Source organism: Rhodococcus sp. FG69, assembly GCF_057808915.1.
The window spans coordinates 1-57,276 of the sequence record NZ_JBMDIX010000006.1 but is presented as its reverse complement, the minus strand read 5'-3'; the positions used below and the strand labels follow the sequence as shown (position 1 = coordinate 57,276).

Here is a 57,276-nt window from a genome sequence, read left to right as displayed (position 1 = left end):
ACCGAGGAGGAAGCCCTGCGACTCGGAAACGACACGAACTACGGTCTCGCGGCGGGTGTCCGAACGTCGGACAGTGCGCGAGGCGAGCGTATGGTGCGCGGACTGCGTCACGGAACGGTGTGGCTCAACGATTTCGGCATCTACACAGCCGCTGCGGAATGGGGCGGATTCAAACGTTCGGGGAACGGCCGGGAGTTGGGTCCGTCCGGATTGTCCGAATATCAAGAAGCAAAGCACATTTGGCACAACACTTCGCCAACGGCGGCGGGATGGTTCCACACTCGATAAGTTCCTCGATTTCTGCCAGACGAAAGGCAGTACGGGCCATGACACTGAATTCCGACAGCGGTATGGACGATTTCGGCTACAAGGAATCGCTCGACCGAAGCTTGGGCAAGTTCGCGAGCTTCGCCGCCGGCGTCAGCTACATCTCGATTCTCACCGGAACATTCCAGCTGTTCTACTTCGGTTTCGGTACCGCAGGGCCGGCCTATCTCTGGTCGTGGCCGATGGTGTTCCTCGGTCAACTCTGCGTCGCCTTGTGTTTCATGGAGCTGGCGGCGAAATATCCGGTCGCCGGATCGGTGTACAACTGGGCGAAGCTGCTCGGTCGACGGATCGTGGGGTGGTCGGCCGGGTGGCTGATGTTGACCGCCTCGATCGTCACGCTGTCGGCGGTTGTGCTCGCGCTACAACTGAACCTTCCTCGAATCTGGAGCGGTTTTCAGATCATCGGGGACGGCAGCGGTGACAACGATTTCGCGACCAACGCTGTCCTGTTGGGCGCGATCATGATCGCCATCACCACGACAATCAACGCCCTCGGCGTCAAACTGATGGCAATGATCAACAGCGCAGGCGTGTTCATCGAACTCATCGCCGCAGTGCTGATTGCCGTCATTCTGGCCGCGAACATCACCCGAGGTCCCGAAGTCTTCTTCTCCACCAACGGTTACGGCGCAGGCGAAAGTGGCGGCTTTCTGTCGGCTTTTCTGGTGGCCTCACTCGCGTCCGGCTACGTCATGTACGGATTCGATACAGCGTCGTCACTCGGCGAGGAGACCGTGGAACCGCGACGGACCGCGCCCAAAGCGATCCTGCGGGCCATCCTCGCGTCCTTCGTGATCGGCGGTGCCATTCTGGTGTTCGCGGTCATGGCTGCGCCCGACCTCGACGATCCGTCCCTCGGTACACCCGAGGGCAGTCTGCAGTCCATCGTCGAAGCAGTGATGTGGGGCCCTCTCGGCACGATATTCCTGATCTGCATCGTCATCGCGGTGATCGTCTGCTCGCTGGCAGTTCATACCGCTGCCATCCGATTGACCTTCGCCATGGCACGCGACAATGCACTCCCGTTCGGGGAGAGTCTGGCGAGGGTCAACCCCAAGACTCAGACTCCGGTGGTGCCGGCGATCACGATCGGCGTGCTCGCGATCGCGATCCTCGTCGTCAACGTCGGGCAACCTCAGATCTTCACGGTGCTCACCTCGATCGCAATCATCATGATCTACCTCGCTTACCTGATGGTGACCGGACCACTGCTCGCCAAGCGGCTCAAAGGCGAATGGCCACCGAAGGATCTGAAGCCGGGAGGCTACTTCACCATGGGCAGGTGGGGAATGCTGGTCAACATCGTCGCCGTCGTGTGGGGTTCGGCAATGGCTCTGAATTTGGCGTGGCCGCGAGTGGAGGTGTACGGCAGCCCCTGGTACAACACCTTCGGCGCGTTCGTATACATCGGCGCGATACTTCTGCTCGGTCTGGCCTGGTACGGGATCAAGGGGCGCCACCACATCGGTACGTTGGTTTCGCACGCATCCACCGGTGACGACAGGAGCCCTACGTGAGCGACACAGTGTTCGACTACGTCATAGCAGGAGGCGGAACGGCCGGGTGCGTCCTCGCCGCCAGATTGAGTGAGGATCCCTCCGTCACGGTCTGCCTCGTCGAGGCCGGTCCGTCCGACGTCGGTGACGACGCCATCCTCGAGCTCTCCGAATGGATGCACCTACTCGACTCCGGCTACGACTGGGACTATCCGGTCGAGCCACAGGAGCGCGGAAACAGCTTCATGCGACATGCCCGCGCAAAAGTCCTGGGTGGATGCTCGTCGCACAATTCCTGCATCGCATTCCATCCACCTGCCGAAACGCTCGACGACTGGGAAACCGCAGGAGCAACCGGGTGGGGTTCGAAGGACATTCTGCCTCTGGTAGCACGCGTGGAGAACAACGACACCGGACGTGGCCACGACGGGCCGGTTCGCATGAGGGACGTTCCGCCGGAGGATCCCTGCGGCGCAGCGGTTCTGGAGTCTGCTGCGCGGGTAGGTCTGCCTACCGTTCAGTTCAACCGGGGTAGCACCGTGCTCGACGGTGCAGGGTGGTTTCAGATCAACGCGGGCGAGGACGGCAAGCGAATGTCCACCTCGCACGCGTACCTGCATCCGATCCTGGATTCACGCCCCAACCTCGAAGTCCGAACCCACTGTTGGATCAGTGAAATCCTGATCGACGATGCACTCACTGCAACGGGCGTGCGGTATCAAAGGCCCGATCTCACGGGGTACGACACGGTGTCCGCACGTCGGGAAGTGATCGTCACAGCCGGTGCGATCGACACTCCGAAGTTGCTGATGCTGTCCGGGATCGGCCCAGCAGCACAGTTGCAGGCAATGGGTATCGCGGTCCGAGTGGACTCTCCCGGAGTGGGGGAGAATCTCGACGACCACGTCGAGGGCTTGGTGTTCTGGGATGCATCGCGTCCGATGGTGACAACGTCGTCGCAGTGGTGGGAAATCGGCGTGTTCGCGAGGACGAACCCTGACTTGAACTATCCGGATGTGATGATGCACTACGGCAGCGTGCCGTTCGACATGAACACACTTCGTTGGGGCTATCCGACAACCGACAATGGATTCTGCCTTACGCCGAACGTTACTCAGGGCCGCTCGCGTGGAACAGTTCGACTGCGCAGCCGGGACTTTCGCGATCGTGCACGTGTCGATCCGCGTTACTTCACCGATCCGGAAGGCCACGATGACGCGGTCATGCTCGCGGGGCTGAAGTTGGCTCGGACAATTGCAGCCGAGGATCCACTGGCCTCGTGGATCGAACGAGAGCTGGCGCCCGGCCCCGAAGCGGTGACCGACGACGACCTTCTCGACTACGTGCACAAGACCCACAACACGGTCTACCATCCTGCTGGAACTGCCCGAATGGGTTCCGTCAGCGATCCTTCGGCGGTTCTCGATCCGGAACTGAGAGTCAAGGGCGTTCGCAATCTGCGCGTCGTCGACGCGTCCGCGATGCCGAAACTACCTCCGGTCAACCCCAACATCACCGTCATGACGATGGCGGAGAAGTGCGCAGATCTCGTTCGTGGACGACACAGCTGAATTTCTCCGTCGGTTTCCGCCGTTCCAGTCCGCGACGCCGGGTGAGCTGGCGGAACTGGCAAGCAATGCTGTCCGATCCGAATTTGCCACCGGAGCAACGATTCTCGATGTAGATATGCGTGATGTGGATTCGGTGTGGGTGGTGTGCAGCGGTCGGGTGGTGATACTTCACCCCGAGGACTCGGCTCTGACGGCAGTGCCTATCGATGCCATCGACGTCGGTGGTGTCTTCGGCTTCTCGGCGATGCTGTCCGGGGCCGCATTCGGATTCGTGGCTCGTACGACCGAACCGAGTTCGCTGATCCAGTTGCCGGGGACTCTGATGCGTCCGCTGTTCTCGAACCCGGCGGGTCTGAAATTTCTGGCCGATGCTGTGTCGACTGCCAACGCTCAGATCGGCGGACCAACGGATCGGAGTACGAAACGAACTGTCGGGGAACTGGTGTCAGGGCCGCCGGTGCTCGTGGATCCTGAAACGGGGGTTCGTGACGCCGTCCAGCGGATGACCGACAGCGGCACCTCGTGCGTGGTCGTACCGCTACCTGACGGCTCACACGGAATATTCACCGATCGTGATCTTCGGATTCGAGTGGTCGCTGCGGGGATCGGCGTCGATACCCCGATCAGGGTGGTCATGACTGCGCCTGCCGAGACTGTCACCGCAGATCGCCTTGCTGCAACGGTGCTCGTGGACATGCTCGATCGAGGATTGCGGCACATGCCGGTGTTGTCGACTCGAGGTGAAGTGCTCGGGGTCGTCGAGGACGGTGAACTGCACGCGGCGTCGACCAGTCGCAGCTTCGTGCTGAGGCGGTCGGTTGCGCTAGCGTCCGACTCGGACGAACTAGCGGTGGCCGCGCGCAGAATCCCAGGTCTCGCGGTGGATCTGTTCCGCAGTGGAACCGAGGCCACTGCGGTCAGCGCCATTCTGTCCGTCGTCATCGACAGCGTCGTACGTCGCGCGCTCGAGCTCGAGTGGAGCGCGAATCCCGAGGTTCCGCGCACCGAGATGGCATGGCTGACGCTTGGCAGCGTCGCGCGGCGCGAGGCGATGCCGTCGTCCGACGTGGACAGCGCGCTGTCCTGGTCCGACCTGCTTCCCGACCCACACGGCGGAGAACGGACGAGGGATACGGCCTTGATGGATCTGGCGTCGCGCGTGCATCGAACCCTGTCCGAGTGTGGTCTCCCTGCCGATTCCAACGGCGCTGTCGCCAGCTCTCCGAGATTCGCCCGATCGGCCAGCCAGTGGCGAACCGCGGCAGCGCACTGGCTCAGCAATCCCTTCGGCGATCGTGGGAATCCTGCCGGAGACTCCGGCCTGATCATGTCCTCGCTGCTCGTCGACGGTCGAGTCGTCTGGGGGAACCGGGAGCTACACACGGTGCCACAGGTGTACCGGACACTTGCCGAGGATCATCCCGACGCGCTTCGCCTGCAACTTCGTGACGCCCTGGCCGGACGTGCGCGGCTTCGGTCACTACGCGACGTGCTGGCGCGACGCGGGGGCACGTTCGACCTGAAGGCACACGCCATCACTCCCATCGTCAACCTCGCCAGGTGGGGCGGCCTGTCCGTTGGACTTGCCTCCGCGTCGACCCCCGCTCGATTGGCGGCTGCGTCGGGCAACGGACTACTCGCCGATCATGACGTGAAGATTCTCACCGAGGTGTTCGATCTGCTGCAGCGACTGCGGCTCGGACATCAGATCGCTCAGGTCGAAGCGGGTGTGCCGCCCGGAGACGTTCTCGTGATGGCAGAGCTTTCGGCCCTCGAACGAAGTCTTCTCGGTGACGGCGTTCGTGAGATCGCGGCCGTGCAGCGACGCGTCGGATACCTGGCCAGCAACGTCGGCGTGCGTCCGTGACCCGGAGATAGCAGACTGGTGCCCGTGACCGACGACGACAGTCCCTCCACCGTTGAACATTCGCGCCTCGCCGAATCGCCGGGAGTCAGCGGACCGTGGCGGCAGTGGGGTCCATATCTCGCCGGTCGTCAGTGGGGCACTGTGCGCGAGGACTACTCAGCAGACGGCGATGCCTGGCAGTCCTTCCCGTTCGATCAGTCGCACGCGCGCGCGTACCGCTGGGGCGAGGACGGATTGGGCGGAATCAGCGATCGTTTCGGTTTCCTCAATTTTGCGTTCGCACTGTGGAATCGCAAGGATCCGATCCTCAAGGAACGGCTCTTCGGGCTCACCAACGGTGAGGGCAACCATGGTGAGGACGCAAAAGAGTACTGGTGGGTCGTCGACGGCACCCCCACCCACAGCTGGATGCAGTGGCTCTATCGCTACCCGCACGCCGAATACCCTTACCAGCAGCTTCGCGAAGAGAACGCCCGACGCGGGCGTGACGAACGCGAGTACGAACTCGCCGATACGGGGATCCTCGAGGAAAACCGCTTCTTCGACGTGCAGGTGACGTACGCCAAGGCGTCACCCGACGACATCTGCATCGTCATCTCGATCACCAACCACGGTCCCGAGGCCGAGTCGGTGGACTTGCTGCCACACCTGTGGCTGCGAAACACGTGGGCGTGGGGTCGCGACGACCGTGCGGGAATCCTGAGAGAGGTCGTGCCACCGGACCTTCAGACCGGCGGCATACGTGCTGTCGAAGCCGAGCACGGGTTTCTGGGAAGGTACTACCTCAGTGCCGAGGGGCACCCGGAAGTTCTGTTCTGCGACAACGAGACCAACGCCGCCGAGCTGTGGGGGCAGGAGAACCGCACGCCGTTCAGCAAGGACGGAATCGGAAACCGCGTCGTCAACGGGGACGAAAGCGCTGTCAATCCAGACCAGACCGGAACCAAGTCCGCATTCTGGTTCGGTTTCGACGATATCGCGCCGGGAGCAACGGTCGAAGTCAAGCTTCGCCTGTCCACCAACGCTCCCGATGAGCAGACTTTCGGCCGTGGCTTCGACGCCGTCGTCGCCGACCGTCGGACCGAGGCCGACGAGTTCTATGGATCGATAATCGGCGCAGATCTTCACGAGCAGGACCGTCACGTCGCTCGGCGGGCCTATGCAGGTCTGTTGTGGACCAAGCAGCTCTACCGGTACGACGTCGATCAGTGGCTCGAAGGAGACCGAGTAGGAGAGCCTGCACCCGAGTCTCGTCGAGCTCATGGAGGACGCAACACGCATTGGCGGCATCTGGCACTTGCAGACGTGATCTCGATGCCCGACGAGTGGGAGTATCCCTGGTTCGCCGCATGGGACCTGGCTTTCCACACGATTCCGCTGGCGCACGTCGATCCGGACTTCGCCAAGGAGCAGCTCGTGCTCATGTGCCGCGAGTGGTCCATGCACCCGAATGGTCAACTGCCCGCGTACGAATGGGAGTTCGGCGATGTCAACCCGCCGGTGCATGCATGGGCAGCGTGGCACGTGTACCGCATCGACGGCTACCGTGACCGCGACTTCCTGGTTCGGGTATTCACGAAGCTGCTGCTCAATTTTGCGTGGTGGGTCAATCGAAAAGACTCCGAGGGCTCGAATATATTCGAGGGCGGATTCCTGGGAATGGACAACATCGGACTGTTCAACAGGTCCGCGCCCCTGCCTCCCGGTTTCCGGTTGGAGCAGTCGGACGCGACGAGCTGGATGGCGTTCTACTGCCAGCAGATGTTCAAGATCTCGCTGGAACTCGCCCGGCACGACAGCGCCTGGGACGACGTCGCAACCAAGTTCTTCGCCCACTTCCTGTCGATCGCCAAGGCAGTGAAGTCATTTGGTTCGCAGCATATTTCGCTGTGGCACGAGGAGGACGGCTTCTTCTACGACGTGCTCGTGCCTCCTGTTGGGGACGCGGTACCGCTCCGGGTGCGGTCGATGGTGGGATTGCTGCCGATCCTCGGAGCGACCGAGATTCCGTCGTGGGTCGAGGACGAATGCCCCGATCTGACAGCACGATTGCGATGGGTTCAACGTCGTCGGCCGGAGATGATCAGTCCGCTGCTGGCACGTAAGGACGGCGGCGAGGTGAAGGTGTTGCTGTCATTGGTCGAACCCGAGCGGCTGAAGCGAGTGCTCGCGCGAATGTTCGATTCCGAGGAGTTTCTGTCGCAGTACGGGATTCGGTCCTTGTCCGCGTCCTACCGGGACGGTGTCACTTACGACATCGACGGGCGCAGCCTCTCGATCGAGTACGAGCCGGGGGAATCCCGCACCGGGATGTTCGGCGGAAACTCCAACTGGCGCGGCCCGATCTGGTTCCCGGTCAACGTTCTGCTCGCCGACAAACTGCGGGCGTACGGCCGTCACTACGGCACGTCGTTCACTATCGAGATCCCGACCGGCTCGGGCAACCACTGCACGTTGACCGAGGCCGCCGATCTCATCGACAACGGTCTGGCATCGCTGTTCCGACCGGTGAACGGTAAACGGCCTGCCGACGGTGACCGGATCGAATCCAGTGACGATCCACTGTGGAGTGTGCACCCGACCTTCAACGAGTACTTCGACGGTGACACAGGTGAGGGGCTCGGCGCTTCCCATCAGACCGGATGGACAGGGCTGGTCGCCCACCTGCTCCGGCCGCGGCTACCGCTGTGAGGCGGCTCACCTAGAGTGGGGCGAATGAAGATCCGCGGCGCAGTACTCGAGGAAATCGGACGATCCCGGCCCTTCGCCGAATCGCAGCCCATCTCCATCTCCGAACTGGATCTCGCACCGCCGGGTGACGGCGAGGTCCTCGTCCGTATCGAGGCCGCAGGACTGTGTCATTCGGACCTGTCCGTCGTCGACGGGAACAGGGTCCGGCCGGTGCCGATGTTGCTCGGTCACGAAGCTGCCGGGCGTGTCGAGTCCGTCGGCCACGGCGTCGACGACCTGCCGATCGGAACACGCGTGGTGATGACCTTCCTGCCACGCTGCGGTGAGTGCGCGGGATGCCGGACGGACGGTCAGATGCCCTGTATTCCCGGCAGTGCCGCCAACAACGCGGGAACGCTGCTCGACGGCGGTGCCAGGCTGGTTCGCGACGGCGCCGAGATCAAGCACCACCTCGGGGTCTCGGGGTTCGCGACGCACGCGGTGGTCAGTCGGAAGTCCGTCGTGGCGGTCGACGACGACATCCCCGCGGACGTTGCTGCGGTTCTCGGCTGCGCAGTTCTCACCGGTGGGGGAGCGGTTCTCAACGCCGGCCGGCCCCGCCCAGGACAGTCGGTCATGGTGATCGGTCTCGGCGGCGTCGGGATGGCGTCCATTCTGACGGCAGTCTCCGTCGGGGCAGGGGAAGTGATCGGCGTCGACGGTGTCGCGGACAAACTGGCCATTGCTCGGGAACTCGGTGCGACACAGACCTATTCGCCGGCCGAGCGTGAAGAGCAGGGAATCAGGGCTGACATCGTCATCGAAGCTGCCGGAAACGCTCGTGCGTTCGAAGCAGCGGTCGCTGCGACCGCGCCCGGTGGTACGACCATCACCGTCGGCCTCCCGGCTCCCGACGCCAGGTCGTCGATCTCGCCCCTCGGCCTCGTCGCCGAAGCACGGACCATCATCGGGAGTTACCTCGGTTCCGCCGTTCCGGCACGGGATATTCCGAAATACGCCCAGATGTGGCGTGAAGGAAGGCTTCCGGTGGAGAAGCTGATCAGTTCGCGCATCGAACTCGACGACATCAATCGCGGGATGGACGAACTTGCCGACGGCAACGCGATCCGTCAGATAATTACGTTCTGACCGGCGGTCGCTGCCCATCGTCCATTGCGGCGGTCGATGACGATGGGGTGGTCGAAGCAGTCGCTGATGTTGGCCGTGGTGATGACGTCGTCGACGAGACCGTCGGCGATGATGCGGCCGTCGCGAATGAGAACGGCGTGCGTGGTGGACGCCGGAATTTCTTCCAGATGATGGGTTACGAGGATGCTGGCCAGGGAGGCGTGATCGGCACGTGAATTGTCCAGAGCGGTCAGAAGTTGCTCTCGGGCAGCGAGATCGAGCCCGGTAGCCGGTTCGTCGAGGAGCAGCAAGGCTGGACTCGGTAGAAGTGCTCGTGCGATGAGGGCCCTACCGCGTTCCCCCTGGGACAGCGTGAACCACCGCGAATCCGATCGGTGTTCGACGCCGAGCGATTCGATCAACATGCGGGCCCGTGACTCTTCGAACTCGGACGGCGACCACCGTGGAACCAGATCAGGGGTGTTCGTCATGCCGGTCAGCACCGTCTCGAAGAGAGTGAGTGACGCCTCGACGCGTAGCCGCGGATCGACGTGGCCGATGTGCGTGCGAAGTTCGCGCATATCGACGCGACCGAGTCGATGGCCGAGGACGTGCACGCTGCCGTGAGTGGGATGTACGAAGGCACCCAGCAAGCTGAGCAACGTGCTTTTGCCTGCGCCGTTCGCGCCGAGCAATACCCAGTGTTCGCCCTCGGCGACGCACACGGATGCATCGCGCAGCAGGTATCGCCCGTTTCGAACCAGATCTACATTGTCGGCGCGCAGCACGGGCGTCGTTCCACTTGTCACCGATCGACCGTACCTGTCGAGATGTAACGAGGCAGGTGAAGGTACTGGGCCGCACGTTCACGTACGGCGCCTGAACCTCCACCACCGGCGCGCGGGTCGCTGGAGGGCGTCGATCGAGTACAGGTGGTCGAGGAATTCGCGCGCTTCCTGTGCCGAGTCGCTGTGTGGGCAACTTCGTGCCCAGGTGACGAACAGTGAACCGAACCGATCACCCAGCACCGAAGCCTCGATCGGGAGACGGCGGGCAACCGCTCCGGCACGTTTACGTAGCAGGGCAGCGGACGCGAGGGACAACGCGTCGGAATCGAAGCCGATCGGCAACGGCCCACCCGCAACGAGGGCACGAACGAGTTCACTCTGACGGCTCCCGAGATCGCTCACGACCGTACCCATTCTGTGCTTGTCGCAACGGGTTCCATACACGCGGCGTAGGCGATCGCATCAAGTTCGGCCAGGAGTTCGGTCGCAGGTGGGTAGTGGCCGTCGCGCTCGAGCATGACGGCAGGTCGACACCCCGAGTGCGTCAGTTCGCGGAGCAACTCCACGACCTCGCTCGGGACCGGATCGGTGTGGGTGTCGTGATAGACACCGTCGCGAATGCTCCCACCGGCGATGTGACAGTATGCGATTCGATCCAACGGCAATCGCTGTAGCTCGGTCCACGGATCCCTCCCGCGATTGAGGGCGTTGGCATAGACGTTGGCGATGTCGAGAACCAACGCAACGCCGGTGCGGTCGATCAGCTCGGCAAGGAATTCTCCCTCGGTCAGCTCGTCGTCTGGCCAATCGAACAGGGCGGCAATATTTTCCACTGCCAATGGCACGGGTAGGCCGTCTTCGGTGATCGCAATGTTTCGGGCCAGTGCGTCCAAGGCCTCGTACGTGCGCGGTACGGGGAGCAGATGCCCGGCCTCGATGCCGCCTGCTCTCACGAAGGCGATGTGCTCGCTGACGAGAGGGGCATCGAGGAGCGCCGCAACCCGTGCGAGATTCTCGACCCGCCGGCCGTCCACTGTCTCATCGCTGCCCAACGACAGCGAAACACCGTGCGGAACAATCGGCAGGTCCAGCTCGGTCAGCGCCGTCGGTGCGACGGTGCCGACGGATTCTGCGATTACCTCACAGAAGTCGAGGCCATCGAACTGGGCGATGATGCCTGCGATTTCGGGACGCCAGCCGATGCCGAGTCCGCTCAGTGAGGTCATCCGCCGCACCCTCCGCCTCCACCGCACCCTCCGCCTCCACCGCAGCTGCCTCCGCCTCCGTCGCTACCACCGCTACTGCCGCCGTCGCTGTTCAATCCTGCCGCGCTGGCGAGCCCAGGATCGATCAACAGCAGCGCGGATCCGGCGAACAGGGCGGCTGACACGCCCGCCATGCGCGGTCCGTATGCTGCGAAGGCAGGCCGGGCGCTCGGCGCGAGATAGCCGTGAGTTCCGGACAGTGTCCGCACCACCGCTCGTCCAGCGCGGGTCCGGCCGTCGGAGATCCGCAGAACGGCTGCGGCGGTCACGGTCCCCGTGACCGCCAGGACCAGGAACATAACCGGCTTGCCGCTTGCGATTCCGAAGGCTATTCGTACGATTCCGACAAGTGCGAGGACGATGAGCGGGACGATGTTGAGAGTCAGGCTCCGCGACCACGAGGCCGGCGCACAGAACCCGCCCTGGACCAACGACTGGCGCAGCGCGGCTGTCTCCGATGTCAAGCGGTGTGCGAGCGAGTTTCGCTGTCCGGACGCGGAGGCCAGCGCAAGTTTCGTGTACACGGCACGGGTGAACGGATCGAAAGTGACGTCGCTGTGCGGAAGCGGTCGTAGAATGTGACCGCTCACCGTTATCAGACCGGCGGTGCGGAGTATCGCCAGTGATGCCGCGATCGCTCGGCCTGGACCGCCCGCCAGCATCCCTAGCTGGGGCGGCGTCAGGCGGTCTGCGGCCACCGCTGGCATGGACTTCGGGCTGAACAAGATCCGGAATGTGACCGCGACGACCACGAGACCGAGCCCAGTGACGACGTAGAGCTTCCAGAACACCTCCGACGGAATTCCCCATGTGTCGGTCATTCCCTTCACCCCCTTCCCCAACAAGGTTGTCTGCCAACTGATGTCAGTATCGGGCCGATCGGCGAAAAAGCGAATTGTGGAGATCTATCGTCACCTATCCGTTACCGGCGTATCGGAAGTTTCGGGTAGGTCAGTAGGCTTCGACGTGCACGAAGTGTCGAGAGTTCAGAGCGGAGCAGAAGTGAGTTCAGCAGCACCTATCCGGGTCGGCGTCCTGGGTGCCCGCGGCAAGGTGGGCCAGGCGATCTGCGCTGCCGTCGACGCGGCCGCGGACCTGGACCTTGTCGCTACCGTCGATCAGGGCGATGCGATGTCGACGTTCGTCGACGCGGACACGCAGGTGGTGGTTGATTTCACTCACCCCGACGTCGTGATGGACAACCTCGAATTTCTGGTCGGACACGGAATTCACGCCGTCGTCGGAACCACGGGTTTCGACGAGCAACGACTCGACACTGTCCGTTCCTGGCTTGCGGCGTCCCCCGACACCGGAGTGCTGATCGCACCAAACTTCGCCATCGGTGCGGTTCTGAGTATGCGGTTCGCCGAGCAGGCCGCACGGTTCTTCGATTCGGTCGAGGTCATCGAGCTGCATCATCCGAACAAGGCCGACGCGCCCTCGGGTACCGCGTACCGTACGGCGGAACTCATTGCCAAGGCTCGTGAAAAAGCAGGCGTAGGCCCGTCGCCCGATGCCACGACTGCCGAATTCGACGGTGCCCGCGGTGCCGAGGTCGACGGAGTGCGAGTGCACTCGATCCGCCTCGCCGGACTGGTCGCACACCAAGAGGTCCTGCTGGGCACGCAGGGGGAGACGCTGACGATTCGTCACGATTCGCTCGATCGGACGTCGTTCGCGCCGGGCGTGCTCCTCGGGGTACGCGAGATCGGCGCGCGCCCTGGACTGACCGTCGGACTCGATCCGTTCCTCGACCTGTAACCCGGCATGAACAAAGCAACGAAGGTCCTACTCGTCATCGGCGTGATGGTGCTGATTCTCGGGTTCTACTTCTACCTCTTGGGGACGCGTGGAGTGTCGCTGATCCGGACCGGCGGTGTGGTCAACATCGGACTCGGGATCGGCGTCATTCTCCTTCCGATCATCGGCGTCTGGATTGTCGGTGCAACGCTGAAGGCTGGGTTCGAGCATCAGCATCTCGCGCAACGGATCCATGAGGAGAACCTCGAACTGGATGTGTCCGACTTACCACGGATGCCCTCGGGGAGAATCTCGCGCGATGCGGCGGACGAGATGTTCCAGCAGGTCAAGGCCGAGTGGGAGAAGGATCCGGACAACTGGCGCAACTCGTACCGCCTGGCCCGAGCGTACGACTACGCCGGTGACCGCGGTCGTGCTCGCGAAACGATGAAGCGAGCGGTCGCACTCGAACGCGAGGACGCCGCCTGACGATGTCCACCCTCCTCGTCGTTCATCACACGCCGTCGCCGCCGACACACGAGCTGCTGGAGGCGGTGTTGGCGGGCGCGGCGGATCCCGGTATCGAAGGCGTGACCGTGCGCTGTGTACCTGCTCTCGGCGCGACCGTGCCCGACGTCTTGGGCGCGGACGGATACCTGTTCGGTACGTCGGCGAATTTCGGCTACATGAGCGGTGCGCTGAAGCACTTCTTCGACACGACCTACTACCCGTGTTTGGGTGCCGTTGCCGGACGGCCGTACGGCGTGTGGGTACACGGCAACAACGACACCGCGGGTGCCGTGTCCGCCGTCCGCAAGATCGCGACCGGTTGGGGACTGGAACTGGCCGCGGAGGCTCTCGAGCTCACCACGGTGAACAAGGCGAGCAGGGATTCCGGTTACGAACTCGGAGGGACCCTCGCTGCGACAGTGATGGGCTGACTATCGTCGCCTTCATGACTGACCGCTATGCGAGTTTTCTGCCTGCGGAATATCGGACCGAAACACAACCGACGTCGACGACGTGGAAGTGGCGCGACATCGAGGTTCACGTCGCCCGCGCCGGCACCGGAGATGAGCCCGTCCGGGTACTGGCGATCCACGGTGCAGGCGGGCATTCCGGGGCCTTGTGGCCGTTCGCCGCGCTGGCAGCGACCCGGGGAGCCGATGTGTTGTTTCCGGATATGCCGCTGTACGGGCGAACAGTCGTCGCTGACCCAGGGCGGGTGCGCTACCAGGACTGGGTCGACATGCTGTGCGACCTCGTTATCGCTGAGCGGCAGCATGATTCGAGGCCGTTGGTCCTCTTCGGCGCAAGCATGGGCGGAATGCTTGCCTACGAAGTTGCCGCGCGCACCGGCGAAGTCGCGGACGTGGTCGCGACGTGCTTGCTCGATCCCTCGGATCCTGCTGCACGCTCGGCGGCCGCCCGCTTCAGCGTTCTCGGTGGACCGGCTCCCATGTTGCTGAAGATCGGTGCTTCGATGCTGGGCCGGGTCCGGGTACCGGTGCGGTGGCTGATGGACATCGACAAGATGAGTCTCGACCCGGAACTGTCCAGGACGTGCGCCACTGATCCACTCGGCGGCGGGGTGTCGGTCCCGCTCGGATTTCTCAGTAGCTTCATGTCCTTTCGGCACACGCTCCCCGAGGACTACTCGGGACCGAAGGTCACTCTGGTGCATCCAGCGGAGGATCGCTGGACACCGCCGGAACTCAGCATTCGGTTCTTGAATCGGATCGCCGGGGAGAAGACTCTCGTCCTGCTCGAGGGGTGCGGGCACTTTCCGATCGAGGAGCCGGGTTTGTCGCAGCTCGCTGCGACGATGGAGGATATCGCTCGCACCCACGGTTGGAGCCGGTGACGCATGCGCGAGATGACCGCGGCGATGGCCAGACGCACTGCGCTGGCAGCTCAGGGTTTGGCGTCTGCGCACCCGGTGACCGAGCGGGGCGCGTCAGCGCGAGCTGTGCACAAGGTGATCGGCAACACCCGTCTGCTGCAAATCGACTCGGTGTCCGTGCTCGTTCGCGCGCACTATGCGCCCGTGTTCAGCCGGGTCGGTTTGTACGACCGTGGCGTGATCGACGCCGCTGCGTGGACCGACACGGCTCGAAAGCCGCGCAAGCTCGTCGAATACTGGGCGCACGAGGCGGCTCTCATCCCCGTCGAGGACTGGCCGTTGATGCGCTGGCGGATGGAGCTGTACCAGCACGGGCGATGGGGCGGAGCCAAGACGGTTCTGGAACGAAGTCCCACTCTCGCCGACGATGTTCTGGACGTGATCGCAGACCGTGGACCGTCCAGTGCCGGTGAGATCGAGCAAGCCCTCGAGACACCTCGCCCCGGGCGCAAAGGTCCGTGGTGGGATCGCAGTGACGTGAAGATCGTCTGCGAGCAGCTCTTTTCGGCAGGTGTCGTGTCGGTTGCTACTCGCGCCGCGTTCGTCCGGCACTACGACCTGACCGAACGCGTCGTTCCCCCTCACGTACTGGCGCAGCGGATCGACGAGTCCGACGCGGTTCGTACCCTGGTGGCTCAGTCCGCGCTCGCGCTGGGTATCGGCACCGAGCCGGATCTCCGTGACTACTACCGTCTTTCGCAGAAGCAGACCAAGACGGCGATCGCCGACCTGGTGGAGGACGGAACCTTGGAGCAGGTTGCCGTCACGGACTGGGGCGCTCCCGCGTATCTGCACGTCGACGCGCGAATCCCGCGGTCGGTCAAAGGCGCTGCTCTGTTGTGCCCGTTCGATCCGATGATCTTCTTCCGCCCACGCGTCGAGCGGATCTTCGGTTTCCACTACCGCATCGAGATCTACACCCCGCAGCACAAGCGGGTGCACGGCTATTACGTGTTCCCCTTCCTGCTCGACGGCGAACTGGTGGCGCGGGTGGATCTGAAGGGAGACAGGGCGCGGTCCGAGCTCCAGGTCCTCGGCGCGTTCGTCGAGGGTGGCCGTGACGCTTCGGTCATCGCCGACCGGCTCGCGCCGGTGCTTCGTGAACTGGCCGGATGGCTCGAACTGGAGTCGATCACGGTCGGTGAGCGAGGCGATCTCGTGTCCGAATTGGCGGCGTCGGTGTGACCGATCGATGCTTCGGTCAGCAGGAGGAGCCCATCGGTGCCACTATTTCAGATGTGACAACGCCTGCGTCTGCGCAATCGAGTGAACTGCCACCCCAGGTCGTGGTGCTGTTCGGCGCCACCGGTGACCTGGCCCGAAGAAAACTGCTGTCCGGGATGATGCACCTCGCACTGTCCGATCTGGCGCCGCGGATACGAGTCGTCGGAACGTCCCTCGAGGAGATGACGAGCGACGAGTTCCGTCAGATGGCGCTCGAAGCCATCGACGAGTACTCCACACGCAAGGTGTCCGAGGAGCAGTGGCGGCAGTTCGCCGGAAAGCTCAGCTACGTATCGCAGAAAGCCGGTCCCGCGGCTCTCGGTGAAGCTGTCGCTCGTGCGGAGATCGAACTCGGACCCGGCACGAGACGACTGCACTATCTGTCCGTACCGCCCAAAGCTGCACTGGCAGTAGTTGAAATGCTCGGTGCTGCCGACCTGGTGAAGCGGTCACGCATCATCATGGAGAAGCCGTTCGGCACCGATCTTGCAAGCGCGATCGCGCTCAATGCCACAGTCCACGAGACGTTCGACGAAGACCAGATCTTCCGCATCGATCACTTTCTCGGCAAGGAGCCGGCCCAGAACATTCTGGCGTTCCGGTTCGCGAACGGGCTGTTCGAACCGATCTGGAACCGCAACTTCATCGACCACATCCAGATCGACATTCCGGAGAAGCTGACCCTGGACGGACGGGCCAACTTCTACGAATCGACCGGTGCGTTCAAGGACATGGTCGTCACCCACCTCTTTCAGGTGCTCGCGTTCATGGCCATGGAACCACCTACCGCGCTCGAGCCTCGCGCAATCAGCGAAGAGAAGAACAAGGTGTTTCGGTCGATGCTCCCCATCGACCCACGGAAGGTCGTGCGAGGGCAGTACGCCGGGTATCGGTCCGAGCCGGGCGTGGCCCCCGACTCCGAGACCGACACATTCGTCGCCCTTCGGTGCGAGATCGACAACTGGCGGTGGGCAGGCGTGCCGTTCTACCTCCGCACCGGAAAAAGGCTGGCCGAGGGGCAGCGGATCATTTCCATCGCGTTCAGGGAGCCGCCGAAGAGCATGTTCCCGACCGGGTCGGGCGTCGGTGCCCAGGGGCCCGACCACCTCACCTTCGACCTGGCCGACGCATCGAAGGTGTCGTTGTCGTTTTACGGAAAGCGTCCGGGACCAGGTATGCGTCTGGACAAATTGAGCATGCAGTTCGGGATCCATGAAACAGAGCGAGTGTCCGACGTCCTCGAAGCGTACGAGCGCTTGATCCTCGACGCCATGCACGGCGATCACACGCTGTTCACCACAGCCGAAGGCATCGAGCGGCTGTGGGAAGTTTCGGCGCCGCTGCTGGCGGACCCGCCGCCGGTGCGCCAGTACACGCCCGGTTCGTGGGGTCCCAATGCCATTCACCAGCTGATCGCGCCGCATGCGTGGCGGTTGCCGTTCGAGCGGGCGTGGCGCGAAAAGAAGTAGTTCAGTAGGGACGTTCCTTGCGCATCTGATCGCGAAGGGCTCCCTGAACCGCCTGCGAGAGCCACGAATTGAGGGATACACCGTTCATCGACGCGGCCTCCTCGGCGCGCTCCTTGACGTGCTCGACCATGCGGAGTGTGACGCGCCGCATCTCACCGGTGACGTCGTCCATCGTCGGGTAGTCCTCTGGTCCGACCTGCTGCTCGGCTTCGGGTGGAGCCTGGGCGGCGTGCGCGGTGACGTCGGCAACAGCATCCGTTCCGGCAAGCCGAAGATGAACCGTGTGTCCGTCCAGCTGCTCGGAAATCTCGTCGGCGAAGTCCGAGAGCGCCTGCAGCAACATCAGTCTCGCCGATGCTTGCGCCGCGGCCCCGAGGCTGTCGGCTGTCTTTCTCGTGTGATCGTCACCCAGGGCGGCTGCAGCGAGCAGATCTGCCCGTAGCGCGGAGGTGTACTTGTCGAGTTCCATGACGTCAGTGTGACGCCATTTGTGGCGTCACGCAAGACGTCGTAGTGATGCACGCATAGAGTGCGAAGAGATTTCAGCAGGTCGAGCGGAGGACGAGAGTGTCGAACACGGTGTCACTGAAGGTGCAGTTGGTCGCCAAGACCGACTTCGTCTCGCCACAGGACATTCCCTGGGAGACGGATGCCGACGGTGGCCAAGCCCTCGTCGAATTCGCCGGGCGAGCCTGCTATCAGAGTTGGTCGAAACCGAATCCACGAACGGCCACGAATGCGTCGTATCTTCGGCATCTTCTCGACGTCGGACACTTGTCGGTGCTCGAACATGCGTCGGTCAGTTTCTACATCAGCGGCATCTCGCGTTCGTGCACCCATGAGCTGATCCGGCACCGGCATTTCTCCTATTCACAGCTCTCACAGCGTTTCGTACCCGAACGCGACGCCAAGGTGATCGTTCCACCGGCGATCGAGGGAAACCCGGAATTGGAGGCGCTGTTCGCCAAGGCGACGGACGCGAGCCGCGATGCCTACGTCGAGCTACTCAATGCCCTCGAGCACACACTCGACGGGGTCACCAACGCAGCCCTTCGGGGCAAGCAAGCCCGTCAGGCCGCGCGATCGGTGCTTCCGAACGCGACCGAGACCAAGGTCGTCGTCACCGGCAACTACCGCGCGTGGCGTCATTTCGTGTCGATGCGAGCATCCGAACACGCCGACATCGAGATTCGTCGTGTTGCCGTCGAATGTCTCCGCCAGTTGGCCACAGTCGCTCCCGACGTCTTCGGTGACTACGAAATTTCCGCACTGTCCGACGGTTCGGAAGTGGCGCACAGTCCTTTCGTCACCGAGGTATGACCGCGGGGCCGGGGTCTCACAGCACCGGGTAACCTTTCTGACCATGACATACGGTGACGTCGCTCCTCCAAGTCAGCAGCCGTTCGGCACGGTGCTCACGGCGATGGTGACGCCATTCACCGCCCGCGGCAAGCTGGACATAGACGCGGGAGTTCGGCTCGCTCACCACTTGGTCGAGCAGGGTCATGACGGGTTGGTTCTTGCCGGGACCACCGGCGAGTCGCCCACCACTACCGAAAACGAGAAGCTCGAACTGATGCGCGCCGTCATCGCGGCCGTCGGGCACCGAGCTCGGATCATTGCTGGTGCCGGAAGCAACGACACCGCCCACAGCGTCGAACTGGCACGTGACGCTGCCCGCGCGGGCGCGCATGGCCTTCTCGTCGTCACGCCGTACTACTCGCGACCCCCGCAAGCCGGTCTGTACGCGCATTTCACCGCCGTGGCCGACGCGACCGACCTTCCCGTCATGCTCTACGACATTCCACCGAGATCGGTCGTCCCCATCGAGACCGAGACCCTGCGCAGGCTCGCGGAGCATCCGCGTATCCTTGCGGTCAAGGACGCGAAGGGCGATCTGAATGCGGGCGCCGAGCTCATCGCGACGACCGGACTGCAGTTCTTCTCCGGGGACGACCCGCTGAACCTGCCGTGGATGTCCGTCGGTGCCACCGGGTTCGTGAGCGTCATCGGGCACCTCGTACCTGCCCGTCTGCGCGAACTCCACACGGCATTCATGACGGGCGACATCGCGCGCGCCCAGGCGATCAACGTCAGTCTCATCCCCGTCACCAGGTCGGTAGCCCGCCTCGGTGGCGTCAGTGCGTCCAAGGCAGGGCTACGCCTCATCGGCTTCGACGTCGGTGAACCCAGACTTCCCCAGGTGCCACCGAGCATCGACCAAATCGAATTGCTCGCAGCTGACCTGCGAGCAGCAGGAGTCCTTGTATGAGTAGACCAGCACGATCACGCGGCCGCGCCACCCGAAGCGCAGGCCCTCCGGCCGACAAGCCCGCACAGACTTCGAAGCCCGTCGTGCAGAATTCCGCGCGCACGCAACGCCCGGACACCCGCACAGAGTTCGATCCGACGGACAGGCTCGGCACTCCACCGAAGGCCCCATTCAAGGGTCTGCGGATCGTTGCTCTCGGCGGAATCGGCGAAATCGGCCGGAACATGACGGTTTTCGAGCATCAAGGCAAGCTCTTGATCGTCGACTGCGGCGTCCTCTTTCCCGAGGATCAGCAACCTGGCGTCGACCTGATTCTTCCCGATTTCCGGCACATCGAAAACCGGATGGGAGATGTCGAGGCCGTCGTTCTCACCCACGGTCACGAGGATCACATCGGGGCTGTCCCGTTCTTGTTGCGTCTGCGACCGGACGTCCCGGTCATCGGGTCGAAGTTCACCCTTGCCCTCGTGGCGGCCAAGTGCCGCGAGCATCGCCTGCGGCCCAACCTGGTCGAGGTCATCGAGGGCCAGAAGACAACTCACGGCCCGTTCGAGTGCGAGTACTTCGCGGTCAACCACTCGATTCCGGACGCGCTCGCAATTGCAATTCGCACCGAAGCAGGCCTGACGTTGCACACCGGCGACATCAAGCTCGACCAACTGCCGCTCGACGGTCGCCTCACCGACCTCGCGGGCTTCTCGCGACTCGGCGACGAGGGAGTAGATCTGTTTCTCGTCGACTCCACGAACGCCGAGGTACCGGGGTTCGTCACGCCCGAGCGTGAGATCGGTGGAGTTCTCGACACCGTGATCGGCAAGGCGAAGCAACGTGTCATCGTTGCGTCGTTCGCGAGCCATGTTCACCGCATCCAGCAGGTCATCGACGTCGCGGAGCGGTACAACCGGCGTGTGGCGTTCGTCGGGCGATCCATGGTCCGCAACATGCAGATCGCGCAGGATCTGGGATACCTCCGTGTGCCCGCGGGGCTGGAGGTCAACGTCGACACCGCAGCGACGCTGCCGGACGACCGACTCGTGTTGATCTCCACCGGTTCTCAGGGCGAACCCCTGTCGGCCCTGTCCCGGATGGCTCGCGGCGAACACCGTCAGATCAACATCAAGGCAAACGATCTGGTAGTTCTGGCGTCGTCGCTCATTCCCGGCAACGAGAACTCTGTGTTCGCCGTCGTCAACGGTCTCGCCAAGAGAGGTGCAACCGTCGTCACCCAGCAGAACGCGAAAGTGCACGTCTCCGGACACGCGTCCGCTGGTGAACTGCTGTACCTGTACAACGCGGTCAGGCCCACCAACGCGATGCCCGTGCACGGCGAATGGCGTCATCTTCGTGCGAATGCCGCTCTGGCGAAGGCCACGGGCGTTGCCGAGGATCGCGTCGTTCTGGCCGAGGACGGCGTCGTCGTCGACATGGTCGACGGGCTGGCACGCATCGTGGGGCAGGTACCGGTCGGTCACGTCTATGTCGACGGTCTCTCCGTCGGCGACGTCGGCGACTCCACGCTGTCCGACCGCTTGGTCCTCGGTGAGGGCGGCTTCATCGCTATCACCATTGCTGTGGACTCCACGACCGGCCGGGCCGTTGCGGCTCCCGAGGTCTCCGGCCGCGGGTTCTCCGACGATCCTGCGGCGCTCAAAGAGGCGGGTCAGCTGGTCGAGGCAGAACTGCAGCGACTGGCATCCGACGGAGTCACCGACACCCATCGAATTGCGCAGGCAGTTCGTCGTGTCGTCGGACGCTGGGTCGCCGACAAGTACCGTCGCAAGCCGATGATCGTGCCGACCGTGATGGCGGTCGGACAGAAGTAGATGTCCTGCTGGCCTGATCCGGCGAACCCGTGTCAGGCCAGCAGTCGCCAGAGGCCTATCAGGCCGATGACGACGATGGTGATACGTAGCGCCCACGGCGACAGTTTTCTGCCGTAGCGAGCGCCGACCGAACCACCGACCAATGATCCGGCAGCGATCAATCCTGCAGCTGCCCAGCTGATGTCGTGGAACGCGACGATCGTGAAGGTCGCTGCCGCAACCACGTTCACGATGAGCGACAGTAGGTTCTTGGCCGCGTTCATCCGCTGCATCGAGTCCGGAAGTAGTACGCCCATGACACCGATCAGCAGAATTCCCTGCGCTGCAGTGAAATAGCCGCCGTACACACCGACTGCGAACGTGCCGAACGTCAGCAAGATCAGTTTCGTTCGACTGATGTGATCGACGGCAACACCAGCCGCTTCCGAACGTCGCTTGGCCCAGACCTGAATTCGCGGTTGCAGGACAACCAGAATGAGCGCGCCGATCAACAGGAACGGAACCACCATCGAGAAGACCGACTCGGGGAGGTGGCGAAGCAGCCAGGCGCCGAGCAGAGCGCCGGCGAAGGACGCTGGCATCTGCCACTTCAGTCGTGGCCATTGGCCGCGCAGTTCCTTGCGGTAGCCCCAGGTTCCGGACACACTGCCCGCGACGAGTCCGATGGCATTGGACATCGTCGCGACGACCGGAGGATAACCGAACGCGATCAGAGTCGGAAACGTGATGAGGGTTCCCGACCCGACGACGGCATTGATGGCGCCTGCACCGAACCCTGCAACGAGAATGACGAGAATTTCTGAGATCGGCACCGATCCGAGATTACGGAAGGCAGCAGGCGCCGCGTGCGCGGGGCACGTACCGTGGATCGATGTGACCCTTGCACAGGACGAACGCGCACAATTGGTACTTACCCTCACCGCGGTGGGGGAGACCGCCCCGACTTTGTGCGGAGACTGGACCGCCAAAGACCTAGCTGCGCATCTGGTGGTCCGAGAACGCCGGTTGGATGCAGCACCGGGGATTCTGCTGCCCCTTCTGGCTGGATATACCGAAAAAGTGCAGAAAGACGTCGCGACCGCACCGTACGAAAAACTCGTCGCCGCAATTGCCGGGGGCCCGCCGATCTGGTCGCCCTTCAAGCTCCTCGATCCGCTGATCAACGTCGGCGAAATGTTCGTCCATCATGAGGACCTGCGCAGGGCTCGGCCGGATTGGTCGTCGCGGATGCTGTCGGTCGACATGGAGAACCGACTCTGGTCGATCGCCGGGCTGATCGGCAGGCGTGCGTATCGAGGATCGCCCGTCGGGGTGGTGTTGGAGAGTCTGGATGGACGGACGACAACGGTGCGCAAGGCGGGCGGGAGGCGGGTTGTTCTGACCGGGAGGCCGTCGGAGCTGCTCTTGCACGCATTCGGACGGAGCGCCGTCGACCTCGATCCGTCGGGCGATCCCGTCGACGTCATCGCTGTTCAGAGCCTCGACCGCAGCTTTTGACCCTGTGTTACTCGTGTTGCGGATGGTTTTGAAGGTGCTCTTGCGACTAACCTGAGAGAATGGCAGGAAAGACGAGCACCCGAAGTTCGACCTCGCGTGCTTCGGGGGGATCGAGTAAGTCTTCCGGAGGGCGAACCGCACGCACGGTGACCACGCCGAAGAAGCCGACGGCACCGCGCAAGGCTCCCGCGCGCAGCGGCGCATCGAGCCGGACAGCATCGGGCCGTCCGGCGTCGAGCCGCGCGGCATCTGCTCGGCGGCCCGCGAAGAAGAAGACCGGCAGTGTCATGTCCGCGTTCGGCCGCGGAGTGTCTTCCACCTGGTCGATGGCGGCCAAGGGTGTCGGCGCGACCACACGGACCGTGAGCAAAGCTGCCGATATCGAGCACGGTCACCGACGCGACGGGATCGCGCTCGGGCTCATCGCCGTCAGTGCCATCGTCGCCGCAGCGGTGTGGTTCAGTGCAGGAGGTCCCGTCGGCGAATGGATCGAGATCGCGGTGCGAGCTGTGGTCGGTGACGCCGGCTACCTCGTTCCAGTTCTCGGTGTGGCGCTCGCGGTCATTCTGATGCGATCCGAACCCAATCCGGAGATTCGGCCGCGCCTCGTGCTCGGGTCGATTCTGGTCGCGTTGCCGGTTCTCGGTCTGTGGCACATGGCAGCAGGCTTCCCGGGGGACGGAGAAGGTCGTGCCACCGGCGGCGGTTTCGTCGGCTATGTCGCGGGCGGACCGATCGCTGACGGCGTGACGGTCTGGCTTGCCGTTCCTCTTCTACTGCTGGCCGGTTTGTTCGGCGTCTTGTTGCTGACCGGTACGACGGTGCGTGACATCCCGGACCGTCTTCGCGCGTTGTTCGGTACCGACAGTCGCGGCGACGAATACGGCGACTACGACCCGGAAGATTACGGTTCGGAGTTCGGCGAGGACGGGTACGGCGACTACGACGCCGATGGTTTCGATGCGGACGGCTACCCCGTGCACGCCGCAAGTGCGGATCCGTACGACAACTACCCGACCGAGGAGTACATCCCGGTCAAGAAGCCTCGAGCGCGCAAGAGCTCCCCGGTCGAAGAGCCCACCGAGGTCATTGCACCTGCGGCCGCACCTGTTGCTGCGGCACCGGCGCCCACCCCGCCGCGTCCGAAGCCCAAGCCGGTCGTCAAGGCCGCTGAGCCCAAGTCCGCAGCAGAAGAAGAGAAGATCGTCGTCGACCGGGTGGTCGACGGCGACTACACGTTGCCCTCGTTGTCGCTGCTGATCGACGGGGATCCGCCCAAGACTCGCAGCCAAGCGAACGACGCGATGATCGAGGCGATTTCCGAAGTCCTCGACCAGTTCAAGATCGATGCCGCGGTCACCGGGTTCACCCGCGGGCCGACAGTGACGCGCTACGAGGTCGAGTTGGGGCCGGGTGTCAAGGTCGAGAAGATCACCGCGCTCGCGCGCAACATCGCGTATGCGGTCGCGACGGACAACGTCCGACTTCTCGCGCCGATTCCCGGCAAGTCTGCGGTCGGTATCGAGGTGCCCAACTCGGACCGCGAGATGGTCCGCCTCGCCGATGTGCTGACTGCCCCGTCGACCAGGAAGGACCACCACCCTCTCGTCATCGGTCTCGGCAAGGACATCGAAGGCGACTTCGTCAGCGCCAACCTCGCGAAGATGCCGCACCTGCTGGTTGCCGGTTCCACCGGCTCGGGCAAGTCGAGTTTCGTGAACTCCATGCTCGTCTCGTTGCTCGCACGCGCGACGCCGGACGAAGTTCGGATGATCCTGATCGACCCGAAGATGGTGGAGCTGACGCCGTACGAGGGTATTCCGCACCTGATCACCCCGATCATCACGCAGCCGAAGAAGGCTGCGGCTGCGCTGGCGTGGCTCGTGGAGGAAATGGAACAGCGCTACCAGGACATGCAGATCAACAAGGTCCGGCACGTCGACGACTTCAACAAGAAGGTTCGATCCGGCGAGATCACTGCACCGCTCGGTAGTGAACGCGTCTACCGTCCCTACCCGTACATCCTGGCAATCGTCGACGAGCTGGCCGACCTGATGATGACGGCCCCACGCGACGTCGAGGACGCAATCGTTCGCATCACCCAGAAAGCGCGAGCAGCGGGAATCCACCTCGTCCTCGCGACGCAGCGTCCGTCGGTGGACGTCGTGACCGGTCTGATCAAGACGAACGTGCCGTCGCGTCTGGCTTTCGCGACGTCCTCGCTGACCGACTCGCGCGTCATTCTCGACCAGGGTGGCGCCGAGAAGTTGATCGGTATGGGCGACGCCTTGTTCCTGCCTATGGGTGCGGGCAAGCCGACCCGCCTGCAGGGTGCGTTCATCACCGACGAGGAGATCTCGGCTGTCGTCGATTTCGCCAAGAACCAGGCTGAGCCCGACTACAACGAGACGGTCACCGCGGCGAAAGCGTCGGAGAAGAAGGACGTCGATCCGGACATCGGCGACGACCTCGACGTGCTGCTGCAAGCTGTCGAACTAGTGGTCTCGAGTCAGTTCGGATCGACGTCGATGCTGCAACGAAAGCTTCGCGTCGGCTTCGCTAAGGCCGGCAGGCTCATGGACCTGATGGAGAACCGAGGTGTGGTGGGACCGAGCGAGGGCTCCAAAGCGCGCGAGGTGCTGATCAAGCCCGACGAGCTGGACGGGCTGCTGTGGTCGATCCGCGGCGGCGATCCGGACGAGGCTCCGTCCGACGACGAGTAGCGAAGCTCCGCCGCCCGTGTGTGAACAGGACGATGTGGGTCACGCAGGACGCGGAAGTAGGGAATAATCGGTGCCAGGCGATTGCCCCGTTCGCGACGAGTTGTGGAGCGTGAGAAGACCCTGATGGGTAGATCCTCCGACAGACCCGGGCCATCGGACGAGGGTGCCGGTCGGTGTCCTGAGATGAGGAGACCGGCGGGATGACAACGGCGTTCGTCGTGTTGTTGCTGGGAATCATCGTCATCCTGGCTATCATCGCCGCGAACGGTTACTTTGTAGCGCAAGAGTTTTCGTTCATGTCAGTTGATCGCATCAAGCTCGAGACGCGCGCCGAAGCTGGAGATGCATCGGCACAGCGGGCATTGAAGGTGACGCGGCGGACCTCGTTCATGCTGTCGGGTGCCCAGTTGGGTATCACCGTCACCGGTCTGCTCGTGGGCTACGTCGCCGAGCCGTTGGTCGGAGAGTCGCTGGGCACTCTACTGGGTGGGGTCGGTGTGCCTATGGCGGTGAGCGTATCGATTGGAACCGTTCTTGCGCTGGTCGTGGCAACCGTGGTGCAGATGATCTTCGGTGAGCTGTACCCGAAGAACCTGGCCATTGCCAGCCCCGAGCGGATGGCGCGCGGTCTCGCGAGGTCTACGTCGATCTACCTCACGGTGTTCGGCTGGTTGATCGTGGTGTTCGACCAGTCGGCGAACGCGTTGCTCAGAATGCTCGGCGTCAAGCCGGTCCACGATCTCGACACCACGGCAACAGCGCAGGATCTGGGGCGAATCGTCGCGGACGCCCGGGACAGCGGCGACCTTCCGGAACGACTGTCGGTGCTCATCGATCGCATTCTGGACTTTCCGGATCGGACGGTGGAGCACGCGATGATTCCGCGGGCACAGACGAACGTGGTGTCGCCTGGTACCGCTGTCGGTGACGTTCGCGCGCTCATGGCCAAGGGGCATACGCGGTACCCGGTGGTCTCCGAAGTTCAGGAGCCCCTCGGCGTCATCGAGCTGGCCGACCTGTTGCGTCATCGCGTCGATGCCGACACGGTGGTCGAGGACCTGATGCGGCCGCCGCTGGTTCTTCCCTCTCTGATGTCGTTGCCGGATGCGTTGGCCAACCTGAGCCGCGCCCGTACTCAACTCGCGTGTGTCGTCGACGAATACGGCGGGTTCGCCGGCGTGCTGACCGTGGAAGATCTGTCCGAGGAGTTGGTCGGCGAGCTGACCGACGAACACGATGTCGAGCCGTTCTCGGTCATCGCAGCAGATGAGGACCACACGTGGCGGGTCGATGGTGATGTGCACATCGACGAGGTCGAGCGATCGCTCGGACTTCGACTTCCCCATGGTGACTACGAAACCATTGCCGGTCTGGCGATTTTCGCCACCGGCGAACTGCCGCACGTCGGTCAGAGTGTGCGTATCGAGCTACCCATGGACCCCCGCGAACTGGTGACCGATCATCCGCGGCGGCGAGCCCTCGACATCGAGGTGCTCGAGCTCTCACGTCATGTTCCCAGCGAACTCGTCGTGCGTCTGGTCGACCTCGATGAGGACCCCACGCCGCCCCCTGACGGAATCCGCGCCGAGACCGGCAAGGCGAGGGAGGCGTGATGGGAAACGTTGTGCTCATTGTCGCGGTCACCGCTGCGTTGATCGTGCTCAGCGCATTCTTCGTCGTCATCGAATTCGCCTTGCTCGGGTCCCGTCCGCATCGTCTCGAAGTGGAGGCGACAACTAGCCGATCCGCCCGCGCCGCACTGCGAGGCGTCCACGAGCTGACGCTCATGCTCGCAGGTGCCCAGCTGGGAATCACCGCGTGTACGTTCGCGCTCGGGGCGGTGACCAAGCCTGCTGTCGATGGATGGCTCGGCCCAGCCTTCGCGTCGTGGGGAGCGCCGGCCCAGTTGGCAGGCAGTGCAGCTTTCGTCTTGTCGCTGCTTCTGGTGACCTTCCTGCATCTGGTCATAGGCGAAATGGCCCCGAAGTCGTGGGCCATCGCACATCCGGAGTTCGCGGCCAAGCTCATCGGACTGCCATCCCGGGCATTCATCTGGGTGTTCCGGCCATTGCTGATATGGGTAAACGCCATGGCCAATCGGCTTGTCGCGGCCAGTGGGGTCACGCCCGTCGAGCGTGCCGCGGTGGGGGGCCAGGACGTCGACACCATTCGTCATCTCGTCGAGCGTTCTGCCTCGGTCGGTGCCCTGGACGCGTCATTTCGCACACAACTGTCCGAAGTTCTCGACCTCGAGCACCTGACGGTGGGCTCCCTGGTCGCCGTGGATACTCCTGTGACGGCTGCGCCGTCCGACGCCACGGTCGCTGATGTACAGGAGGCGGCAGCGCGCACCGACCACATGCGCATCCTCCTGCTCGATTCCAACTTCGAGGTTCCTGAGGTGGTGCATGTGCGGGACACCCTGCTCGTCTCGGCCCAGACACCGGCCCGCACCGTTTCTCGTCCGGCTCTGACTTTCGACACCGGAATACCGGTGTACGAAGCACTGGCGCTCGCCAGGGAGCACAGCGAACAGCTCGCCGCAGTCATGGACGACGGCCGCTTCATCGGAGTTCTCACCATTTCCGACATCCTCAGGCATGTTCTCCCGCAGCAACCAGTCGACAGTGCGGATGAGCCTGCGCATCGTCGGTGACGAACCCGACAGTGTCGATCGATCGACGGAGTGGGCCTACACGAACGCGCCCATGACTGGCTTCCATTCGGTGATCGTGGACGTCTCCACGAGGTTCTCGACCGCGAACGGGTCCTGCGCGAACAGTTGTGTCACAGAGTCGACGTCGGTGCCCTCCACGATGATGAGGGCACCGGTTCCGTCGACGTATGGGCCGCTGGAGACCAGTACTTTCTGCGCCAGCAGATCCGCGAGCCATGCACGGTGGGTTGCACGGTGAGTATCTCGCCCGTCCGTGGTGGAGGGGGAGTACGTGTAGTGGACGGCGAACAAAGCCATGAAAGTCTTCTTCTTTCGCTCTTCGTATTGCGGACGGATAAATCCTGTCAGAACGACAGCAGCATCCTGGTATTGCCCAGCGTGTTCGGCTTGACGTAGCTGAGATCGAGGAACTCGGCGACACCCGTGTCGTACGATCTGCACATTTCGGCGTAGACCTCGGCCGTGACCGGTGTCCCTTCGATTTCCACGAAACCGTGGCGTGCGAAGAAGTCGACCTCGAAGGTGAGCACGAACAGCTTCTGCAGCGCCAGCTCGCGGGCCACCTGAACAAGCTTGTCCACGATGAGATGCCCTGCGCCGTGCCCCTTGGCAGACGGATCGACAGCCACCGTGCGTACCTCTCCGAGGTCGGCCCACAGAACGTGTAGCGCCCCACAACCGAGAACCGTCCCAGCGCGTTCGGCGACCCAGAACTCCTGCACGGCCTCGTACAGAGTGACCAGATTCTTCTCCAGGAGAATTTTGCCCGCGTAGATGTCGATGAGGCGCTTGATCTCGGGAATATCGGAGGTACGCGCTCGTCGGACTACCAATTCGTCGCCGCCGTGTGTAGCTGTGGTGCTGTTCGAAGTCGGTTCCGAAGCGCCGTCGACGTCGTGTCGACTCGCCCGGTTCGGCGCAGAAGTCATGTGGTGAACAGTAGTCAACCGATGAACGGATATTCTTCTGGTGTGTCCGTTACTCCACGCGCCGTCCACGTACCGGGACACCACGTATGACCGACGGAGTGCCGCCGCCAGGAGTGCCTCCGACAGCGGGGCTTCCGCACGGTAACTCGGCGACCGGACGTACCGAGGACGTGCCGATCCTCAACATCGCGAACGTCCTGACCGTTCTGCGGATCGCCCTCGTTCCTGTCTTCCTCGTCGTGTTGTTCGTCGGCGACGGCCACGACACGGGGTGGCGTGTAGGTGCGACCGTGGTCTTCGCGGTCGCCGCCATCACCGATCGCATCGACGGGCAGTTGGCCCGCAAGTACGGTCTGGTGACCGAATTCGGCAAGATGGCCGACCCGATCGCGGACAAAGCACTGATCGGTGCTGCGTTGATCGGACTCTCGATACTCGGAGACCTCGCATGGTGGGTGACCATCGTCATCGCTGCGCGTGAAATCGGGATCACCCTGGTTCGCTTCGCGGTGCTGAGACACGGCGTCATACCTGCAGGCCGGGGCGGCAAGGTCAAAACGCTCGTGCAGAGTTTCGCGATCGGCTTCTATCTCTTCCCGCTGCCCGACGAAGTGCGGTTCGCGTCGGTCACGTTGATGGGACTGGCCGTATTCCTGACGGTGTACACCGGCCTCGACTACATCGTGCAGGCGATTCGTCTGCGGCGCGGTTCATCGTCGTGACCGACCCGCTGGGACACTCGACGGGTGAAGCAGAGCGTGGCGGTATAGGGTCGGGAACCAATCCAGCCGTATCCTTCGTTGTAGCTGCAGAGGGTCGAAGTAGACGAACAGATCAAGAACAGTTCGCAGCGACGTGACGTGAGATCGTCACGAAATCGGACGGACTGATTCAACGAGGAGGAGCGAGATGGCGCTGCTATTGCGTGAAGCACTCGGCGACAGCCTGCGGCGCACTCGCGTTGCACAGAGTCGGACACTGCGCGAAGTCTCCAATACGGCGCGTGTCAGCCTCGGCTACCTTTCCGAGGTCGAACGAGGACGAAAGGAAGCATCGAGCGAGCTCCTCGCGGCGATCTGCGATGCGCTCGCAGTTCCCCTCGCGGATGTGATGAGCGATGTCAGCGTGTCCCTGTCCGAGTGGGCAGTCGCCACGCGAGCAGCCGAAGCCGAAGCCGCGGCCAGTGCTGAAGAAGCATCGCCTCGTATCTCCGGAGAAACCAGAGTGGTGATTCCTGCTCCCGCGCGGGCTCTCGCTGCTGCGTGAGCTCCAGCGACGCTGACCCAAACCGCTAGGCTGAAATCAATACGCACGGCAAACCGACCAGACCAGTATTCTCGTGGCACGGGCAGCACCCCCAACGCGCGATACACGGCGCTCAAGATGGAGGCAGGATCAACCCATGGCTAATCCTTTCGTCAAGGCCTGGAAGTACATGATGGCGCTCTTCAATTCCAAAATCGACGAGAAGGCCGACCCCAAGGTTCAGATTCAGCAGGCGATCGAAGACGCACAGCGCCAGCACCAGGCGTTGTCTCAGCAGGCGGCGTCGGTGATCGGCAACCAGCGTCAGCTGGAAATGAAGCTGAGCCGTCAGCTCGACGAGGTCGAGAAGCTCAACGCGAACGCGCGGCAGGCGGTGACGCTCGCCGACCAGGCGGCGGCAGCAGGCGACGTCGACAAGGCCACCCAGTACACGAACGCCGCCGAGGCGTTCGCTGCGCAGCTCGTGACCGCCGAGCAAAGCGTCGAGGACTTGAAAGTTCTGCACGACCAGTCTCTGCAGGCAGCGTCGCAGGCGAAGAAGGCAGTCGAGCAGAACGCGATGGCACTGCAGGCAAAGGTCGCCGAACGCACGAAGCTGCTCAGCCAGCTCGAGCAGGCGAAGATGCAGGAGAAGGTCAGCGAGTCGTTGCGGTCGATGGACAGCACGCTGTCCGCGCCTGGTAACACTCCGAGCCTGGACGCCGTTCGCGACAAGATCGAGCGGCGCTACGCGGACGCACTCGGTTCCGCCGAACTGGCGCAGAACACGGTGTCCGGACGCATGATGGAGGTGCAGCAGGCATCGGTACAGATGGCCGGGCACAGCAGGCTCGAGCAGATTCGGGCATCCATGGCAGGTGACTCGTTGCCGTCGGGCAACTCGGCGTCGGCGGCCAAGCCGTCCATCGCCAAGTCTCCGAACGCGACCCCTGAGCCTCCGGCACAGAACTAGTCGAACGTGAGCAAGGACCAGCATGGCCGACCACGAACGTGGTCGGCCATGCCCGTATCCGACTCGCTGTCGGCGGTGCGCGGCGCTGCAGACACTGCTCGTAGATCCGTGGAATCGGCGGTCCAGGCGGTAGGGCGCTGGAACGACCCGCGGAAGAAGCACATTCGTCGGATCCGCCGCGCCAGACGCCGTGGCACGTGGCTGGGTAGCGCGTCCGGGGCCTCGGCGGCGTCCACTGCTGGACTTGCGGTGGCGTCGGCGCCGGAGTGGGCAATGATCGTGACCGGTGGCGGTGCGGCTGTGTTCGCGGTTCCTGCCGTGTTGGCGATCGGTCGTTACCGGCGTCTGAAAGCGCAGCCGATGCCTGCGGCCAGGCCGGCCAAGACCGTATTGCCGCACCGATCGTCCGCATCGTTCGAGCCGATGTCTCGACTGGTAGGTGCACAGTCGAGTCTGTACGAGCTCACCGGAATTCTGATGCGGTCGGAGTTCGTGGACCCGGCGGAAGTCGCGGAGACGACAGACGTGGCCAGCAGCGCAGCTCGTGCGTTGACGGACATGGCTGCCGATATCGTCGCCATGGAGCGTGCTGCGGAAGGCAGTGCTCGCGCAGCGAGCCATCTCACCGCCACAATCGCCGCTGCTGCAGTCGAATTGGACAACGGCGTCGACCAATACGAGGAACTGGTTGCGGCAGCAGCTCGCTTGACCAGTCCCAACGGCCTACCGTCGAGCGCAGTGGAAGGGCGCAAAGCTGAGTTGATCTCGGCGACCGACCGCTTGGAAGGGTGGGCGACTGCGCTCGCGGAGTTGGCCGCGATCCGAAGTCGGCATCTCTGAAGTTCGGCATCTCTGAAGTTCGCGGCTCAGGGTCTTCACCCATCTTTCCCTGAACTCCGTGCCGGATCGGTGATCCGACCGTCCTTGCGTGCCAGGATCGAAGCACACAAGGAAAGGGAAATACCATGTTCTGGAAAATTCTCGGCGTGATCGTCCTGGTCTGGCTCGCCTTCGCAGTGCTGGGCGCAGTGATCAAGGGACTGTTCTGGGTTGCGGTGGCCGGCGCGATCGTATTCGGAATCTACTGGCTGTTCAAGGCGATCACTGCGGACTCGGACCGCGACCTGACCAAGCTCTGACGGTCACCGTTGGAGGCTGGACGCCGAACCTACCAGCACGTTGACGGCGCGGGGCACAACCTCTATGCATACGGGTAGAGGGGGAAACCGCTCGCCGTCCGCGTAGGCGACCATCCCCTGGGCAGTGAGAGTCACTCGTGCTGCCCGATAGGTATCGACCTCTGGCAACGTGACGTGAGTTCCCTTGTACAGAGTGGGGAAGAGTCTGACCAATCGGGTTCTGCTCGACGCCCGCACGACGGTGACATCGAGGAGACCGTCGTCGGCACGCGCGTCGGGGCAGATTGCCATTCCGCCGCCGTAGGTAGGTCCATTCCCGACGGTCACCAGTGTGGCGTCGACATCGAAGGATCGATCGTCGAGTTCGAGTCGGTAAGGAATGGGCCGAAATCTGCTCAATTCCAACAACATTGCAATGTTGTAGCGCAATGGCCCCCTCGGCCAGCGGAGTCTGTTCGCGCGTTCGGTCACCAGGCTGTCGAATCCGCTGGAGAGAACGGTGGCGAACCATCTGCCATCGACTCGCCCGAGATCCATGGTTCGAACTCTGCCTTCGCCGACGATGTCGGCTGCGGCAACGGGATCCCCGAGTGGCACTCCGAGCAACCGAGCGAAATCGTTACCCGTGCCGGCGGGCGCTACCGCAATCGGTGTGGTCGTCGTGGCGACGGCTTGCAGCGCAAGGTTGACCAGTCCGTCACCGCCGACGGCCACCAGTGCATCCGTTCCCGCGCGAACGGCTCGCTTGGTCGATTCGAGCGCCTCGCCAGGTGTTCTACCCTCGATGGTGATCACGCGTGTACCACGGTCGCGAAGACGGGCAACCACGACTTCCGACACCCTCGATGCACGTCCGTTCCCGGCGGTGGGGTTCGTCAGGACGGTTACGGTCACGGGATCAGCTTGCCAGGATTCAGCACGCCTGCGGGGTCGACCGCTACCTTCATGGCACGCAGCAACGTCGCCCCGACGGTTCCGACCTCGGCTGTCATGTACGGGAGGTGATCTCGTCCGACCGCGTGGTGGTGCGTGAGCGTCGCACCGAGTTCCATCATTGCTCGGGTGGCGGCATCCTTGGCCGTTCGCCACTGAGTCGACGGGTCTGCGGCCGTGGCGCAGACCACCGTGAAGTACAACGATGCACCTGTCGGATAGACGTGCGAAATGTGGCACATCACGATCGGCGGGGTGCCCAGTTCGGTGAGCGTTCCTACGAGCGTCGACGAGATGGTTGCCCGAACCGACGCCAGCGCTGCCCAGCTGGTGGCAGTTTCCAGAGTCTCCGCGAACGCACCCGTGTCGAGGAGCGAGTCGCGAAGGTACGGTGCGTCGAAGCGCTCGTGTTCCCAGCGCCGCGCGCTCTCGGAACTACGGACTTCACCGCCGCGTGCGGTGACGACGCCGTCGGCCGTGTTTGCCCGGGCCTGTACCTCCGCGCGCGTGCCCTCGAACGTTGCGACGGCGACGCAGCCACCGTCCTTCGATCCGTTGACCGCTGTCTCGGTCTCGTCCGACAACCTCATGACAGTCGGTCTACCGGTCGTCGCTGCCAGATCCCGGAATGCCGCCGAGCCGCTCACGAAGTCGGGGAACCACCACGATCGATACTCGGTGCATTCGGGAACCGGGTGCACACGGACGGTCACCGAGGTGATGATTCCCAGCGTTCCCTCCGAGCCGAGGAAGACCTGGCGCAGGTCGGGGCCCGCAGCAGATGCGGTTGCCCGTCCGCACACGGTGATACCGATCGGAGTCACGACGGTCATCGACTCGACCATGTCGTCGAAACGGCCGTACCCGGCAGATGCCTGACCGGAGGACCGTGTCGCTGCGAACCCGCCGATACTGGCGAACGCGAAGGATTGGGGGTAGTGGCCGAGCGAGAGCCCGTGCCGAGCGAGCATGTGTTCCGCCTCGGGGCCGCAGACGCCCGCTTGCAGAGTCGCCGTTCGTGACACCTCGTCGAGTGCCGTCATCGCGTTCATGCGGCGTGTGCTGATGGTGATCACCGTGTCGAACCACTCACGAACCGGATCCACCCCGCCGACGACGCTGGTTCCACCGCCGAACGGAACGACAGCGATCGACTCGTCGCTGCAGTACCGGAGAAGGGCGTGGACTTCTTCTTCGTCCGCGGGGAACACGACGGCGTCAGGAGCGAACTGGAGCGTTCCGGAGCGTCGTGCGAGAAGATCGAGCGTGCTCTTGCCGCCGAGAAAATGCACCCGCACAGCGTCTTCGGTCGCCACATGGGCAGCGCCGACAATCGTCTCCAGTGTGTGACGACGTTCGACGGACAGTCGAGAACGCGTCAGTGTCACCGAATTCTCCGATGAGTCCGCGCGACCACGAGGCGAGATGCCAAGTGCAGTGCGAAGTACCGACTCGACCTCGACGCTCAGAGAGCGTCGATTCTCCGGGATCCCCCACGCATCCCACGACATGACGGGCAGCTCGACCGGAGGCAGTTCCTGCATGATCTATAGTGTTACATAAGTCGCATGTTTGTAACATGTCCTGGATGTAGATGAGCTGAACCGGGTCGATCGAACGAGGTGTCCACAGTGAGCGAGCAGTCGACTGCCGTGTCGACCATCGAGGATCAGGTGCTCGACGCCGCACGCGGGTGCATTCTCGAATACGGCGTCAGGCGTACGACACTGGCCGAGATCGCCCGTCGCGCTCAGGTGAGTCGTCCCACGGTGTACCGCAGGTGGGCCGATACGCGTGCGGTGGTGTCCAGTCTCCTCACTCGCGAGATCGGGTCGGTCATCCCGACCTTCGGCGTCGACGGATCGGTCCGCGCTCAGATATCCTCTGCCACGGCCGATGTGGCGAACAGCATCCGTACGCATCCGTTGTTCGTGAAGATTCTCGAGTCGGATCCGGACATTCTGTCCACGTATATCCTGCATCGTCTCGGAGCGAGTCAGTCTGCGATCATCGACACCCTTGCGCCGATGTTGTCGTTGGGGCAGCAAGATTCGTCGATTCGTGACGGCGACCCCATGCAGATGGCCTGCGTCGTGCTGCTGATGGTCCAATCCGCTGTTCAATCGGCCAACATGGTTTCCGCTCGGATCTCCGGTGACGATCTCGTCGCGGAAATCGCGTACGCAGTCGACGCGTACCTGCGCCTGCCCGTTCAGTGCTGACCGGGGCCCGGGATTCCGGGTTGAGCGAGTTCAGGCGTCGGCGTGAAGCGGAGTCGGTATGGCAGGGGGATGCTGTCGACGTTCTCGTCGTCGGTGGCGGTGTCACCGGTGCAGGTATCGCCCTCGACGCTGCGTCGAGGGGGTTGAAGGTCGTCCTCGTCGAGAAGCACGATCTGGCCTTCGGTACCAGTAGATGGAGTTCCAAACTCGTCCACGGCGGACTGCGATACCTCGCATCGGGTCAGTTCGCTATCGCTCGCGAGAGCGCCGTGGAACGCGGGATCTTGATGACTCGGACCGCGCCGCACCTCGTACGGCCCTTGGCGCAGATAGTGCCGCTGCACGCGTCGATGTCGACGGTGGGCGAGGCGGTGATTCGTGCGGGGCTGGCGACGGGTGATGTTCTGCGAAGCATGGCCGGCACGCCGGTATCGATACTGCCCCGGGCGCGGCGTGTCAGTGCGGACGCCGTGGCGGCCGCTGCTCCGACAGTGCTGCGCGAGGGTCTGCGAGGCGGCGCACAGTCGTGGGACGGCCAGCTCGTCGACGATGCCCGTCTTGTCGTCGCGATCGCGCGTACGGCAGCGTTGTACGGCGCGTCCATCCTTACCGGGGTCAGTGCATCCGACGTCGATCGGACGTCGGCGGTTCTTCGCGACGAAGCGACCGGCGACACGACGCGAGTGCGCGCCAAGGTCGTGATCAATGCAACCGGTGTGTGGGCGGGAGAGATCGATCCACGGATCGCGTTGCGACCCAGTCGGGGTACACATCTGGTGTTCGATGCAGCGGCGTTCGGGGGACTCACATGCTCGTTGGCGATTCCAGTACCGGGGGAGCGCACTCGGTTCGTGTTCGCATTGCCTGCGCCTCTGAATCGCGTGTACGTCGGTCTCACGGACGAGTCGGCGGAGGGCGCGATACCGGATGTTCCCGTCCCGACGGAGCAGGAAATCGAGTTCCTCCTGAACATCCTTGCGACGGCGGTGAACCCGACACTGACTCGGGCCGATGTCATCGGTGCGTTCGCCGGTCTACGGCCGCTTCTCGGCTCGGGTGACGGGCCGTCCGCCGACGTGTCGAGGAGGCATGCGGTGCTCGCCGACGGTGACGGGCCGATAAGTGTGGTCGGCGGCAAACTGACGACGTATCGACTGATGGCTCGACACGCGGTCGATGCGGCGCTCGACGCTGTCGGACTCACCGCTGGACCCTCGCACACGGAGTCCATCCCGCTGGTGGGTGCAGCGACCGCGTCCGAGCTCGCCGCTGTACCGGCCTCGGCGACGCTCGTCCGTCGGTACGGCACCGAGGCGAGGATCGTTCACAGGCTTGCGGACACGCTGCACGATGGATTGGTCCCGATCGCCGACGGTATCGACGTATGTGCGGCCGAACTGGCGTTCTCGGTTCGCTTCGAGGGTGCCCGAACCGTGGGGGACCTGCTCGATCGACGAACGAGGATCGGACTGGTCGGAACCGATCGCGACCGGACCCTGTCCGCGGCAGAATCCATCCTTCGCGACCACCTGGACTCCGGCGAGTGAAAACTGTGGCACGCTGAGCTGCGTGCGAGTAGCGGTAGTGGCCGGACCCGATCCAGGGCATGCGTTTCCCGCGATCGCGCTGTGCCTGAGGTTCGCCGCCGCCGGGGACGAGCCCGTGCTGTTCACCGGAACCCGATGGGTCGACGCAGCGTGTGCCGCCGGAATCGATACCCGCCCGCTCAAGGGGCTCACGCCACGCCCGGAAGACGACGACATGGACGCGGGACAACGCATCCATTCGAGAGCGGCATTCATCGCCACCGAACTGCTCCCCGACCTGCAGAGTGTGAATGCAGACCTCGTGGTCTCCGACATCCTTACTGCGGGAGGTGGTCTGGCGGCGGAGAAGCTCGGACTGCCCTGGGTGGAGCTGTCCCCTCATCCGCTGTACGCCCCGTCGAAAGGGTTGCCGCCCATCGGAAGTGGGCTGGCTCCCGGCTCCGGCGTTCGAGGTCGGCTTCGCGATACCTTGATGCGCAAGGCGACTGGCCGCTCGATTGCACAGGGACGAGCGCAACGGAGTGCTGCCCGAGTCGGTATCGGACTGCCTGCCGAGGATCCAGGTCCTGTCGCACGGTTGATCGCCACGATTCCCGCGCTCGAGGTGCCGCGTCCGGACTGGCCAACGGAAGCGCATGTGGTGGGGCCGCTGCTCTGGGAGCCGACCGAGGAAATTCTGACGCTACCCCCCGGTGACGGCCCAGTGGTGATGGTCGCGCCGTCGACTGCATTCACCGGGGCCGAGGGAATGCTGGAGATGACACTTCGAGGACTCGACGGAAGTGGCGCTCGGGTGGTGGCGTCGATTCTCGACGAACCACCGGCGGAGTTGCCGAGTTGGGCGGCCGCCGGGCTCGGACGGCAGGACGAACTGCTGGGTCGGGCCGATGTGGTCGTCTGTGGCAGCGGGCACGGACTGCTGGCCAAATCGCTGATACACGGAGTTCCGGTGGTGGCGGTCCCCGGTGGCGGTGATCAGTGGGAACTGGCCAATCGTGCCGCGCGGCAAGGAAGTGCCGTGGTGGTTCGCCCGCCGAGTCCCGACTCGATCGGTGATGCGGTCCGGCGAGTGCTGAAGGACCCGGCGTACGCACAGGCGGCGTCCGCCGCCGCGGCAGGCTCCGGCGACGTCGAGGATCCGGTGGAGGTGTGTCGCGGTACGGTTGGGTAGTGCGCTTGACTGAATTCCGTGAACTGCTGGTGGACGAGTTCGGACAGATGCGGGGGGACTCTATCCTCGTCGACCACGTCATCACCAGTCTCGACGGACATACGGGTGCCGAGGCAATCGAAGCGGGTGTGGATCCTCGCGACGTGTGGCGTGCACTCTGCAGGGAGTTCGATGTGCCCCGCTCCCGGTGGTGACGAAAACTTCGGCGTGTCGGCGCGTCGGGTGATGTAATCGAACACGTGTTCCCCTATGCTGAACTCATTCGGCTGGACTGCGGTCTGGAGGAAGAGCGGAGTGCGCATGGACGAGAGAAGCAACTTGTCGGTGCCTGGCTCTACCGTTACCGACAACACAGATCAGCGCCAGGCTGAACGAGACACACTAGGAGATCACGATGGCTGCATACGATCGCGACAAAGCGCTCGATCTCGCACTTGCGCAGATCGACAAGAACTTCGGCAAGGGATCGGTGATGCGTCTCGGCGACGAGGTTCGTCAGCCGATCGCTGTCATTCCCACTGGTTCCATCGCGCTGGACGTCGCGCTCGGTATCGGTGGTTTGCCTCGTGGACGTGTCATCGAGGTCTACGGCCCTGAGTCCTCCGGTAAGACGACGGTCGCGCTTCACGCCGTTGCCAGTGCACAGCGCGCCGGCGGCATCGCCGCCTTCATCGATGCCGAGCACGCGCTCGACCCCGATTACGCCCAGAAGCTCGGCGTCGACACCGACGCACTGCTGGTCTCGCAGCCTGACACCGGTGAGCAGGCGCTGGAAATCGCGGACATGCTCATCCGCTCGGGCGCGCTCGACATTCTGGTCATCGACTCGGTGGCGGCTCTCGTGCCACGCGCCGAGATCGAGGGCGAGATGGGTGACAGTCACGTCGGCCTGCAGGCCCGTCTGATGAGCCAGGCGCTGCGTAAGATGACCGGTGCCATGAGCAACTCCGGCACCACGGTGATCTTCATCAACCAGCTGCGTGAAAAGATCGGCGTCATGTTCGGCTCGCCTGAAACAACAACCGGCGGTAAGGCTCTCAAGTTCTACGCATCCGTGCGCCTGGATATCCGTCGCATCGAGACGCTCAAGGACGGTACCGACGCGATCGGTAACCGTACGCGCGTCAAGGTCGTCAAGAACAAGGTTGCGCCTCCGTTCAAGCAGGCGGAATTCGACATCATCTACGGCAAGGGCATCAGCCGAGAAGGTTCGTTGATCGACATGGGCGTGGAGCACGGCTTCATTCGAAAGTCAGGCTCCTGGTTCACCTACGACGGCGATCAGCTCGGCCAGGGCAAGGAGAACGCCCGTAAGTTCATGCTCGAAAACCCGGACGTGCGTGACGAAATCGAGAAGAAGATCATGGAAAAGCTGCAGATCGGCGCCGACGTCACGGCTACCGAAGACACGGCAGCACCTGTCGAGTTCTAGTCAGGGGTAGCTGTCCGGAACCGGAACCGGAACCCGAGGGCGGCGGCACCGAAGCGCAGGCGAAGGACGCCTGCCTTCGGTTGCTGACCGACCGAGCTCGAAGCCGGCATGAGCTCGAGACAAGGTTGGCAAAGAAGGGCTTCACGCCCACCGTCATCGCTGCGGTACTGGACAAGCTGGCAGCCGCCAAGCTTGTCGACGACGGTGCATTCGCGGAGCAGTGGGTGCGTTCTCGCCATGTCTATGCGGGGAAGGGCAAGCACGCGCTGAGCCGCGAACTCCGAGACAAAGGCGTCAGCAACGAACACTCCTCGGCGGCGCTCGAGCAAATCGATTCCGAGGACGAGCGTCGACGCGCAACCGAGTTGGTGCGCAAGAAGTGCCGAACGCTGTCGCTGCCCGACGCCAACGCTCCCGATGCGCGAGCCGAGCGCGACAAGACGGTGCGAAAGCTGGTAGGAATGCTGGCCCGCCGCGGATACCCTCAGGGGATGGCGTTTGCAGTCGTCAAGACCGAACTGGACAGGCTGGGCGCTGACACCGAAGACTTCGACGGTGACCGTTTCGGGTGATCGTCCACCTGAGACAGGTCGTCGTCGAATACACGAGGCCCGCAACACCTTCACGGTGTTGCGGGCCTCGTTTTCGTTCACTCATGCCGACTATGCGGCTCCGGCTGGTCCTCCGCCGAAGTCCTGTACGGGCACTACGGTTCCACCGGTCTTGCGCTTCTTCTGACGCATCCGCCCTTCGACGACCGTCGCCAGCTTGGTGAGCATGGAGTTGATGACGATCATGATGAGCGCAACGATAATGAGAGAAGGCAGGTAGTTGCCGTAGAACGCGCCGACCTGCTGACCGGCCCGAACCACTTCGACGTACCCGATCAAATAGCCGAGTGCCGAGTCCTTCAGAGCGACCACCATCTGCGAGATGATGGCGGGCAACATCGCGGTTACGGCCTGGGGCAGCAACACGATCCGCATGACCTGGCCTTTGCGCATGCCCAAAGCAGATGCAGCTTCGGTCTGCCCCTTCGGGAGCGAATTGACGCCGGCGCGAACGATTTCGGCGATGACCGAACCGTTGTACAGCGTCAGACCGGTCACGACCGCAGCAAGAGCAAGGTAGCGGACCTTGAAGACCTCGTATTCGGCGTACACCGCGTACAGGAAGATCATCAGGATCAGCACGGGGACGGCGCGGAACAACTCGACGAAGACACCGCTGATCGCTCGCACCGCCCGATGATCGGACAATCTACCGATGCCGAGGACCGCTCCGAGTACCAGAGCGAACACGATGGACAGGGCAGCGGCGACGAGTGTTCCCTGAATGCCGGGCAGCAGATACGTCGTCCACGTGCTGGACGTGACGAACGGCTCCCATTTCGCTGCCGTCAGCTGACCCTTGGAGTCGAGAGCCAGATAGATGAGGAAGGCGATTCCGAGGGAGATCAGAAGGACCACACCGGAGAGGATTCGATATCGCGCCTTGGCCTTCGGGCCAGGAACGTCGTAGAGAACGGCTACGGCGTCACTCATTCACTTCACCGCCAATCGCTTGCTGAGGTACCCGAACAGGAGTCCGGTCGGAAGCGTCAGGATGACGAAGCCGAGGGCGAAGAGTCCACCGACAGCGAAGATTGCCGCCTCGTTCTCGATCATCGTCTTCATCAGCAGTGACGCTTCGGCGACACCGATGACCGATGCGATGGTGGTGTTCTTGGTCAACGCGATCAACACACTTCCCAACGGACCGATCACTGCGCGGAACGCCTGGGGGAGAACGACGATCGTGATGTTCTGGGTGAAGGTCATGCCGAGCGATCTGCCGGCTTCGGCTTGCCCGACCGGGACAGTGTTGATTCCGGATCGGAGCGACTCGGCCACGAACGAGGCGGTGTAGACGCTCAAACCGAGGATGGCTAGCCGAAAGTTGTTGTCGACGAGGAACGTCGGCGAATCTTCCGCAGCAAGAGCGACACCCATCGTCTGGTAGAGACCGAACGAGGTGAACAGAATGATCAGTGTCAGAGGGGTATTACGGAAGATCGTGACGTATGCGGTAGCGAGCGCGCGTGCGACCGGAATCGGTGACACACGCATCGCCGCGATGATCGTACCGATGATCAGTGCGCCGATCGCGGACAGAACCGTCAGTTTTATCGTCATGATGAACGCGTCGACGAGTTGATCGCCGTACTTGCTCAATAGGTTCAAGGTAGGGGTGTCCAATCGGCTGGAGCGGGCCGGTCACGTCGGGTGCACTCGGTGCACCCGACGTGGGGGCGAAGCGTCAGTAGCGGTCGACGACGGGCTCGGCAGGCAGCTGGTAGCCGGAGGCGCCGACGGTCTCGTTGAAGGCCTCTTCCCAGGCACCGCTGGCGACCATTTCCTCGATGGCGTCGTTGATCTGGTTCCGGCCGTCGGTGTCGTCCTTGGCGAGACCGATCCCGTAGTTCTCGGTGGTGAACGGCTCGCCGACCACCTTCAGCTCGCCCGGGTACTGAGCGGCGTAACCAGCCAGGATGATGTCGTCGGTCGTGACCGCGTCGATCGCACCGTTTCGGAGGGACTCGACGCACGCCGAGTAGGTGTCGAACGGCTGAAGCTGGACGTCGGGGTACTCGTCGGCGATCTTCTGTGCCGGGGTCGAGCCGGTGACCGAGCACAGCTTCTTACCTGCGAGGGTGTCGGGTCCGGTGATGTCGGTATTGCCTTCGGCAACCAGAAGTGACTGTCCTGCAACGAAGTACGGTCCGGCGAATCCGACCTTCTCCTTACGGGCATCGGTGATCGAGTAGGTGGCGACGATGTAGTCGACCTCACCGTTCTGAATGAGAGTCTCGCGCTGAGCGGACGGCGCTTCCTTGAACTCGATGTTCTCCTCGGAGACTCCGAGCTGGCCCGCGACGTACTTGGCGACCTCGACGTCGAACCCACTGAAGGTGCCGTCGGGATTGCGCAGCCCGAGGCCGGGCTGGTCGTACTTGATGCCGACGATGAGTTTGCCGCCCTCGGAGCTCGAGGAGACGCTTCGTTCCTCGTTGCCGCCACATGCGGTGGCGACCACGGCCAGTGCGGCGAGTCCGGCTGCGATGCGGAGCGGGCGATTGATTCTCACTGGTAGTTCCTCCATGTTGGTTCTGCGAAGAATGATGCTGAGAAGTGCGATTTCGGGAATGGTGCGGTGTTTCCGGCTGTCGAATCAGTGGCCGAGGATCTTGCCCAGGAAGTCCTTGGCGCGATCGGATTCGGGTGATGTGAAGAACGTTTCGGGATCGGTGTCCTCGACCACGGCACCGTCGGCCATGAAGATGACGCGATCGCCTGCCTTGCGGGCGAAGCCCATCTCGTGGGTGACCACGAGCATCGTCATACCGTCCTTGGCCAGCGAGGTCATGACATCGAGCACCTCGTTGACCATCTCCGGGTCGAGGGCCGATGTCGGCTCGTCGAACAGCATCACCTTGGGGTTCATTGCCAACGATCGAGCGATGGCAACACGCTGTTGCTGTCCACCCGAGAGCTGCGCTGGGTACTTGTCGGCCTGGTTGGCGATGCCCACCCGTTCGAGAAGCGCCTGCGCCGACTTGCGGACCTCGTCCTTCTTGAGCTTGCGCACCTTCTGCGGTGCCAGCATCACGTTTTCGAGGATCGTCTTGTGCGCGAACAGGTTGAAGGACTGGAAGACCATGCCGACATCGGCGCGAAGCGCTGCGAGGGCCTTTCCTTCGGCGGGAAGAACTGATCCGTCGACTTCGATGGTTCCCGAGTCGATCGGTTCCAAGCGATTGATCGTGCGGCAGAGCGTCGACTTGCCCGATCCGGATGGACCGAGAACGATGACGACCTGCCCAGCAGGTACCTCCAGATCGATGTCCTTGAGGACGTGCAGATCACCGAAATGCTTGTCTACCGATTTCAGGGAGATCATGGGGGGTCGATCGGCAAGAGCACCGGAAGCCGGCGCGTCGGTGGCGTGCGTCATAGGGCAGAACCCTATTCGTAGTTTGGTTGTCGACAGCGCTTTTCGCCCGACAATTCGGATTATGTAATGGAAACTTTACTGACGGTCGGTATCGGCCCAGGGCGGGCGCGGATCCCGGGCGTGGCGTGTCCCCGCCGGGCCGTACCCTGGGGAGGTGGAAACGAGTGACCTGACTACCCAGAGAAGCTACGAAGTTCGAACGCACGGTTGCCAGATGAACGTGCACGACTCGGAGCGGCTGGCTGGTCTACTCGAGGAAGCCGGATACATCCCCGCATCGAGCGGCACCGATGCGGACCTGGTGGTGTTCAACACCTGCGCGGTGCGCGAGAATGCAGACAACAAGCTCTACGGCAACCTGGGAATGCTGCGACCGGCGAAGACACGCAATCCGCGCATGCAGATCGCCGTCGGAGGATGTCTCGCGCAGAAGGACCGCGACACCGTCGTGAAGAAGGCGCCATGGGTCGATGTCGTGTTCGGCACGCACAACATCGGATCGCTGCCGACCTTGCTGGAGCGTGCGCGACACAACGACGAAGCCCAGGTCGAGATCCTGGAGTCGCTCGAAGCATTTCCATCCACATTGCCGGCCAAGCGAGAATCGCCGTACGCCGGATGGGTGTCCATCTCGGTCGGCTGCAACAACACCTGCACCTTCTGCATCGTGCCTGCACTGCGCGGCAAGGAGATCGACCGACGACCGGCGGACATCCTGGCCGAGGTCCAGGCACTCGTCGACCAGGGTGTCCTCGAAGTCACACTTCTCGGTCAGAACGTCAACGCGTACGGGGCATCGTTCGCGGACCCGGACCTTCCGCGCGATCGAGGGGCATTCGCGTCGCTGCTGAAAGCGTGCGGCGCCATCGACGGACTCGAACGAGTGCGGTTCACCTCACCGCACCCGGCAGAGTTCACCGACGACGTCATCGAGGCGATGGCGACCACATCGAACATCTGCCCCACACTGCACATGCCGCTGCAGTCCGGCTCCGATCGCATTCTGAAGTCCATGCGTAGGTCGTACCGCCAGAGCAAGTTCCTCGGCATCATCGACAAGGTCCGTCTCGCCATGCCGGACGCTGCGGTCACGACCGACATCATCGTCGGTTTCCCCGGGGAAACCGAGGAGGACTTCGAACAGACTCTCGAGGTGATGCGGCGTGCGAAGTTCGCGAACGCATACACCTTCCAGTACTCGAAGCGTCCGGGAACGCCTGCCGCGGACATGGACGACCAGGTGCCCAAGGAAGTTGTGCAGGAACGCTACAACCGACTGATCGCTCTGCAGGAGGAGATCGTCCTCGACGCGAACCGCGCACTGATCGGGACCGACGTCGAAATCCTGGTCGCGACGGGTGAGGGACGCAAGAACGCAGCGACTCACCGCAAGAGCGGGCGTGCGCGTGACGGACGCCTCGTGCACTTCCGTGCCGAAGAACATCAGCTGGCTGCCATCAGACCGGGTGACATCGTCACCACCACCATCACGGCGGCAGCGCCCTACCACCTCATCGCCGACGCCGGGGTTGCCTCGCACCGCCGTACGTCTGCGGGCGACGCATTCGAGAGTGGAACAGTTCCGAAGACGGCTCCCATCGGTGTCGGGTTGGGTTTGCCGTCCGTCGGCGCGCCCGCCCCGCTGCCCGCAACGACAGGATGCACGGTATGACCCCCGACCCTCGGACTCCCGAGACCCCCGACCACCAGGCGCCCGACTACGACCGGGCCGAGAAGACCATCGACTCGGAGATCGATCCGGGCGTGCGCGCAGTGGTCGTCGCTGTTCTGGTGATGCTGCTGCTCCTGACCCTCGCCCTGCCGCACACCGGATCGGTCAGCGGCTTCGATGTCCTGTCCGGCAACGACGCCGCGTTGGCCGACGCTATCGCGCTGCCGTCGCGGGTGTTCGTGTGGTTCGTGACGGTATTCGCCGTCGTCGCATCGGTGCTTGCGCTAGTGACCAGAATTTGGGCACTCGCGTGGATCGCGCTCGCAGGATCTGCGATTGCATCGGTCTTCGGGATGCTGTCTATCTGGTCGAGGCAGACGCTGCCCGCGGATTCCACGGCGAGCGGCCCTGGCATCGGTTTGGTGATCGGCTGGATCCTCGTCGTGGCGCTCACGTTCCAGTGGCTCAAAGCGGTGTGGAACAAGACCACCGCGCAGCTGGACGCTCAGGAACGTCGACGGGCGGCGTCGGTGGAGGCCGAACAGAACTCGCGGTGGGCGGGACCGGTCCTCGGTCGGCCCACCGACCGCAAGCCCTGATTTCTGCAACTCCCGTTCTCTACAACTCCTCGACGGCTCCTTCGGCTGCCTCGGCCCATTCGCGCCATTGCTGCGCCTGCTCGAGGGCGCGCTTGGCGTCCTTGTCCTTACCTGCTGCGGTCGCCTTCGCCGCCTGCTCCTCGAACTGGGCTACGCGCTCACGGAACTGAGCGGCGCGGGCCAGCGCCTCGGGGTCCGTACGCCGCCACTGGGCATCGACCGCTTCGGACACTGACTTCTCGATCGCCCGCAGTCTGCCTTCCAGCTCCTGCATCTTGTCGCGCGGAACCTTGCCCTGCGCGTCCCACTTCTCCTGGAGCTCGCGCAGTGCCGAGCGGGCGGCGTCGAGGTTGTTCTTCGGATCGATGTTGCCGTACTTCGCGAGCAGCTCTTCCTTGGCGACTGCGTTCGCCTCGAACTCGGCGTCGCGTTCGGATGCGGCGGCGTTGCGCGCCGCGAAGAACACGTCCTGGGCGGCCTTGAAGTTCTTCCAGAGTGCGTCGTCTGCGTCCCGTGGCGCTCTACCAGCGGCCTTCCACTCGGTCAGAAGGTCGCGGAACGCTGCTGCCGTCGGACCCCAGTCGGTGGAGGCAGAGAGGGCCTCGGCTTGGGTCACCAGCTCTTCCTTGCGGGTCTTGGCCGCTCCGCGTTCCCGGTCGAGGTCGGCGAAGTGAGCACCGCGGCGACGGTTGAAGTTCTCGCGGGCCTTGGAGTATCTCTTCCACAGCGCGTCGTCCACTTTGCGGTCAACGCCGCGGATGGTCTTCCATTCATCGAGGATTTCGCGGAGTCGGTCGCCTGCGTGCTTCCACTGCGTCGACTCGCTGCCGATCTGCTCGGCTTCCGCCGCCAGCTCTTCCTTCCGAGCCGTGTGCGCGGCCCTCTCGACTTCCTTCTCCTGCCGCGCAACCGCAGCGGCCGCGTCCGAATGCTCGATGACGAGTCGAAGCCGCTCGGCGAGTGAATCGATGTCTCCGATGACCGCCGCCGTGGGCAGCGTCTCGGCGAGGGCAGCAGCGGCGGCCTTGGTCTTCTTGGCATCGCCGGAGCCCGCGCTGAGCCGGGCTTCGAGTAGCGCGATCTCGGTGGAGAGGTCATCGAAGCGTCGCCCGAAGTGCGCAAGACCTTCGGCAGCATCGCCTGCTTGCCATGAACCGATCTGCCGTTCGCCGTCGGCGGTGATGACCCAGGCGGTCCCGTCGTCGTCCACACGACCGAACTTGCTCGGATCGCTGGGGGGCGCAAGTGCGGCCGTGACAGTTCCCACATGTGTCGACACCGGATGAGGTTTGGCCACAGGGCGGGCGGACCCGCCGGGCTTCGGGCCACCGGGTTTCGGAGCTGCAGGCTTCGGGGTTTCGCTGCTGGTGTCGTTGGGATCGGTCATTGTTCCTCATCTCTGCCGCGCGTCACGGCTGCCGTTAACTCGGTGTCGACCGATCGAACCATTCAAACAGGTGTAACCGGACTAGGTGTGCTCGTCCGCCGATTCTTACCTGGTGTGTCGGCTGGGATTGCTCGACCGGCTAGCGTTGGTGTCGTGTTTCGTGCCGTGGCCCTGGTGCCGTCCCCGCCCCTTCTGGTGCCCGAACTGACCGGAGGCGGCGCCCCCGAAGCCTCCGAGGTTCGCACTGCGTCGCTGGACGCCGCGAGGTTCCTCGCCGCCGCGGCGGACTGGTGGGTGGCGGTCGGTGTCGCTGACAGTAGCGGTCGTGTCGCGTCGACCTCGTCCGGCACGTTTGCAGGCTACGGTGTCGACGTCGCTGTTGCCTTGTCGCCCCGAGCGAGCGCTGCGGACCCGGAACTTCCGCTGCCTGCACTGATCGCAGGCTGGCTGCGGGGACAGGCGGCTCCCGGCAGCGTCGTCGACGTGCGGCTCGTCGAACAGACGGCCGAGGCGGCAGAGTGCCGTCGCCTCGGACGCGAACTGCGAGAAGAAATGGACCGTGACGGGCGAGAGTGGGGACTGCTCGTCATCGGAGACGGCGCAACCACCTTGACGGAGAAGGCTCCGGGGTCGTTCGACCCCCGGGCGGCGGACGTGCAAGCCCGGATCGACGACGCATTGGCCACGGCCGACCTGGAAACACTGGCCACGCTGGACCGGCGACTGTGCCACGACGTAGGTGCTCGTTCGGTGGCGGCCTGGCAAACTCTCACCGGCGTCGTGGGCACAGATCGAATTCGTCCCCGAACGCTCTACCGGGGAGCACCGTTCGGAGTGGGCTACTTCGTCGGCACCTGGGATGTGCTTCGGTGACCGAGATCAGACCGATTGCCGTCATCGGCCCGACCGCTACCGGAAAGTCCGATCTGGGACTCGACCTCGCGGAACGGCTCGACGGTGAGATCGTCAATATCGACGCTATGCAGCAGTACCGCGGCATGGACATCGGAACGGCCAAACTCACACCGATGGAGCGGCGGGGGATTCCTCACCACCGCCTCGACGTTCTCGACGTGACCGAGACCGCGACCGTCGCTCGGTACCAGCACGCCGCAGTGGCCGATGTCGAGGACATCCGGGCGCGCGGCAAGGTGCCGATCATCGTCGGCGGTTCGATGATGTACGTCCAATCTCTACTGGACGAGTGGGAATTTCCGGCGACCGACCCGGACGTCCGAGCACGCTGGGAAGCGGTGCTCGCCGACGGCGGAACCGACGCGGTCCACCGGGCTCTGCAGGAGCGAGACCCCGAGGCTGCGGCATCGATTCTTGCCACGGACGGGCGGCGCATGGTTCGAGCGCTCGAAGTCGTCGAGCTCACCGGGTCGCCGTTCGCGGCATCGGCGCCGACCATCGGAGAGCCACGGTGGGCTACGCGCCTGCTGGGGGTCGATCGCGACACGGTCGCGTTGGACGAGCGCATCGCGCGTCGGACGGACTCCATGTTCACAGGTGGCCTCGTCGACGAAGTCCGCGCCCTGGTGGACGTCGGATTGAGAGAGGGAGTCACCGCCTCACGTGCCATCGGATACGCGCAGGTGCTCGACGTCCTCGACGGCACGTGTGACCTCGACTACGCGCAGGAACGCACATTCATCGGCACCAGGCGGTACGTTCGACGCCAGCGATCGTGGTTCCGCCGGGACCCTCGTGTGCACTGGCTCGACGGCGCCGATCCCGCACTGCTGGACTCGGCGCTGTCCGTACTGCGCCACTAGCTGCGCTGTCGATCGATGTCTGACAGTAGAATCCGCAGAATGCACTTCGCCAAAGGCCACGGAACACAGAACGACTTCGTCGTTCTGCACGATCCGGACGTGAAGATCGAACTTCTTCGACCACGCGTGGCGGCTCTGTGCGATCGTCGACGCGGGCTCGGTGCCGACGGCGTCCTTCGCGTGGCGCGTGCTGGTGCTTTGCGCGACGCCGGAGTTCTCGACCGGCTGCCTGCCGATGTCGGCGCCGAAGACTGGTTCATGGACTACCGCAACGGAGATGGCAGCATCGCCGAGATGTGTGGCAACGGAGTCCGCGTCTTCGCGCACTACCTTCGGGTGGCAGGGTTGGAGACCGAGGACCGGTTCGTGGTCGGCTCGCGGGCGGGGGCCCGTCCCGTGATCGTGCACAAGTTCGACGACACCACCGCCGATGTCACCGTCTCGATGGGCGATGTGCACCTGATGGGGGCCAGCTCGACCACGCTCGCCGGCCGACGCTTCGAGGGCATCGGCATCGACGTCGGAAATCCGCATCTGGCATGCGTCGACCCGTCGGTGGACATCGCGTCGTTGCGAGCTCTCGACCTGTCCATGGCGCCCGCGCTCGACTCCGATTTCTTCACTGCTGGGGCGAACGTCGAAATTCTGACGAGATTGCAGTTCGGTCGGGTGGACATGCGAGTGTTCGAGCGCGGCGTGGGTGAGACCCGGTCGTGCGGAACCGGCACGGTGGCTGCTGCGGCGGCTGCACTGTCGTACGAGGGACAGGACTCGGGCCAAGTCGTCGTCGGAGTGCCGGGCGGTGAAGTCACCGTGGTAATCGACGATTCGGGTGCCACGCTGCGAGGCCCTTCGGTGCTGGTGGCGACCGGCACGATCGGTGACGACTGGTGGCGGGAACTCGCCTGAGGCAAGACCCTGAGGCAAAACTTACGTGCGCACGCTGGGCATTTCGTGGATCATGGAATACGACGGAACAAGACAACCAGGAATCGTGTGATTCCCACATCGAAGGATTGACGAGATAACGGATTCAGAACGACAGGATTCAGCAGCCGACGAGACTGCCAGCGGCTCCGCGTGGACGCGCGAGGAATCCGAAGCGTGGTCGAGGCGCATCGCCCGATCACCCATCGCCGCATCGAACACCGACGAGGACTCGAACCCGTCATCGGGCGACATGCAGCTCGAGGAGCGCACCGCTCTGCGGCGCGTGGCCGGGCTGTCCACCGAGCTCGCCGACGTCACCGAGGTCGAATACCGCCAGCTCCGGCTCGAGAGAGTAGTTCTCGTCGGCGTGTGGACCACCGGCACTGCCGCACAGGTCGAGAGCAGCATGGCCGAACTCGCCGCTCTAGCCGAGACGGCAGGATCGGAAGTCCTCGACGCGCTCGTGCAGCGTCGAGACAAGCCCGATTCGGCCACCTACATCGGATCCGGCAAGGCGCACGAGCTGCGGGACGTGGTTCTGGCCACCGGCGCCGACACCGTCGTCTGCGACGGTGAACTCACACCTGCCCAGCTCAATGCGTTGGAGAAGGTCGTCAAGGTCAAGGTCATCGACCGGACGGCGTTGATCCTCGACATCTTCGCTCAGCACGCGACGTCTCGAGAGGGCAAGGCGCAGGTCGCGTTCGCTCAGATGGAGTACATGCTTCCCCGGCTTCGCGGCTGGGGCGAGTCGATGTCGCGCCAGGCAGGTGGACGAGCTGGAAGCAACGGCGGCGTCGGACTTCGTGGCCCCGGTGAAACGAAGATCGAGACCGACCGTCGGCGCATTCGCGAGCGGATGGCCAAGCTTCGCCGCGAGATCAAGGGTATGAAGCAGGCCCGTGACACCAAGCGTGAACGACGCCTGGAGAGCACCGTCCCGTCGATCGCAATCGTGGGATACACGAACGCCGGTAAATCCAGCCTGCTCAATGCGCTCACCGGATCGGGCGTTCTCGTGCAGAACGCACTGTTCGCCACTCTCGACCCGACATCGCGCAAGTCCACATTGGAGGACGGGCGGGCTGTCGTGCTCACTGACACCGTCGGGTTCGTTCGGCACCTGCCGACGCAGCTGGTCGAGGCGTTCCGTTCGACTCTGGAAGAGGTCACCGACGCGGACCTTCTGCTTCATGTCGTCGACGGCTCCGATCCGCTCCCGACCGACCAGATCAAGGCAGTACGCGAGGTCATCGCCGACGTGGTCAAGGAACGGGACTCGGCGATGCCCCCCGAGCTGATCGTCGTGAACAAGATCGATGCGGCGGATCCGGTTCAGCTGACGCAGCTTCGTGGGCTGCTTCCGGGTGCGCGTTTCGTGTCCGCTCGCACCGGAGAGGGTATCGACGAACTTCGCGATCACCTGGGCGAGATCCTAGCCTGGCCGGAGTCCGAGGTCGACGTGCTCGTGCCGTACACCCGAGGAGATCTTGTCGCTCGGATCCACACCGAGGGCAAGATTTCGAAGTCGTCCCACGAAGCGGATGGCACGCGCGTGGAAGCGCGGGTCCCGACGGCGCTGGCGTCGGTTCTGACGGATTTCGCCTATGAGATCGCGACCGCCTGAGTTCGATGCGTTCGCTTGTCGTGGCCGGGGTGCTCGGTGTGTTGATGCTGGTCCCTGTGGTCGCGGCCGCCGACGATCGGCCCGTCGTGCGCGAGGAGCAGTTCGATACCTATTGCACGCCGACCGACCCGGCTTTGGATGAGCTGTCGGGCCTCACTTTTTCGGACGGTGTGCTGTATGCGATCGGCGACAGCGGAACGGATCATCGAGTCGCGGTTCTCGACGAGGATTGTGCGGTGACCCGGTGGATCGACGTGCCAGTCGATCCGTACGACGTGGAGGATCTCGCGTCGTACGGGGGACAGCTGTGGCTGGCCGACGTCGGAGACAATCTGCGCCGCAGGGATACGGTGGCGCTGACCCGAATCGACCCGGCCACCGGGGACGGCGAGCTGTATCGACTCGTCTACCCGGACGGTCCTCACGACGCGGAGACAGTCCTGATCGAGCCGGGAGGGCGGCCGGTCATCGTGACGAAGGAGCCGTCGGGCGGTAGTGGTGTGTACGTACCCGAGCGTGGTGCGACGGTGAGCGAACTGCCCTCTCCCGGTCCGACGGCGCTGACCAAGGTCGGTGACCTGCCGTTCGAGGGGACCGAGACTCCGGGCGGCCCGCCCTTCATCGCCGGTTCTCTGCTGGCAACGGGCGGCGCGGTCAGCACCGACGGAACCACCGTGGCGGTACGCACGTACAACGACGTGTACCTGTTTCCCGTCGTCGACGGAGACGTCGTGCAGGCAGTGCAGGGGGATCCGACTGTCGTTGCGCTTCCCGCTCAACCGCAGGGTGAGGCTGTCGCCTTCGGTGACGACGGCAGCCTCCTGGTCGCGTCCGAGGCTGCCGGTGGGCAGCTGCCGCCGATCGAGAGATTGGTCGGCGCAACATCGTTGGTGTCACCACCACCGGCGCCGACCCTGACCGAGACGTCATCGGGTGGACGATGGACGTTCGGTGCGTTGGCCGGCGCCGGGGTGTTGGTGTTCGCGTCGATCCTCTACACGTTCGGGCGTGCCCGAAGGCAGTAGACGAGAGACGGTCAGGCGTCGAGGTCTGACGCGACCAACGCCGCGATCTTGTCCAATGTCGCTTGGTCTTCGCTTTCGACGGTGACCTCTGTTCCCTTGGTGGCGCCGAGGGTCATGATCATCAGGGCGGAGCCGGCGTCCACCGGCTCTTCGCCGTCGACGGCGAGCGTGACATCGACTCCGGCGTCTGCGACGGCTTCCGAGATCACAGCGGCCGGACGTGCGTGCAGACCGATGGCTGATCCGACGGTGACTGTGGTGCTTGGCATTTCTCTGCTCCTAAGTGATATGTGACGAATTCAGGCGGTGGCTGGATCAGGCGGTGACGAGATCGGGGTCGAGTGCTTCCTCGGTGGGAGCGTTCTTGCCCTTGACGAACTGCTTTGCGAACACGACCAGGAAGGCCGACAGTAGCGTTCCTGCAACGAGTGCGATCAGGAACCACAGGAACTTTCCGATGGCGAAGAACACGATCAGGCCTCCGTGTGGAGCGCTGAGGGTCACGTCGGTCGCCATGATGAGCGCGCCGGTCAACGCCCCGCCCGCCATCATCGACGGGATGACGCGCAGTGGGTCTGCGGCAGCGAACGGAATCGCACCTTCGGAGATGAACGCGGCGCCCAGGAACCATGCGGCCTTGCCGTTTTCACGCTCTGCTTCGGTGAAGAGTCGGGGACGCACGAGCGACGCGAGTGCCATGGCGAGCGGGGGAACCATTCCGGCGGCCATGACGGCGGCCATGATTCGTAGCGAGGCTACGTCGGTGACCGATAGCCCTGCCGTCGCGAATGCGTACGCGGCCTTGTTCACCGGTCCGCCGAGGTCGAAGCACATCATGAGCCCGAGAATGATGCCGAGGATGATGATCGACGTTCCGCTGAGTCCGTTGAGCCAGTTGGTGAGTCCGTTGGTGATGGCGGCGAGCGGCTTGCCGAGTACGAGGAACATCAGTCCGCCGACGATCAGCGTGGCGAACAGCGGGATGATGACGACCGGCATGAGTCCCCGGAGGACAGCGGGGATCTTCCACTTGCTGATCCACAGAGCGACGAAACCAGCGATCAGACCACCGACGAGGCCACCGATGAATCCGGCACCGACGAGCACTGCGACAGCGCCTGCCGTGAAACCTGGTGCCAAGCCTGGTCTGTCGGCGATGGCGTACGAGATGTAGCCCGCCAGTGCCGGGACCAGGAAGCTGAACGACAGCGCGCCGATCTGGAACAGGACTGCTCCGAGGTAGGCCCGCATACCGCCGTCGGGGAGCGCGGTGATCGAGTTGTTGATGACGATCTCTTCGGCGTTGCTGGAGATTTCGTAGCCGCCGACGAGGAACCCGAGAGCGATGAGCAGACCACCCGCCGCGACGAACGGGATCATGTAGCTGACGCCTGTCAGCAGGATCTGGCGAATTCGTGTGCCCCACCCGAGTTCGCCTGCGTTCGATGAGCTTCCGCCCGCAGCTGCTGCGGTGCCGGACACTCGTGCGGCGTTCGGGTCGTTCGATGCGCGCAGGGCCTCGGTGACCATGACGTCGGGCTCGTTGATGGCACGTTTTACACCGGAGGAGATGACAGGCTTGCCGGCGAACCGTTCCTTGCCCTTGACCCCGACGTCGGTGGCGAAGATGACGGCTTCGGCACTGGCGATCAATGCGGGGTCGAGGGGGGTGCTTCCGCTGGAGCCCTGTGTCTCGACGTGCACCGTGACGCCTGCGCGTTCACCGGCGGCGACGAGCGAGTCTGCAGCCATGTATGTGTGCGCGATGCCCGTCGGGCAGGCCGTGACGGCAACGATGTGCTTGGGCGCGTCGTCTGCTGCTGCTGCCGTTGGTGCCGGTGCTGCTGGAGTGGCCGTTGCGGCCGGAACGGCGGGCTTGGCTTTCGGTGCCGGGTTGATGACTCCGTCGACCAGGGCTACGACGTCGGCTGCGCTCGGGGCTTCGCGTAGCGCAGTCACGAATTCCGGCTTGACCAGCGCACGAGCGAGGCTCGAGAGGAGCTTCATGTGCGCGGATCCCGCGCCTGCCGGAGCGGCGATGAGGAAGACCAGGTCGGCGGGGCCGTCGGGAGCACCGAAGTCGACCTTCGGGTTCAGTCGAGCGAATCCGAGGGAAGCCGATACGACGGCCTCGGCACGGCAGTGGGGAATAGCGATGCCGCCGGGCAGACCGGTTGCGGATTGGGCCTCGCGGGCGAGTGCCGCGTCGCGCAGCGGAACTGCGTCGGTGGCACGGCCCGCAGAGGCGAGGAGTTCGGAGAGTCGGGAGATGACAGCATCTTTGGACTCGCCGAGGTCCGCGTCGAGGAGGATGAGCTCCTCCGCGATGATCGCGGGATCGTTGGTCGGTGTGGACATTACTGCTCCTAGGAGAGTGTCGAGGAACTGGGAGTGGTGGACGGGATGACGCCTAGATCGAGTGCTCGTACCGATACGGATTCGGGGTGTGCCTGGTCGGGGGTGGGAAGGGTGGTGCCGGGCAGCGCGGTCGCAGCGGTGCCGTACGCGACGGCACGGCGGATTCGGTCCTCGGGCGCACATCGTTCGATGTCGGCGAGTACGTAGCCGGCGAGCGAGGAGTCGCCTGCGCCGACGGTGCTGATTGCGTCGATCTTCGGAGGGGTCGCGAACCATGCCCCCTCGTCGGTGACCAGAACGGCGCCTGCGCTCCCCAGGGTTGCCAGAACTGCCCCGATCCCGCGCGCCAGCAGAATGCGGCTTGCATCCACCGCCGCAGTCGGATCACCAGCCGCTGCAGCACGTTCGAGCTCGCCGCCGTCGACTCCGGTCAGCTGCGCGAGTTCTTCGGAGTTCGGCTTGATCAGGTCCGGCGCGGACGCGGGAAACGAGGCCGCGAGGGCGAGCAGGGGTGCGTCGGAGGTATCGACGGCGACCTTGCACGGCGTCGCCCGTAGAGCCGTCACCAACTCGGCGTACCAGTCGACAGGGATGCCTGGGGGAAGCGAACCGGACAGCACGACCCATGTCGCGTCCCGTCCGAGATCGACGATCGCAGCGAACAATGCATCACGAGTCTCTCGGCTGAGTTCGGGGCCCGGCTCGTTGATCTTGGTCGTCGTGCCGCCGGGTTCGCTGACGGTGATGTTGGTGCGCGCAAGCGCAGTCGTCGGAACGGCGCAGTACCGAACTCCCTTCGCAGTCAACGCCTCCAGCAGCGGGTCGTGCTCGGCGGCGGGTAGTACAGCCATCGCCTGAACTCCGGACGCCGTGAGCACCCGTGCGACGTTGACGCCTTTGCCTCCTGGGTCACTGGCCGCGCCGCGTGCTCGATGCACACCGCCGCGAACCATCTCGGAGTCGAGCATCACGGTGCGGTCGATACTCGGGTTGGCCGTCAGTGTGACGATCATGCGATCACCACCTCGATTCCGTTGTCGGTCAAACTCTTGTGGTCTGTTTCGTCTATGTCCGAATCGGTGACGAGGACGTCGATGTTGTCCACTCGAGCGAAGCTCACGAGATGCTCGCGGCCGATTTTGGACGAGTCCGCCAGCACCACGACGTGATTGGCGCTGCGAACCATTGCTCGCTTGACTGCGGCCTCGTCACTGTCGGGCGTCGACAAGCCGTGGCCGACGCTGAGCGCGTTGGTTCCGATGAATGCCACGTCCACGCGCAGCCACGCGAGTGCCGTCAATGCTTCCTCGCCGACGGCGGCCTGTGTCGTTCCGCGAACGCGACCCCCCAGCATGCGCAGGTTCACGCCACCGAACAGAGCGAGACGTGCGGCGATGGGAACCGAGTTGGTGATGACGGTGAGTTCTCGGTCGCCGCCGAGCAGAGCTGCGAGTCGACCGGTGGTCGTTCCCGCATCGAGTACCGCACTGCCACCCGACGGCGGGAGGTAGTCGAGGGATGCGGCAGCGATGGCGTCCTTCTGCTCGGCACGGATGTACTCGCGCTCGCCGACGCCCGGCTCGGTGACTGTCAGCGCAGACGCCGGCACCGCTCCGCCGTGTACGCGGCGGACGACGCCGAGGCGGTCGAGAACAGCAAGATCTCGACGAACTGTCTCGGTGGTCACGCCGTAGGACGTAGACAGGTCGGCCACGGAGACCCGGCCACAGGAAGTGATGAGTTCCGCAATGGACCGCTGCCGTTCTTCTGCGTACACCTGCGCCTCCTTTCTGTCTGGTCACTCCGCGGGCTGCGCTGCTGCCCACCCTGGTCACTCCGCGGGCTGCGCTCCTGCCCACCCTGGTCACTCCGC

General features: G+C 63.9%; 56 protein-coding genes and 1 pseudogene (1 of these 57 only partly in view). 37 read left to right on the top strand and 20 right to left on the bottom strand.

The window, feature by feature from the left end; genetic code table 11:
* The 6 genes in view from ACODSO_RS06950 to ACODSO_RS06925 are tightly spaced (at most 38 nt apart) and all read left to right on the top strand, a layout consistent with a single transcriptional unit that may run on beyond the window.
* Positions 1-288, top strand: the end of a protein-coding gene (locus tag ACODSO_RS06950; protein ID WP_489036165.1) for an aldehyde dehydrogenase family protein. Its footprint begins 1,242 nt before the window's first position; the window shows 288 of its 1,530 coding nt (coding positions 1,243-1,530); its start codon lies beyond the left edge, outside the window; it ends in the stop codon at positions 286-288.
* 38 nt (positions 289-326) lie between these two features.
* A complete protein-coding gene (locus tag ACODSO_RS06945; RefSeq protein ID WP_068375673.1) occupies positions 327-1,847 on the top strand; it encodes an APC family permease in 1,521 nt (506 codons plus the stop codon).
* A complete protein-coding gene (locus ACODSO_RS06940; RefSeq protein ID WP_489036035.1) occupies positions 1,844-3,397 on the top strand; it encodes a GMC family oxidoreductase in 1,554 nt (517 codons plus the stop codon). Before ACODSO_RS06945 ends, ACODSO_RS06940 begins: the two co-directional genes overlap by 4 nt.
* Positions 3,381-5,264, top strand: a complete 1,884-nt coding sequence (locus tag ACODSO_RS06935; protein WP_489036034.1) for a putative nucleotidyltransferase substrate binding domain-containing protein — start codon at positions 3,381-3,383, stop codon at positions 5,262-5,264. Before ACODSO_RS06940 ends, ACODSO_RS06935 begins: the two co-directional genes overlap by 17 nt.
* Positions 5,265-5,288: 24 nt before the next feature.
* Positions 5,289-7,955, top strand: a complete 2,667-nt coding sequence (locus tag ACODSO_RS06930; protein ID WP_489036032.1) for an MGH1-like glycoside hydrolase domain-containing protein — start codon at positions 5,289-5,291, stop codon at positions 7,953-7,955.
* A gap of 24 nt (positions 7,956-7,979) precedes the next feature.
* The gene (locus ACODSO_RS06925; protein ID WP_489036030.1) at positions 7,980-9,083 is read left to right on the top strand and encodes an alcohol dehydrogenase catalytic domain-containing protein; all 1,104 of its coding nucleotides are present in this window, start codon (positions 7,980-7,982) and stop codon (positions 9,081-9,083) included.
* On the opposite strand, the gene ACODSO_RS06920 is transcribed toward ACODSO_RS06925, so the two are convergent.
* The 4 genes from ACODSO_RS06920 to ACODSO_RS06905 are packed head-to-tail and all read right to left on the bottom strand — an operon-like array spanning position 9,065 to position 11,936.
* Positions 9,065-9,871, bottom strand: coding sequence for an ABC transporter ATP-binding protein (locus ACODSO_RS06920; RefSeq protein ID WP_489036028.1), 807 nt, complete (start codon positions 9,869-9,871; stop codon positions 9,065-9,067). The two genes, ACODSO_RS06925 and ACODSO_RS06920, sit on opposite strands and share 19 nt — an antisense overlap.
* A 57-nt stretch (positions 9,872-9,928) precedes the next feature.
* Positions 9,929-10,252: an SCO6045 C-terminal-like domain-containing protein gene (locus tag ACODSO_RS06915; protein ID WP_489036026.1), complete on the bottom strand. Its 324-nt coding sequence runs from the start codon at positions 10,250-10,252 to the stop codon at positions 9,929-9,931.
* Complete coding sequence (locus tag ACODSO_RS06910) at positions 10,249-11,076, bottom strand: MbnB/TglH/ChrH family RiPP precursor modification enzyme (protein WP_489036024.1); 828 nt, start codon at positions 11,074-11,076, stop codon at positions 10,249-10,251. The genes ACODSO_RS06915 and ACODSO_RS06910 overlap by 4 nt, the downstream gene beginning before the upstream one ends.
* Positions 11,073-11,936, bottom strand: a complete 864-nt coding sequence (locus ACODSO_RS06905) for a TIGR04222 domain-containing membrane protein (RefSeq protein WP_489036023.1) — start codon at positions 11,934-11,936, stop codon at positions 11,073-11,075. Before ACODSO_RS06905 ends, ACODSO_RS06910 begins: the two co-directional genes overlap by 4 nt.
* Before the next feature lie 181 nt (positions 11,937-12,117).
* On the opposite strand from ACODSO_RS06905, the gene dapB reads away from it, so the two are divergent.
* The 6 genes from dapB to zwf are packed head-to-tail and all read left to right on the top strand — an operon-like array spanning position 12,118 to position 17,451.
* Positions 12,118-12,876 carry a 4-hydroxy-tetrahydrodipicolinate reductase gene (gene dapB / locus ACODSO_RS06900; RefSeq protein WP_489036022.1) on the top strand — a complete coding sequence of 253 codons (759 nt, stop codon included), beginning with the start codon at positions 12,118-12,120 and terminating at the stop codon, positions 12,874-12,876.
* 6 nt (positions 12,877-12,882) lie between these two features.
* Positions 12,883-13,344, top strand: coding sequence for a tetratricopeptide repeat protein (locus ACODSO_RS06895; RefSeq protein WP_489036020.1), 462 nt, complete (start codon positions 12,883-12,885; stop codon positions 13,342-13,344).
* A gap of 2 nt (positions 13,345-13,346) precedes the next feature.
* Entirely contained in the window at positions 13,347-13,796 is a 450-nt protein-coding gene (locus ACODSO_RS06890) for a flavodoxin family protein (RefSeq protein ID WP_489036019.1), read from the top strand.
* Positions 13,797-13,810: 14 nt separating this feature from the next.
* Complete coding sequence (locus ACODSO_RS06885) at positions 13,811-14,719, top strand: alpha/beta hydrolase (protein WP_489036018.1); 909 nt, start codon at positions 13,811-13,813, stop codon at positions 14,717-14,719.
* Between the two features lie 3 nt (positions 14,720-14,722).
* Positions 14,723-15,943 carry a winged helix-turn-helix domain-containing protein gene (locus tag ACODSO_RS06880; protein ID WP_489036016.1) on the top strand — a complete coding sequence of 407 codons (1,221 nt, stop codon included), beginning with the start codon at positions 14,723-14,725 and terminating at the stop codon, positions 15,941-15,943.
* A 53-nt stretch (positions 15,944-15,996) separates the two neighbouring features.
* Positions 15,997-17,451, top strand: a complete 1,455-nt coding sequence (gene zwf / locus ACODSO_RS06875; protein ID WP_489036015.1) for a glucose-6-phosphate dehydrogenase — start codon at positions 15,997-15,999, stop codon at positions 17,449-17,451.
* Between the two features lies 1 nt (position 17,452).
* Here the strand turns inward: zwf and ACODSO_RS06870 are convergent, their stop codons facing one another.
* Entirely contained in the window at positions 17,453-17,920 is a 468-nt protein-coding gene (locus tag ACODSO_RS06870) for a hypothetical protein (RefSeq protein ID WP_489036014.1), read from the bottom strand.
* 98 nt (positions 17,921-18,018) lie between these two features.
* Here ACODSO_RS06870 and thyX point away from each other — a divergent pair, with 98 nt between their 5' ends.
* Genes thyX through ACODSO_RS06855 form a run of 3 tightly spaced genes read left to right on the top strand, consistent with a single transcriptional unit; the run spans position 18,019 to position 21,546 of the window.
* Entirely contained in the window at positions 18,019-18,771 is a 753-nt protein-coding gene (gene thyX, locus ACODSO_RS06865) for an FAD-dependent thymidylate synthase (protein ID WP_489036013.1), read from the top strand.
* Positions 18,772-18,814: 43 nt separating this feature from the next.
* Positions 18,815-19,723 (top strand): 4-hydroxy-tetrahydrodipicolinate synthase, encoded by a 909-nt coding sequence (dapA, locus tag ACODSO_RS06860; RefSeq protein ID WP_489036012.1) that lies wholly within the window; start codon positions 18,815-18,817, stop codon positions 19,721-19,723.
* Complete coding sequence (locus ACODSO_RS06855; RefSeq protein WP_231912554.1) at positions 19,720-21,546, top strand: ribonuclease J; 1,827 nt, start codon at positions 19,720-19,722, stop codon at positions 21,544-21,546. The genes dapA and ACODSO_RS06855 overlap by 4 nt, the downstream gene beginning before the upstream one ends.
* Before the next feature lie 32 nt (positions 21,547-21,578).
* Here ACODSO_RS06855 and ACODSO_RS06850 read toward each other — a convergent pair whose 3' ends face one another.
* A complete protein-coding gene (locus ACODSO_RS06850; protein WP_489036011.1) occupies positions 21,579-22,358 on the bottom strand; it encodes a sulfite exporter TauE/SafE family protein in 780 nt (259 codons plus the stop codon).
* Positions 22,359-22,419: 61 nt separating this feature from the next.
* Here ACODSO_RS06850 and ACODSO_RS06845 point away from each other — a divergent pair, with 61 nt between their 5' ends.
* Positions 22,420-23,043, top strand: coding sequence for a TIGR03085 family metal-binding protein (locus ACODSO_RS06845; protein ID WP_489036010.1), 624 nt, complete (start codon positions 22,420-22,422; stop codon positions 23,041-23,043).
* A gap of 46 nt (positions 23,044-23,089) precedes the next feature.
* Here ACODSO_RS06845 and ACODSO_RS06840 read toward each other — a convergent pair whose 3' ends face one another.
* Entirely contained in the window at positions 23,090-23,332 is a 243-nt protein-coding gene (locus ACODSO_RS06840) for a hypothetical protein (RefSeq protein WP_489036008.1), read from the bottom strand.
* On the opposite strand from ACODSO_RS06840, the gene ACODSO_RS06835 reads away from it, so the two are divergent.
* The 3 genes from ACODSO_RS06835 to ACODSO_RS06825 all read left to right on the top strand — a co-directional run bounded on the left by ACODSO_RS06835 (position 23,331) and on the right by ACODSO_RS06825 (position 28,422).
* A complete protein-coding gene (locus ACODSO_RS06835; protein WP_489036007.1) occupies positions 23,331-25,766 on the top strand; it encodes an FtsK/SpoIIIE family DNA translocase in 2,436 nt (811 codons plus the stop codon). The genes ACODSO_RS06840 and ACODSO_RS06835 overlap by 2 nt on opposite strands.
* Before the next feature lie 200 nt (positions 25,767-25,966).
* Positions 25,967-27,379, top strand: coding sequence for a hemolysin family protein (locus ACODSO_RS06830; protein WP_489036005.1), 1,413 nt, complete (start codon positions 25,967-25,969; stop codon positions 27,377-27,379).
* On the top strand, positions 27,379-28,422 hold the full coding sequence (locus ACODSO_RS06825; protein ID WP_489036003.1) for a CNNM domain-containing protein: 1,044 nt from the start codon (positions 27,379-27,381) through the stop codon (positions 28,420-28,422). Before ACODSO_RS06830 ends, ACODSO_RS06825 begins: the two co-directional genes overlap by 1 nt.
* Before the next feature lie 36 nt (positions 28,423-28,458).
* On the opposite strand, the gene ACODSO_RS06820 is transcribed toward ACODSO_RS06825, so the two are convergent.
* Both ACODSO_RS06820 and ACODSO_RS06815 read right to left on the bottom strand, forming a co-directional pair.
* Positions 28,459-28,740: a YciI family protein gene (locus ACODSO_RS06820; RefSeq protein ID WP_489036001.1), complete on the bottom strand. Its 282-nt coding sequence runs from the start codon at positions 28,738-28,740 to the stop codon at positions 28,459-28,461.
* Between the two features lie 47 nt (positions 28,741-28,787).
* Complete coding sequence (locus tag ACODSO_RS06815; RefSeq protein ID WP_489036000.1) at positions 28,788-29,372, bottom strand: amino-acid N-acetyltransferase; 585 nt, start codon at positions 29,370-29,372, stop codon at positions 28,788-28,790.
* A gap of 86 nt (positions 29,373-29,458) precedes the next feature.
* Here ACODSO_RS06815 and pgsA point away from each other — a divergent pair, with 86 nt between their 5' ends.
* From pgsA to ACODSO_RS06790, 5 genes are all read left to right on the top strand, one after another.
* On the top strand, positions 29,459-30,094 hold the full coding sequence (pgsA, locus tag ACODSO_RS06810; protein WP_489035998.1) for a CDP-diacylglycerol--glycerol-3-phosphate 3-phosphatidyltransferase: 636 nt from the start codon (positions 29,459-29,461) through the stop codon (positions 30,092-30,094).
* 187 nt (positions 30,095-30,281) lie between these two features.
* Positions 30,282-30,638, top strand: a complete 357-nt coding sequence (locus ACODSO_RS06805) for a helix-turn-helix domain-containing protein (protein WP_489035996.1) — start codon at positions 30,282-30,284, stop codon at positions 30,636-30,638.
* 136 nt (positions 30,639-30,774) lie between these two features.
* Entirely contained in the window at positions 30,775-31,590 is an 816-nt protein-coding gene (locus tag ACODSO_RS06800) for a PspA/IM30 family protein (RefSeq protein ID WP_068375715.1), read from the top strand.
* 48 nt (positions 31,591-31,638) lie between these two features.
* On the top strand, positions 31,639-32,430 hold the full coding sequence (gene pspM, locus ACODSO_RS06795) for a phage shock envelope stress response protein PspM (protein ID WP_489035994.1): 792 nt from the start codon (positions 31,639-31,641) through the stop codon (positions 32,428-32,430).
* Between the two features lie 125 nt (positions 32,431-32,555).
* Positions 32,556-32,729 carry a hypothetical protein gene (locus tag ACODSO_RS06790; protein WP_197480811.1) on the top strand — a complete coding sequence of 58 codons (174 nt, stop codon included), beginning with the start codon at positions 32,556-32,558 and terminating at the stop codon, positions 32,727-32,729.
* Between the two features lie 3 nt (positions 32,730-32,732).
* Here the strand turns inward: ACODSO_RS06790 and ACODSO_RS06785 are convergent, their stop codons facing one another.
* Positions 32,733-33,623 (bottom strand): diacylglycerol kinase, encoded by an 891-nt coding sequence (locus ACODSO_RS06785; protein WP_489035992.1) that lies wholly within the window; start codon positions 33,621-33,623, stop codon positions 32,733-32,735.
* A complete protein-coding gene (locus ACODSO_RS06780; RefSeq protein WP_489036163.1) occupies positions 33,620-35,173 on the bottom strand; it encodes an FAD-binding oxidoreductase in 1,554 nt (517 codons plus the stop codon). The genes ACODSO_RS06785 and ACODSO_RS06780 overlap by 4 nt, the downstream gene beginning before the upstream one ends.
* A 120-nt stretch (positions 35,174-35,293) precedes the next feature.
* Between ACODSO_RS06780 and ACODSO_RS06775 the strand changes: the two genes are divergently transcribed.
* The 6 genes and pseudogenes from ACODSO_RS06775 to ACODSO_RS06750 form a co-directional block, all read left to right on the top strand.
* The gene (locus ACODSO_RS06775; RefSeq protein ID WP_489035991.1) at positions 35,294-35,884 is read left to right on the top strand and encodes a TetR/AcrR family transcriptional regulator; all 591 of its coding nucleotides are present in this window, start codon (positions 35,294-35,296) and stop codon (positions 35,882-35,884) included.
* 20 nt (positions 35,885-35,904) lie between these two features.
* A complete protein-coding gene (locus ACODSO_RS06770) occupies positions 35,905-37,431 on the top strand; it encodes a glycerol-3-phosphate dehydrogenase/oxidase (protein WP_489035989.1) in 1,527 nt (508 codons plus the stop codon).
* Between the two features lie 22 nt (positions 37,432-37,453).
* Positions 37,454-38,602, top strand: coding sequence for a glycosyltransferase (locus tag ACODSO_RS06765; protein ID WP_489035987.1), 1,149 nt, complete (start codon positions 37,454-37,456; stop codon positions 38,600-38,602).
* The gene (locus ACODSO_RS06760; protein ID WP_068375796.1) at positions 38,602-38,796 is read left to right on the top strand and encodes a DUF3046 domain-containing protein; all 195 of its coding nucleotides are present in this window, start codon (positions 38,602-38,604) and stop codon (positions 38,794-38,796) included. Before ACODSO_RS06765 ends, ACODSO_RS06760 begins: the two co-directional genes overlap by 1 nt.
* A 200-nt stretch (positions 38,797-38,996) precedes the next feature.
* Complete coding sequence (gene recA, locus ACODSO_RS06755) at positions 38,997-40,034, top strand: recombinase RecA (RefSeq protein ID WP_068375779.1); 1,038 nt, start codon at positions 38,997-38,999, stop codon at positions 40,032-40,034.
* A gap of 41 nt (positions 40,035-40,075) precedes the next feature.
* Positions 40,076-40,606 (top strand): annotated as a pseudogene (locus ACODSO_RS06750) (regulatory protein RecX); the annotation flags it as partial.
* A 90-nt stretch (positions 40,607-40,696) separates the two neighbouring features.
* Here ACODSO_RS06750 and ACODSO_RS06745 read toward each other — a convergent pair.
* The 4 genes from ACODSO_RS06745 to ACODSO_RS06730 form a co-directional block, all read right to left on the bottom strand.
* On the bottom strand, positions 40,697-41,578 hold the full coding sequence (locus tag ACODSO_RS06745; protein ID WP_068375782.1) for an amino acid ABC transporter permease: 882 nt from the start codon (positions 41,576-41,578) through the stop codon (positions 40,697-40,699).
* A complete protein-coding gene (locus tag ACODSO_RS06740) occupies positions 41,579-42,256 on the bottom strand; it encodes an amino acid ABC transporter permease (RefSeq protein ID WP_068375784.1) in 678 nt (225 codons plus the stop codon). It abuts the gene before it with no gap.
* A gap of 76 nt (positions 42,257-42,332) precedes the next feature.
* Positions 42,333-43,160, bottom strand: a complete 828-nt coding sequence (locus ACODSO_RS06735) for a glutamate ABC transporter substrate-binding protein (protein ID WP_489035984.1) — start codon at positions 43,158-43,160, stop codon at positions 42,333-42,335.
* Between the two features lie 84 nt (positions 43,161-43,244).
* A complete protein-coding gene (locus tag ACODSO_RS06730) occupies positions 43,245-43,973 on the bottom strand; it encodes an amino acid ABC transporter ATP-binding protein (protein ID WP_489036162.1) in 729 nt (242 codons plus the stop codon).
* A 208-nt stretch (positions 43,974-44,181) separates the two neighbouring features.
* On the opposite strand from ACODSO_RS06730, the gene miaB reads away from it, so the two are divergent.
* Together miaB and ACODSO_RS06720 are read left to right on the top strand one after the other, a co-directional pair.
* On the top strand, positions 44,182-45,699 hold the full coding sequence (gene miaB, locus ACODSO_RS06725; protein WP_489035982.1) for a tRNA (N6-isopentenyl adenosine(37)-C2)-methylthiotransferase MiaB: 1,518 nt from the start codon (positions 44,182-44,184) through the stop codon (positions 45,697-45,699).
* Positions 45,696-46,298, top strand: coding sequence for an Rv2732c family membrane protein (locus ACODSO_RS06720; protein WP_489035981.1), 603 nt, complete (start codon positions 45,696-45,698; stop codon positions 46,296-46,298). Before miaB ends, ACODSO_RS06720 begins: the two co-directional genes overlap by 4 nt.
* A 19-nt stretch (positions 46,299-46,317) precedes the next feature.
* Here the strand turns inward: ACODSO_RS06720 and ACODSO_RS06715 are convergent, their stop codons facing one another.
* The gene (locus tag ACODSO_RS06715; RefSeq protein WP_489035980.1) at positions 46,318-47,685 is read right to left on the bottom strand and encodes a DUF349 domain-containing protein; all 1,368 of its coding nucleotides are present in this window, start codon (positions 47,683-47,685) and stop codon (positions 46,318-46,320) included.
* Between the two features lie 153 nt (positions 47,686-47,838).
* Here ACODSO_RS06715 and ACODSO_RS06710 point away from each other — a divergent pair, with 153 nt between their 5' ends.
* The 5 genes from ACODSO_RS06710 (at position 47,839) to ACODSO_RS06690 (ending at position 53,045) form a co-directional block, all read left to right on the top strand.
* A complete protein-coding gene (locus ACODSO_RS06710) occupies positions 47,839-48,558 on the top strand; it encodes a class III extradiol ring-cleavage dioxygenase family protein (RefSeq protein ID WP_489035979.1) in 720 nt (239 codons plus the stop codon).
* Positions 48,555-49,463, top strand: a complete 909-nt coding sequence (gene miaA, locus ACODSO_RS06705; RefSeq protein WP_489035978.1) for a tRNA (adenosine(37)-N6)-dimethylallyltransferase MiaA — start codon at positions 48,555-48,557, stop codon at positions 49,461-49,463. The genes ACODSO_RS06710 and miaA overlap by 4 nt, the downstream gene beginning before the upstream one ends.
* Before the next feature lie 39 nt (positions 49,464-49,502).
* The gene (gene dapF / locus ACODSO_RS06700; RefSeq protein WP_489035976.1) at positions 49,503-50,372 is read left to right on the top strand and encodes a diaminopimelate epimerase; all 870 of its coding nucleotides are present in this window, start codon (positions 49,503-49,505) and stop codon (positions 50,370-50,372) included.
* Between the two features lie 208 nt (positions 50,373-50,580).
* Positions 50,581-52,020, top strand: a complete 1,440-nt coding sequence (gene hflX, locus ACODSO_RS06695; RefSeq protein ID WP_489036161.1) for a GTPase HflX — start codon at positions 50,581-50,583, stop codon at positions 52,018-52,020.
* A gap of 5 nt (positions 52,021-52,025) precedes the next feature.
* Complete coding sequence (locus tag ACODSO_RS06690) at positions 52,026-53,045, top strand: hypothetical protein (RefSeq protein WP_489035975.1); 1,020 nt, start codon at positions 52,026-52,028, stop codon at positions 53,043-53,045.
* A gap of 11 nt (positions 53,046-53,056) precedes the next feature.
* Here ACODSO_RS06690 and ACODSO_RS06685 read toward each other — a convergent pair whose 3' ends face one another.
* Genes ACODSO_RS06685 through ACODSO_RS06670 form a run of 4 tightly spaced genes read right to left on the bottom strand, consistent with a single transcriptional unit; the run spans position 53,057 to position 57,180 of the window.
* A complete protein-coding gene (locus tag ACODSO_RS06685; protein ID WP_068375808.1) occupies positions 53,057-53,314 on the bottom strand; it encodes an HPr family phosphocarrier protein in 258 nt (85 codons plus the stop codon).
* 46 nt (positions 53,315-53,360) lie between these two features.
* Positions 53,361-55,403 (bottom strand): PTS fructose transporter subunit IIABC, encoded by a 2,043-nt coding sequence (locus ACODSO_RS06680; RefSeq protein ID WP_489035973.1) that lies wholly within the window; start codon positions 55,401-55,403, stop codon positions 53,361-53,363.
* Between the two features lie 8 nt (positions 55,404-55,411).
* On the bottom strand, positions 55,412-56,416 hold the full coding sequence (locus tag ACODSO_RS06675) for a 1-phosphofructokinase family hexose kinase (RefSeq protein ID WP_489035972.1): 1,005 nt from the start codon (positions 56,414-56,416) through the stop codon (positions 55,412-55,414).
* Entirely contained in the window at positions 56,413-57,180 is a 768-nt protein-coding gene (locus ACODSO_RS06670; RefSeq protein WP_489035970.1) for a DeoR/GlpR family DNA-binding transcription regulator, read from the bottom strand. The genes ACODSO_RS06675 and ACODSO_RS06670 overlap by 4 nt, the downstream gene beginning before the upstream one ends.
* Between the last annotated feature and the right edge of the window lie 96 nt (positions 57,181-57,276).

Bases quoted from the DNA above. Each gene is read 5' to 3' on its own strand.
- ACODSO_RS06945 (WP_068375673.1), top strand. From the start codon at position 327: ATGACACTGAATTCCGACAGCGGTATGGACGATTTCGGCTACAAGGAA.
- ACODSO_RS06925 (WP_489036030.1), top strand. From the start codon at position 7,980: ATGAAGATCCGCGGCGCAGTACTCGAGGAAATCGGACGATCCCGGCCC.
- ACODSO_RS06910 (WP_489036024.1), bottom strand. From the start codon at position 11,076: ATGACCTCACTGAGCGGACTCGGCATCGGCTGGCGTCCCGAAATCGCA.
- ACODSO_RS06905 (WP_489036023.1), bottom strand. From the start codon at position 11,936: ATGACCGACACATGGGGAATTCCGTCGGAGGTGTTCTGGAAGCTCTAC.
- ACODSO_RS06895 (WP_489036020.1), top strand. From the start codon at position 12,883: ATGAACAAAGCAACGAAGGTCCTACTCGTCATCGGCGTGATGGTGCTG.
- ACODSO_RS06890 (WP_489036019.1), top strand. From the start codon at position 13,347: ATGTCCACCCTCCTCGTCGTTCATCACACGCCGTCGCCGCCGACACAC.
- ACODSO_RS06885 (WP_489036018.1), top strand. From the start codon at position 13,811: ATGACTGACCGCTATGCGAGTTTTCTGCCTGCGGAATATCGGACCGAA.
- ACODSO_RS06880 (WP_489036016.1), top strand. From the start codon at position 14,723: ATGCGCGAGATGACCGCGGCGATGGCCAGACGCACTGCGCTGGCAGCT.
- ACODSO_RS06870 (WP_489036014.1), bottom strand. From the start codon at position 17,920: ATGGAACTCGACAAGTACACCTCCGCGCTACGGGCAGATCTGCTCGCT.
- dapA (WP_489036012.1), top strand. From the start codon at position 18,815: ATGACATACGGTGACGTCGCTCCTCCAAGTCAGCAGCCGTTCGGCACG.
- ACODSO_RS06855 (WP_231912554.1), top strand. From the start codon at position 19,720: ATGAGTAGACCAGCACGATCACGCGGCCGCGCCACCCGAAGCGCAGGC.
- ACODSO_RS06835 (WP_489036007.1), top strand. From the start codon at position 23,331: ATGTCCGCGTTCGGCCGCGGAGTGTCTTCCACCTGGTCGATGGCGGCC.
- ACODSO_RS06840 (WP_489036008.1), bottom strand. From the start codon at position 23,332: ATGACACTGCCGGTCTTCTTCTTCGCGGGCCGCCGAGCAGATGCCGCG.
- ACODSO_RS06830 (WP_489036005.1), top strand. From the start codon at position 25,967: ATGACAACGGCGTTCGTCGTGTTGTTGCTGGGAATCATCGTCATCCTG.
- ACODSO_RS06825 (WP_489036003.1), top strand. From the start codon at position 27,379: ATGGGAAACGTTGTGCTCATTGTCGCGGTCACCGCTGCGTTGATCGTG.
- ACODSO_RS06820 (WP_489036001.1), bottom strand. From the start codon at position 28,740: ATGGCTTTGTTCGCCGTCCACTACACGTACTCCCCCTCCACCACGGAC.
- ACODSO_RS06815 (WP_489036000.1), bottom strand. From the start codon at position 29,372: ATGACTTCTGCGCCGAACCGGGCGAGTCGACACGACGTCGACGGCGCT.
- pgsA (WP_489035998.1), top strand. From the start codon at position 29,459: ATGACCGACGGAGTGCCGCCGCCAGGAGTGCCTCCGACAGCGGGGCTT.
- ACODSO_RS06805 (WP_489035996.1), top strand. From the start codon at position 30,282: ATGGCGCTGCTATTGCGTGAAGCACTCGGCGACAGCCTGCGGCGCACT.
- ACODSO_RS06800 (WP_068375715.1), top strand. From the start codon at position 30,775: ATGGCTAATCCTTTCGTCAAGGCCTGGAAGTACATGATGGCGCTCTTC.
- pspM (WP_489035994.1), top strand. From the start codon at position 31,639: ATGCCCGTATCCGACTCGCTGTCGGCGGTGCGCGGCGCTGCAGACACT.
- ACODSO_RS06790 (WP_197480811.1), top strand. From the start codon at position 32,556: ATGTTCTGGAAAATTCTCGGCGTGATCGTCCTGGTCTGGCTCGCCTTC.
- ACODSO_RS06780 (WP_489036163.1), bottom strand. From the start codon at position 35,173: ATGTCGTGGGATGCGTGGGGGATCCCGGAGAATCGACGCTCTCTGAGC.
- recA (WP_068375779.1), top strand. From the start codon at position 38,997: ATGGCTGCATACGATCGCGACAAAGCGCTCGATCTCGCACTTGCGCAG.
- ACODSO_RS06745 (WP_068375782.1), bottom strand. From the start codon at position 41,578: ATGAGTGACGCCGTAGCCGTTCTCTACGACGTTCCTGGCCCGAAGGCC.
- ACODSO_RS06730 (WP_489036162.1), bottom strand. From the start codon at position 43,973: ATGATCTCCCTGAAATCGGTAGACAAGCATTTCGGTGATCTGCACGTC.
- ACODSO_RS06720 (WP_489035981.1), top strand. From the start codon at position 45,696: ATGACCCCCGACCCTCGGACTCCCGAGACCCCCGACCACCAGGCGCCC.
- ACODSO_RS06715 (WP_489035980.1), bottom strand. From the start codon at position 47,685: ATGACCGATCCCAACGACACCAGCAGCGAAACCCCGAAGCCTGCAGCT.
- dapF (WP_489035976.1), top strand. From the start codon at position 49,503: ATGCACTTCGCCAAAGGCCACGGAACACAGAACGACTTCGTCGTTCTG.
- ACODSO_RS06690 (WP_489035975.1), top strand. From the start codon at position 52,026: ATGCGTTCGCTTGTCGTGGCCGGGGTGCTCGGTGTGTTGATGCTGGTC.
- ACODSO_RS06685 (WP_068375808.1), bottom strand. From the start codon at position 53,314: ATGCCAAGCACCACAGTCACCGTCGGATCAGCCATCGGTCTGCACGCA.
- ACODSO_RS06680 (WP_489035973.1), bottom strand. From the start codon at position 55,403: ATGTCCACACCGACCAACGATCCCGCGATCATCGCGGAGGAGCTCATC.
- ACODSO_RS06675 (WP_489035972.1), bottom strand. From the start codon at position 56,416: ATGATCGTCACACTGACGGCCAACCCGAGTATCGACCGCACCGTGATG.